Annotated in this window: 57 protein-coding genes and 2 pseudogenes (2 of these 59 running past the window's edge); 32 read left to right on the top strand and 27 right to left on the bottom strand. The window is 57.2% G+C overall.

The genetic code is table 11. From position 1 onward, the window contains the following. From ABOK31_RS34815 to ABOK31_RS34835, 5 genes are all read left to right on the top strand, one after another. A protein-coding gene (locus tag ABOK31_RS34815) for a hydantoinase/carbamoylase family amidase (RefSeq protein ID WP_349963245.1) crosses the window boundary here: on the top strand, positions 1-82 show its final stretch. 1,160 nt of this gene lie to the left of the window's left edge; the window shows 82 of its 1,242 coding nt (coding positions 1,161-1,242); its start codon lies off the left edge, out of view; its stop codon occupies positions 80-82. A 9-nt stretch (positions 83-91) separates the two neighbouring features. Continuing rightward, positions 92-865: a nucleoside phosphorylase gene (locus tag ABOK31_RS34820; RefSeq protein ID WP_349963246.1), complete on the top strand. Its 774-nt coding sequence runs from the start codon at positions 92-94 to the stop codon at positions 863-865. Positions 866-884: 19 nt separating this feature from the next. After that, on the top strand, positions 885-1,511 hold the full coding sequence (gene deoC, locus ABOK31_RS34825; RefSeq protein ID WP_349963304.1) for a deoxyribose-phosphate aldolase: 627 nt from the start codon (positions 885-887) through the stop codon (positions 1,509-1,511). 255 nt (positions 1,512-1,766) lie between these two features. Further along, a complete protein-coding gene (locus tag ABOK31_RS34830) occupies positions 1,767-3,347 on the top strand; it encodes a Re/Si-specific NAD(P)(+) transhydrogenase subunit alpha (RefSeq protein WP_349963247.1) in 1,581 nt (526 codons plus the stop codon). A 17-nt stretch (positions 3,348-3,364) separates the two neighbouring features. Beyond that, positions 3,365-4,798: an NAD(P)(+) transhydrogenase (Re/Si-specific) subunit beta gene (locus tag ABOK31_RS34835; RefSeq protein WP_349963248.1), complete on the top strand. Its 1,434-nt coding sequence runs from the start codon at positions 3,365-3,367 to the stop codon at positions 4,796-4,798. 44 nt (positions 4,799-4,842) lie between these two features. Here ABOK31_RS34835 and ABOK31_RS34840 read toward each other — a convergent pair whose 3' ends face one another. Further along, complete coding sequence (locus ABOK31_RS34840) at positions 4,843-5,328, bottom strand: HutD family protein (protein WP_349963249.1); 486 nt, start codon at positions 5,326-5,328, stop codon at positions 4,843-4,845. 166 nt (positions 5,329-5,494) lie between these two features. Further along, complete coding sequence (locus ABOK31_RS34845) at positions 5,495-6,385, bottom strand: LysR family transcriptional regulator (RefSeq protein ID WP_349963250.1); 891 nt, start codon at positions 6,383-6,385, stop codon at positions 5,495-5,497. 151 nt (positions 6,386-6,536) lie between these two features. On the opposite strand from ABOK31_RS34845, the gene ABOK31_RS34850 reads away from it, so the two are divergent. The 7 genes from ABOK31_RS34850 to ABOK31_RS34880 all read left to right on the top strand — a co-directional run bounded on the left by ABOK31_RS34850 (position 6,537) and on the right by ABOK31_RS34880 (position 13,555). Continuing rightward, positions 6,537-7,484, top strand: a complete 948-nt coding sequence (locus ABOK31_RS34850) for a dihydrodipicolinate synthase family protein (protein ID WP_349963251.1) — start codon at positions 6,537-6,539, stop codon at positions 7,482-7,484. After that, positions 7,481-8,674, top strand: coding sequence for an FAD-binding oxidoreductase (locus tag ABOK31_RS34855; protein WP_349963252.1), 1,194 nt, complete (start codon positions 7,481-7,483; stop codon positions 8,672-8,674). Before ABOK31_RS34850 ends, ABOK31_RS34855 begins: the two co-directional genes overlap by 4 nt. 1 nt (position 8,675) lies before the next feature. Further along, the gene (locus ABOK31_RS34860) at positions 8,676-8,966 is read left to right on the top strand and encodes a (2Fe-2S)-binding protein (RefSeq protein ID WP_349963253.1); all 291 of its coding nucleotides are present in this window, start codon (positions 8,676-8,678) and stop codon (positions 8,964-8,966) included. Further along, positions 8,963-10,369 carry an NAD(P)/FAD-dependent oxidoreductase gene (locus ABOK31_RS34865; protein ID WP_349963254.1) on the top strand — a complete coding sequence of 469 codons (1,407 nt, stop codon included), beginning with the start codon at positions 8,963-8,965 and terminating at the stop codon, positions 10,367-10,369. Before ABOK31_RS34860 ends, ABOK31_RS34865 begins: the two co-directional genes overlap by 4 nt. A gap of 89 nt (positions 10,370-10,458) precedes the next feature. Next, complete coding sequence (locus tag ABOK31_RS34870; protein ID WP_349963255.1) at positions 10,459-10,863, top strand: RidA family protein; 405 nt, start codon at positions 10,459-10,461, stop codon at positions 10,861-10,863. Between the two features lie 144 nt (positions 10,864-11,007). Further along, positions 11,008-12,750, top strand: coding sequence for a M14 family metallopeptidase (locus ABOK31_RS34875; protein WP_349963256.1), 1,743 nt, complete (start codon positions 11,008-11,010; stop codon positions 12,748-12,750). A 448-nt stretch (positions 12,751-13,198) separates the two neighbouring features. Continuing rightward, a complete protein-coding gene (locus tag ABOK31_RS34880) occupies positions 13,199-13,555 on the top strand; it encodes a hypothetical protein (protein WP_349963257.1) in 357 nt (118 codons plus the stop codon). Positions 13,556-13,640: 85 nt separating this feature from the next. Here the strand turns inward: ABOK31_RS34880 and ABOK31_RS34885 are convergent. From ABOK31_RS34885 to ABOK31_RS34910, 6 genes and pseudogenes are all read right to left on the bottom strand, one after another. Then, a pseudogene (locus ABOK31_RS34885) lies at positions 13,641-14,206 on the bottom strand (transposase); the annotation flags it as partial. 100 nt (positions 14,207-14,306) lie between these two features. Further along, complete coding sequence (locus ABOK31_RS34890; RefSeq protein WP_349963258.1) at positions 14,307-14,489, bottom strand: hypothetical protein; 183 nt, start codon at positions 14,487-14,489, stop codon at positions 14,307-14,309. Between the two features lie 69 nt (positions 14,490-14,558). Continuing rightward, entirely contained in the window at positions 14,559-15,680 is a 1,122-nt protein-coding gene (locus tag ABOK31_RS34895) for a porin (RefSeq protein WP_349963259.1), read from the bottom strand. A gap of 92 nt (positions 15,681-15,772) precedes the next feature. Then, positions 15,773-17,497, bottom strand: a complete 1,725-nt coding sequence (locus ABOK31_RS34900; protein WP_349963260.1) for a hydantoinase B/oxoprolinase family protein — start codon at positions 17,495-17,497, stop codon at positions 15,773-15,775. Next, a complete protein-coding gene (locus ABOK31_RS34905; RefSeq protein WP_349963261.1) occupies positions 17,494-19,533 on the bottom strand; it encodes a hydantoinase/oxoprolinase family protein in 2,040 nt (679 codons plus the stop codon). Before ABOK31_RS34905 ends, ABOK31_RS34900 begins: the two co-directional genes overlap by 4 nt. Positions 19,534-19,695: 162 nt before the next feature. Then, complete coding sequence (locus tag ABOK31_RS34910) at positions 19,696-20,241, bottom strand: VOC family protein (RefSeq protein WP_349963262.1); 546 nt, start codon at positions 20,239-20,241, stop codon at positions 19,696-19,698. Positions 20,242-20,754: 513 nt separating this feature from the next. On the opposite strand from ABOK31_RS34910, the gene ABOK31_RS34915 reads away from it, so the two are divergent. The 5 genes from ABOK31_RS34915 to ABOK31_RS34935 all read left to right on the top strand — a co-directional run bounded on the left by ABOK31_RS34915 (position 20,755) and on the right by ABOK31_RS34935 (position 25,892). Next, positions 20,755-22,089 (top strand): cytosine permease, encoded by a 1,335-nt coding sequence (locus ABOK31_RS34915; protein WP_349963263.1) that lies wholly within the window; start codon positions 20,755-20,757, stop codon positions 22,087-22,089. A gap of 20 nt (positions 22,090-22,109) precedes the next feature. Further along, positions 22,110-22,481, top strand: a complete 372-nt coding sequence (locus ABOK31_RS34920; protein ID WP_349963264.1) for a nuclear transport factor 2 family protein — start codon at positions 22,110-22,112, stop codon at positions 22,479-22,481. A gap of 1,042 nt (positions 22,482-23,523) precedes the next feature. Further along, positions 23,524-24,279 carry an aspartate/glutamate racemase family protein gene (locus tag ABOK31_RS34925; RefSeq protein WP_349963265.1) on the top strand — a complete coding sequence of 252 codons (756 nt, stop codon included), beginning with the start codon at positions 23,524-23,526 and terminating at the stop codon, positions 24,277-24,279. Positions 24,280-24,735: 456 nt separating this feature from the next. Further along, positions 24,736-25,098, top strand: a complete 363-nt coding sequence (locus ABOK31_RS34930) for a transposase (RefSeq protein ID WP_007603601.1) — start codon at positions 24,736-24,738, stop codon at positions 25,096-25,098. After that, the gene (locus ABOK31_RS34935) at positions 25,095-25,892 is read left to right on the top strand and encodes an IS3 family transposase (protein WP_349963266.1); all 798 of its coding nucleotides are present in this window, start codon (positions 25,095-25,097) and stop codon (positions 25,890-25,892) included. Before ABOK31_RS34930 ends, ABOK31_RS34935 begins: the two co-directional genes overlap by 4 nt. Before the next feature lie 245 nt (positions 25,893-26,137). Here ABOK31_RS34935 and ABOK31_RS34940 read toward each other — a convergent pair whose 3' ends face one another. From ABOK31_RS34940 to deoA, 3 genes are all read right to left on the bottom strand, one after another. Continuing rightward, positions 26,138-27,757, bottom strand: coding sequence for an ISL3 family transposase (locus tag ABOK31_RS34940; RefSeq protein ID WP_349963267.1), 1,620 nt, complete (start codon positions 27,755-27,757; stop codon positions 26,138-26,140). A gap of 452 nt (positions 27,758-28,209) precedes the next feature. Then, entirely contained in the window at positions 28,210-28,464 is a 255-nt protein-coding gene (locus ABOK31_RS34945; protein ID WP_349963305.1) for a tautomerase family protein, read from the bottom strand. Positions 28,465-28,635: 171 nt separating this feature from the next. Next, complete coding sequence (deoA, locus tag ABOK31_RS34950) at positions 28,636-29,955, bottom strand: thymidine phosphorylase (protein ID WP_349963269.1); 1,320 nt, start codon at positions 29,953-29,955, stop codon at positions 28,636-28,638. Positions 29,956-30,201: 246 nt separating this feature from the next. Here deoA and ABOK31_RS34955 point away from each other — a divergent pair, with 246 nt between their 5' ends. From ABOK31_RS34955 to ABOK31_RS34985, 7 genes and pseudogenes are all read left to right on the top strand, one after another. Continuing rightward, entirely contained in the window at positions 30,202-30,954 is a 753-nt protein-coding gene (locus ABOK31_RS34955) for a GntR family transcriptional regulator (protein WP_349963271.1), read from the top strand. A gap of 20 nt (positions 30,955-30,974) precedes the next feature. Continuing rightward, positions 30,975-32,486, top strand: a complete 1,512-nt coding sequence (locus tag ABOK31_RS34960; protein ID WP_349963272.1) for an aldehyde dehydrogenase family protein — start codon at positions 30,975-30,977, stop codon at positions 32,484-32,486. A 50-nt stretch (positions 32,487-32,536) separates the two neighbouring features. Then, entirely contained in the window at positions 32,537-33,421 is an 885-nt protein-coding gene (locus ABOK31_RS34965) for an NAD(P)-dependent oxidoreductase (protein ID WP_349963273.1), read from the top strand. A gap of 84 nt (positions 33,422-33,505) precedes the next feature. Beyond that, a pseudogene (locus ABOK31_RS34970) lies at positions 33,506-34,327 on the top strand (methyl-accepting chemotaxis protein); the annotation flags it as partial. A gap of 193 nt (positions 34,328-34,520) precedes the next feature. Beyond that, a complete protein-coding gene (locus ABOK31_RS34975; RefSeq protein WP_349963274.1) occupies positions 34,521-35,258 on the top strand; it encodes a LuxR family transcriptional regulator in 738 nt (245 codons plus the stop codon). Between the two features lie 78 nt (positions 35,259-35,336). Further along, positions 35,337-36,002: an acyl-homoserine-lactone synthase gene (locus ABOK31_RS34980; protein WP_349963275.1), complete on the top strand. Its 666-nt coding sequence runs from the start codon at positions 35,337-35,339 to the stop codon at positions 36,000-36,002. A gap of 158 nt (positions 36,003-36,160) precedes the next feature. Beyond that, the gene (locus tag ABOK31_RS34985) at positions 36,161-36,769 is read left to right on the top strand and encodes a hypothetical protein (RefSeq protein ID WP_349963276.1); all 609 of its coding nucleotides are present in this window, start codon (positions 36,161-36,163) and stop codon (positions 36,767-36,769) included. Positions 36,770-36,788: 19 nt separating this feature from the next. Here ABOK31_RS34985 and ABOK31_RS34990 read toward each other — a convergent pair whose 3' ends face one another. From ABOK31_RS34990 to ABOK31_RS35010, 5 genes are all read right to left on the bottom strand, one after another. Continuing rightward, positions 36,789-38,819 carry a hypothetical protein gene (locus ABOK31_RS34990; RefSeq protein WP_349963277.1) on the bottom strand — a complete coding sequence of 677 codons (2,031 nt, stop codon included), beginning with the start codon at positions 38,817-38,819 and terminating at the stop codon, positions 36,789-36,791. Continuing rightward, positions 38,785-39,177, bottom strand: coding sequence for a hypothetical protein (locus ABOK31_RS34995; RefSeq protein ID WP_349963278.1), 393 nt, complete (start codon positions 39,175-39,177; stop codon positions 38,785-38,787). Before ABOK31_RS34995 ends, ABOK31_RS34990 begins: the two co-directional genes overlap by 35 nt. Positions 39,178-39,181: 4 nt before the next feature. Beyond that, positions 39,182-39,490: a hypothetical protein gene (locus tag ABOK31_RS35000; RefSeq protein ID WP_349963280.1), complete on the bottom strand. Its 309-nt coding sequence runs from the start codon at positions 39,488-39,490 to the stop codon at positions 39,182-39,184. A 101-nt stretch (positions 39,491-39,591) separates the two neighbouring features. Then, a complete protein-coding gene (locus tag ABOK31_RS35005; RefSeq protein ID WP_349963281.1) occupies positions 39,592-40,341 on the bottom strand; it encodes a ParA family protein in 750 nt (249 codons plus the stop codon). Positions 40,342-40,349: 8 nt separating this feature from the next. Then, complete coding sequence (locus tag ABOK31_RS35010; protein ID WP_349963282.1) at positions 40,350-40,682, bottom strand: hypothetical protein; 333 nt, start codon at positions 40,680-40,682, stop codon at positions 40,350-40,352. On the opposite strand from ABOK31_RS35010, the gene ABOK31_RS35015 reads away from it, so the two are divergent. From ABOK31_RS35015 to ABOK31_RS35040, 6 genes are read left to right on the top strand one after another with little or no spacing between them, the layout of a single operon-like run. Next, positions 40,672-41,553: a thermonuclease family protein gene (locus tag ABOK31_RS35015; protein ID WP_349963284.1), complete on the top strand. Its 882-nt coding sequence runs from the start codon at positions 40,672-40,674 to the stop codon at positions 41,551-41,553. The two genes, ABOK31_RS35010 and ABOK31_RS35015, sit on opposite strands and share 11 nt — an antisense overlap. 11 nt (positions 41,554-41,564) lie before the next feature. Continuing rightward, positions 41,565-42,194, top strand: coding sequence for a thermonuclease family protein (locus ABOK31_RS35020; protein ID WP_349963285.1), 630 nt, complete (start codon positions 41,565-41,567; stop codon positions 42,192-42,194). After that, positions 42,191-42,814 (top strand): thermonuclease family protein, encoded by a 624-nt coding sequence (locus ABOK31_RS35025; protein ID WP_349963287.1) that lies wholly within the window; start codon positions 42,191-42,193, stop codon positions 42,812-42,814. Before ABOK31_RS35020 ends, ABOK31_RS35025 begins: the two co-directional genes overlap by 4 nt. After that, positions 42,815-43,126 carry a hypothetical protein gene (locus tag ABOK31_RS35030; protein WP_349963288.1) on the top strand — a complete coding sequence of 104 codons (312 nt, stop codon included), beginning with the start codon at positions 42,815-42,817 and terminating at the stop codon, positions 43,124-43,126. A gap of 2 nt (positions 43,127-43,128) precedes the next feature. After that, the gene (locus ABOK31_RS35035) at positions 43,129-43,506 is read left to right on the top strand and encodes a hypothetical protein (protein ID WP_349963289.1); all 378 of its coding nucleotides are present in this window, start codon (positions 43,129-43,131) and stop codon (positions 43,504-43,506) included. Between the two features lie 2 nt (positions 43,507-43,508). Next, entirely contained in the window at positions 43,509-44,072 is a 564-nt protein-coding gene (locus tag ABOK31_RS35040) for a hypothetical protein (RefSeq protein WP_349963306.1), read from the top strand. A gap of 35 nt (positions 44,073-44,107) precedes the next feature. Here ABOK31_RS35040 and ABOK31_RS35045 read toward each other — a convergent pair whose 3' ends face one another. After that, entirely contained in the window at positions 44,108-44,449 is a 342-nt protein-coding gene (locus ABOK31_RS35045; protein ID WP_349963290.1) for a helix-turn-helix transcriptional regulator, read from the bottom strand. 330 nt (positions 44,450-44,779) lie between these two features. Here ABOK31_RS35045 and ABOK31_RS35050 point away from each other — a divergent pair, with 330 nt between their 5' ends. Beyond that, the gene (locus tag ABOK31_RS35050; protein ID WP_349963291.1) at positions 44,780-45,073 is read left to right on the top strand and encodes a hypothetical protein; all 294 of its coding nucleotides are present in this window, start codon (positions 44,780-44,782) and stop codon (positions 45,071-45,073) included. 9 nt (positions 45,074-45,082) lie between these two features. Continuing rightward, entirely contained in the window at positions 45,083-46,429 is a 1,347-nt protein-coding gene (locus tag ABOK31_RS35055; protein WP_349963293.1) for a hypothetical protein, read from the top strand. Positions 46,430-46,477: 48 nt separating this feature from the next. Here the strand turns inward: ABOK31_RS35055 and ABOK31_RS35060 are convergent, their stop codons facing one another. From ABOK31_RS35060 to ABOK31_RS35105, 10 genes are all read right to left on the bottom strand, one after another. Continuing rightward, the gene (locus ABOK31_RS35060) at positions 46,478-46,804 is read right to left on the bottom strand and encodes a hypothetical protein (RefSeq protein WP_349963294.1); all 327 of its coding nucleotides are present in this window, start codon (positions 46,802-46,804) and stop codon (positions 46,478-46,480) included. A gap of 95 nt (positions 46,805-46,899) precedes the next feature. Further along, positions 46,900-49,698 carry a type IV secretory system conjugative DNA transfer family protein gene (locus ABOK31_RS35065; protein WP_349963295.1) on the bottom strand — a complete coding sequence of 933 codons (2,799 nt, stop codon included), beginning with the start codon at positions 49,696-49,698 and terminating at the stop codon, positions 46,900-46,902. Next, the gene (gene virB11, locus ABOK31_RS35070; RefSeq protein WP_349963297.1) at positions 49,667-50,716 is read right to left on the bottom strand and encodes a P-type DNA transfer ATPase VirB11; all 1,050 of its coding nucleotides are present in this window, start codon (positions 50,714-50,716) and stop codon (positions 49,667-49,669) included. The genes ABOK31_RS35065 and virB11 overlap by 32 nt, the downstream gene beginning before the upstream one ends. Next, the gene (gene virB10, locus ABOK31_RS35075; protein ID WP_349963298.1) at positions 50,713-52,050 is read right to left on the bottom strand and encodes a type IV secretion system protein VirB10; all 1,338 of its coding nucleotides are present in this window, start codon (positions 52,048-52,050) and stop codon (positions 50,713-50,715) included. The genes virB11 and virB10 overlap by 4 nt, the downstream gene beginning before the upstream one ends. A 9-nt stretch (positions 52,051-52,059) precedes the next feature. After that, on the bottom strand, positions 52,060-52,869 hold the full coding sequence (locus ABOK31_RS35080; protein WP_349963299.1) for a TrbG/VirB9 family P-type conjugative transfer protein: 810 nt from the start codon (positions 52,867-52,869) through the stop codon (positions 52,060-52,062). Positions 52,870-52,889: 20 nt separating this feature from the next. Then, the gene (locus ABOK31_RS35085) at positions 52,890-53,624 is read right to left on the bottom strand and encodes a type IV secretion system protein (RefSeq protein ID WP_349963125.1); all 735 of its coding nucleotides are present in this window, start codon (positions 53,622-53,624) and stop codon (positions 52,890-52,892) included. A gap of 55 nt (positions 53,625-53,679) precedes the next feature. Beyond that, the gene (locus ABOK31_RS35090; protein WP_349963126.1) at positions 53,680-54,753 is read right to left on the bottom strand and encodes a type IV secretion system protein; all 1,074 of its coding nucleotides are present in this window, start codon (positions 54,751-54,753) and stop codon (positions 53,680-53,682) included. Beyond that, entirely contained in the window at positions 54,729-54,971 is a 243-nt protein-coding gene (locus ABOK31_RS35095; RefSeq protein ID WP_349963127.1) for a hypothetical protein, read from the bottom strand. The genes ABOK31_RS35090 and ABOK31_RS35095 overlap by 25 nt, the downstream gene beginning before the upstream one ends. Next, on the bottom strand, positions 54,968-55,759 hold the full coding sequence (locus ABOK31_RS35100; RefSeq protein WP_092718392.1) for a conjugal transfer protein: 792 nt from the start codon (positions 55,757-55,759) through the stop codon (positions 54,968-54,970). Before ABOK31_RS35100 ends, ABOK31_RS35095 begins: the two co-directional genes overlap by 4 nt. A 19-nt stretch (positions 55,760-55,778) precedes the next feature. Continuing rightward, on the bottom strand, positions 55,779-56,840 hold the 3' portion of the coding sequence (locus tag ABOK31_RS35105) for a lytic transglycosylase domain-containing protein (RefSeq protein ID WP_349963128.1). The gene runs 111 nt beyond the window's last position; 1,062 of the gene's 1,173 nt are visible here — the last part of the coding sequence; its start codon lies off the right edge, out of view; its stop codon occupies positions 55,779-55,781.

Here is a 56,840-nt window from a genome sequence, read left to right on the forward strand (position 1 = left end):
GGAAGAATGGGCCGAACCTGAGCATTTGACAGCCGCGACAAAAATCCTCGCCGAACTGCTTGTGCAGCTGGCTGACGAATAAGGAGTGATCATGCAAAGTGAAAAACAGCAAGCACGTGGTAAGCGTCATGTCGATATACGCGGCGTCGAGCTACCGAGATGCGTCCTCGTTCCGGGGGATCCCGGAAGAGTGCCGATAATGGGCAAAACCTGGGACAGTTACGAAGAGATCTCTTTTACCCGCGAGTTTCGACTTGCCAGAGGAATGGCCAATGGATCGCCGATCGCCGCATGCTCATCCGGGATCGGTGGCCCATCAACTGAAATAGCGGTCCTGGAGCTTGCTGAAGCTGGCCCGGACACCTTTATCCGCGTAGGCACTTGTGGGTCACTGCAGGAGCACATTGCTCCAGGCGATCTCGTAATTTCCCATGGCGCGGTCCGGATGACTGGGACCGTCGATGCGTATGTAAACAGGGAATATCCGTCGGTTGCCGATTTGGCCGTCACGAACGCCCTCATTGCTGCGTGCGAAGAGCTTGGGTATCGCTATCACGTCGGGCTCACCGCAAGCGTCGACTCGTTTTATGGGGGCGAGGGCAACGCAATCCCTGGCGGGCATCAACTGACAGACCTAGAGGGTCCGGCCGATTATCTTAAGTCGCGCAAGGTTGCCTCTATGGAGATGGAGGCTGCCACTCTCTTCGTCCTCGGATCGCTTTTTAATCTCCGAACGGGAAGCATTTGTGCTGTCGGTTCCAATAGAGCGACTGGAGAGCGCAGAGAAGTAGAAGAATCCGTGATCGCTGCTTGTAGGGTAGCGACACTAGCAGCAGCGCGTTTAACGGGAGCCCCGAGTGCTTGACAGTTTGAAACTTTCTTCGATGATTGACCACACGAACCTTCGACCTGAGGCGACAGAGGCCGACATCGAACGCTATTGCGCAGAGGCAATTGAACACCGATTCAAGGCGGTCTGCGTCAATCCGATCCATATCCCGCGGGTTGCAGCACGGCTTTCCGGATCCGCTGTCCTCACCTGCTCAGTAGTAGGATTTCCCTTGGGAGCCGTCCCGACGATAATCAAGAATTTCGAGACGGAATTGGTGCTTTCGCAAGGGGCAAAAGAGATCGACATGGTCATATCGGTGGGGGACCTGAAGAGCGGCAACATCAGGGCGGTCGAGGAAGAGATCGCAGCATTGAAGCGGACGTGTGGAGACGCAGTCCTGAAGGTTATTTTCGAAACGTGTCTGCTTACGGACGCGGAGATCGTTGCCGCATGCAAAGCCTCGCAGAACGCCGGCGCCGATTTCGTCAAGACATCGACAGGTTTTGCGGCTCGTGGAGCAATTGTTGAACATGTCGCACTGATGCGAAAGACAGTTGGAGATGACATGGGCGTTAAGGCTTCTGGTGGCATCTCGACGCGAGAAATGGCCGAAGCAATGGCCACCGCTGGAGCAAATCGGATCGGCGCAAGCAAGAGTGTCGCGATCATCGACGGCTAATCGAAGATCGGGCGAGACGACGACGTCAAGAAGAATTCGGTGGTCCCAATGTGGGACTACCAAAATAGCATCGCATTCAATGCGCTATATCGCCTGTATAAACTGGGCAAAGGGTCAACCTCGATGATCAATTTCGCCAGCGAAGCCAGGGCACCGGAAGCAGACTGAGCATCCGTCCCTCCTCCTAGTGGTCACTGCGAATATTGCGCCAAACGTTTGTCGAACAACGTCTGGGAGTAGGAGGGCTTGAAACACATGCTTCAGAAAATCGGAGCTCTTAAAGAGCGAGCACCGCGAGAATCGCGAGTCGCGATGACCCCCGACAGTGCGATCCAGCTGCAAAAACTCGGTCATGGCTGTGTGATAGAAGCAGGAGCCGGGCAAGCGGCAGGGTTCTCTGACGATGACTATCGCGATGCCGGTGTGGCAGTCGTTGCGAATGCAACGGCGGTCTTGGAGACTGCGGGTCTGCTTGTCAAGTTGAGACCCCCAGAAAATGTTGAGGTTGAACGGCTGCGCGCGGGCCAGACATTGATCTCCTTTTTCTATCCGGGTCAGAATACTGCCCTCCTGGAGCAGGTCGCCACCACTGGCGCAAATGTCATCGCCATGGACATGGTGCCGCGCATTTCCCGCGCCCAGAAAATGGATGCGCTCTCCTCCATGGCCAATATCGCCGGTTATCGTGCGGTCATCGAGGCGGGGAATAATTTCGGCCGCTTCTTCACCGGTCAGGTCACCGCCGCCGGCAAGGTGCCGCCTGCCAAGGTTCTGGTCATCGGTGCCGGCGTCGCCGGTCTTGCCGCCATCGGCACGGCCACATCGCTCGGCGCGATCACCTACGCCTTCGACGTGCGCCCTGAAGTTGCCGAGCAGATCGAATCCATGGGCGCTGAGTTCGTCTATCTCGATTTCGCCGACCAGCAGCAGGATGGCGCAGCGACCGGCGGTTATGCCGCCCCCTCCTCGCCGGAATTCCGCGAGAAGCAGTTGGAGAAGTTCCGCGAACTCGCACCGCAGATCGATATCGTCATCACCACGGCGCTGATCCCCGGTCGCGACGCCCCGAAACTGTGGCTTGCCGACATGGTGGCGATGATGAAGCCCGGTTCGGTCATCATCGACCTCGCCGCCGAGCGCGGCGGCAATTGCGATTTGACGGTTCCCGACCAGCGCGTCGTTTCCGACAATGGCGTCATCGTCATTGGCTACACGGATTTTCCGAGCCGCATGGCTGCCCAGGCGTCCACTCTTTACGCGACCAACATCCGCCATATGATCAGTGATCTTACGCCAGGCAAGGATGGCGTGATTGTCCATAATATGGAAGATGACATCGTCCGCAGTGTAACGGTGACTTTCGAAGGCGCCATCACCTATCCGCCACCACCGCCCAAGATCCGGGCGATCGCCACTCAAAAGCCCAAGGAAAAGCCGAAGGGACTGGCGCCGGAGGAGAAGCGCGCGGCCGAGACCGCCGCCTTCAAGGCTCAGACGAAGAGCCAGGGATTGCTGCTCGTTGCGGGTATGGCGCTGCTGCTTCTGGTCGGCGCCGTTGCGCCGGCCAGCTTCATGAGCCATTTCGTGGTCTTTGTACTTGCCTGTTTCATCGGCTTCCAGGTGATCTGGAATGTCAGCCATTCCCTCCACACGCCGCTGATGGCCGTGACGAATGCGGTCTCCGGCATCGTCATCCTCGGCGCGCTTCTTCAGGTCGGCTCGAGCCATTGGCTTGTCGTGGCGCTTGCCGCGCTTTCGGTGCTGGTCGCCACGATCAACATTGTCGGCGGCTTCCTCGTAACACGCCGCATGCTCGCCATGTTCCAAAAGTCCTGAGCTAGAGGCCATAATCCATGACCATCGGTATCGTTTCGGCCGCCTATATCTCCGCGGCTGTTCTCTTCATCCTGTCCCTTGGCGGTCTTTCCGGTCAGGAAAGCGCCAAGCGCGCCGTCTGGTACGGCATTGGCGGGATGGCGCTCGCAGTCGTCGCCACTATTTTCGGACCCGGCGTGGGCAACTGGATCATCATCCTGTTGATGATCGCCGGCGGCTCGGTGCTCGGATATTATGGCGCTTCGCGCGTGCAGATGACCGAAATGCCGCAGCTTGTGGCCGCACTCCATTCCTTTGTCGGCCTTGCCGCCGTCTTCATCGGTTTCAACGCTCATATCGAAGCGGCCAACATTGCTAGCCTGGACGAGGCGTCGCGATCGGCACTGTCAGGCTTTGCTGGCATCCTCGCCCACAAGCCCCCTGTCGAGCTTGCCATCATGAAAGTCGAGGTCTTCCTCGGCGTGTTCATCGGCGCCGTCACCTTCACCGGCTCGGTCATTGCCTTCGGCAAGCTGGCCGGCAAGGTTGACGGCAAGGCGAAGAAGCTGCCGGGCGGCCATCTGCTTAATGCCGGTGCGGCGCTGCTGTCGGTCATCCTGCTGGTGATGTATTTCAATGGCGCCGGCGCCTGGGCGCTCGTCCTGATGACGTTTGCCGCCTTCTTTATGGGCTATCACCTGATCATAAGCATCGGCGGCGCCGACATGCCGGTGGTGGTATCGATGCTGAATTCCTATTCTGGCTGGGCGGCCGCCGCCATCGGTTTCACGCTTGGCAACGATCTGCTGATCGTTACCGGCGCCCTGGTCGGCTCCTCAGGTGCGATCCTGTCCTACATCATGTGCAAGGCGATGAACCGCTCCTTCGCCTCGGTCATCCTCGGCGGCTTCCGCGGGGTGGCCGGTCCGGCGATGGAGATCGTCGGCGAGCAGGTCGTGATCGATGCCGATGGTGTGGCGGCAGCGCTCGACGACGCCGACTCGATCATCATCGTGCCCGGCTATGGTATGGCGGTGGCGCAGGCGCAGCAGTCCGTCTCGGAACTGACGCGTAAGCTGCGCGCCGCCGGCAAGAGCGTGCGCTTTGCCATCCATCCCGTCGCCGGCCGCCTTCCGGGCCACATGAACGTGCTGCTCGCCGAGGCCAAGGTGCCCTACGATATCGTTCTCGAAATGGACGAGATCAACGAGGACTTCCACGAGACGGACGTGGTCATCGTCATCGGCTCCAATGACATCGTCAACCCGGCAGCGCAGGAAGATCCGAACTCGCCGATTGCGGGGATGCCGGTGCTCGAAGTCTGGAAGGCAAAGCAGGTGTTTGTTTCCAAGCGTGGCCAAGGCACCGGCTACTCCGGCATCGAAAACCCGCTATTCTACAAGGACAACACGCGTATGTTCTACGGCGATGCCAAGACTTCGATCTCAAAGCTCCTGCTAGCGATAAGCTAATATCTATTCTGGCGACCGGCGTCTTAAGATTGGTAGTGATCCGATCAGCTGGAACCTTGAAGTGGAACGTTGATTGACGAATGAGACATACGAAGCGCACGGCTCCGCTCATGACGACGGCAAGCTGCATAAGGTGCTGCAAAACCTCCAGAAAAACAATATGTGACCACTGTGTCTTCTCTCTGACTGCAAATCTCAGGCCGATGTGATTTAAACAAGATAGAAGGCAGCGGCGTCGCCGGCAGGCACAACGTAGCCATTTTCGAGCCGCCGAGTACGAGCGCATCAAACGCCTGGAGGCCAGTGAGGCCATCGTCGGTGGAAACGCCGAGCGACTCGAGCGCCAGGAGCAGCCGTTGTCCGGACGATGCTGGAATATCCTTCGATGCCGACGCGGAATCGTGCGAGAGCGTGTGCCGGAACACGCCGCGCCGCGTTAATCCGTTGAGGTCGGTGATCGGCCTGTCAGCAAGGCGGCTCGAGGTAGGCGCATCGGCCGGCAAGGCGAGTTGGTGCGACTGCGGCGTCAACAGCGTCTCGCCGAGCCCTTCGACGGTAATAGCCTTCGCTGCCCCGGCGTACCCTCGAGGACGTCGAGGGCAAAATCTTGTCGGGCGTGAACGGACTCCATCTGCGCATCGCGTTCCAGACTCATCGCCGTACTGCATTGAACCAGTTCCAATCGGCCAGAACGGATTATGTACCCCATCCCCGCATCTTGGCTTCGAGGGTCACCATCAGCTTAGCTGGCGCGCCGTGCAGCTGCCTACCCAGTCGGGATATCAAATGTACAGAAGTAGAATCGACTTCGTTGTCAGCGAATGGGACCGCTACTAGCTGCTGGGCAGATTGCCCGGTTAGAGCTCGCGGTAGGATAGTAACCACATGCCCTCCGGCTGCCATTTCCCGCATCATTAAGATGGAGGTGGTAGTGATTGCCGGCTCAAGCAAAATTCCGGATGCGGCCTCCGCTTTCGCAAGAATTTGACGAATGCGAAATTCTCGCGGCGGAAGACACAGTTCGTGCTCCGACAGATCTGAAACTGTTACATTTTTTTTGCTGGCAAGGGGATGCGATGGATGAGCCAACACAACCAAATCTAGCTGTACAGATACTCGCACTCGAATTTTGGGTTCTGGTTCGATTTGGAGCACGAGCCCTATATGAGCCTCATCCTCCCTGACCATGCGCACAATTTCAGTCGTTGCAGCGACACGGGTCTGAATACGTATGCCGCGATTAGCAAAATAAAAACCGTTAATGGTTTCAAAGAATCCGTTGCCGAGTAATCCTTCACCTACTGCCAACTGCACGAGCCCTGTTCGCACGCCGCGCAGACTCTCGATCCTCGAGTTGAAGCTATCGAGCTCAACCAGATTACTCCGATGGAACTCATAAGCCAAACGGCCAGCTTCGGTAAGCCTCACCGACCGGCGGCCACGTTCGATCAAGGGGACGCCCAGTTCCGTCTCTAGCTGCGCTATTTGGCGGCTGATCGAGGAAACTGCGATGCCAAGCTTTTCGCTTGCGAGCCGCATAGAGCCCTGCTTCGCGGCTTCGTAGAAATACCGCATTGCGGTTTCCATCTAATCTCCTCCCATTCGATTTTTTAGTTATATTGTCCAAAACGCAATGATGTCAATGAATCGATGCGCTGGACCGAACGTCGTGGGGACGAGTAAAAGCGTACTGAATACACTAAGTTGATCTAGAATCCGAAGTGATGAGGCAAACACAATGAATGACAAGCGGGCACGCGTTCAATGGCGCGGCTATATTCCGGCCATCACGACGCCGTTTGATGCCGAGCGCAAGCTTGACATAACCGGCCTTGGCTTATTGCTTGAATGGCTACACGCCGAAGGCATGCATGGGCTTGTCATTGGGGGTACGACGGGCGAATGGTTCAGTCTAAACGATCGTGAGCGCCATCAGTTATTTTCAGCTGCTGGTTCGCAGATGAGGGGACGCTTACCTCTGATCGCTGGATGTAGCGCGTACACACCGGATGAAGTTCTGCGCCATATAGAGCACGCTCATGGTTGCGGGTTTGAAGGCGTGCTGATCACACCCCCACCTTACGCTTTGCCCGATGAAAATGATCTCTTCGCCTTTTACGCCCACATTGCACAGCGCAGCCGGCTTCCCATCTGCATTTACAATTGGCCGCCCGGAACCAACATCGACATGTCGTTCGATCTGCTCAGCCGGCTGGCAGAGCTCGACGCAGTCGTCGCGATCAAACAATCGACGTCCGATCTTTCCCGATTCATTAAAACATTCTTCTCCCTCAAGGACCAGGTCCGGGTGTTTGGTTTGCCGATGGATGAGCTTGGCATCACCCTGGTCACAGCGCATGACGCTGACGGAACAATGGGCGCGGGCGGCGTACTTGGGCATTATCAGCCGGGCTTTTACGACAATCTTTGGAGAGGGGATGTGGACGCGGCGCGCGCATGCGGTGCTAAAGACCGCGTTTTGATGCGCGATTGGTTCACACCTGCGTTAACGGGGAAATTCGGGTCGGGCGCGGCAATATTGAAAGCAGCGCTCAACGCGAGAGGTCTTCCCGGCGGCTACGTGCGTCCCCCGTTCCAGGATGTCTCGTCGGCCGATGCGGCACAGATTGCCCAGACACTAAGGTCACTTGATTGTATTCCTGTCGGGAAGGTCCAAACGGTATGAAGCATCATGCCGATGTCTTGATAATCGGTGGAGGGCTTGTGGGCTGTGCGACAGCCTTCCACCTCGCACGAGCTGGACAATCGGTATTGCTCGTCGAGGCCGGGGACGTGAACGCGGTGGCCTCGGGGCAAAACGCAGGTTCGCTCCACTTCCAAATGGAGCGAAGATTTCTTGAACAAGGCGAGGCGCTGATGGAACAAGCCTCGCACGTTATCAGCCTGAATCGTCAAGCAATCCACGATTGGCGCGGCCTTGAAGACCTGCTGAGCGGCCCTCTCGGGGTTACGATGCGCGGAGGGTTGATGGTGGCCGAGACGCCGGAGCAGGTTGCCCTTCTTGAGCGCAAAGCCCGACTGGAAGAATCGGCCGGGATGGCTACGAAAATGATTGACCGCGCCGAAGCGCACGACATCGCGCCATACCTTGGTCCGCTCGTGACTGCGGCACTATGGGCGCCCGACGAGGGACACGCCGATCCGAAGAAAGTTACGCCAGCTTTTGCCGGGGCGGCCGAAGAGGCGGGCGCGACCATATTATCTCAAAGCCCGGTTCTAGCACTCGAGAAACGTAACAGGGGATTTGAGGCGAAACTTGGAGGTCTGCATCTGGATCAACCGGTGACGAGCAACAAGATCGTCATTGCCGCGGGCGCCTGGATCGCTCAGATCGCTGCCATGTTAAATTTGCACATGCCGATCTTTCCCCTCGGTCTTAGCATGAACGTCACAGAAAGATGTGGGCCTTTGATCCCGCACCTCGTGCAGCACGTCGGACGAAGGCTGTCTATGAAGCAAGCGGCGGCCGGCAACATCCTTGTAGGTGGCGGCTGGCCCAGCAAGCTTGCATGGCGACCTGATTGTGGATTTGACCTCTCGAAGCGACCAGAGCCGAAACGTGAATCCGTGGTGGGGAATCTGAAAGCCGCAATCGCCGTGGTGCCGCAGGTGGCTTCTCTCAATCTGATCCGGACGTGGACAGGTACGGTCGCGGTCTCTTCTGATCAGTTGCCGATTGTTGGTGAAGTCCCTCGAATGCCCGGGGTTTATGTTGCTGGCGGTGGATCAGCCTTTACGCTTGGTCCTACTTTTGCCAGGTTGCTTGCGGGAGAAATTCTTTCAGGTCGCAGAACCGAGGAATTTCAATATTTCTCCCCGGCGCGCTACGAACATTTAAACAGTTTCATGGGGTGACATGCGGATTCTTGAAAAAGTCACGCGGGGTGCTCCTTTGACGATCTTTGTGGACGGTGAGCCTGTCCACGGGTTTTGCGGAGAAACCGTGGCAACGGTCATGATCGCGGCGGGGATCAACGCTTTCAGAAACGATAGCCGCGACCGCCCGAGGGGGCTCTTTTGTAACATGGGCACCTGCTGCGAATGCATGGTGCGGGTCGGAGAAGGTATCCAGGAAATTGCAGTCCGCGCCTGTCTGTTGCCTGCTTGTGATGGCCAGCGCATAACGACAGGGTTGCCGAAGTCATGAATGACAGAACCGATCTCGCAATCATCGGCGGGGGGCCGGCGGGCATGGCGGCAGCCGAAGTTGCCAGCAAGGCCGGGCTCTCCGTCACTATCATTGACGAGCAACAGCGGCTTGGTGGGCAGATTCTGAGGCAGCCCTCGAAACATTTCCAGGTGAACAACTGGCTACCCGGTCGCGTTTACAATGGTGTCAAGGCACAGCTGGCGCGGGCTGAAGCATTGCCGGTGCATTTTCTTTCTGGAATGTCGGTTCATTCCGCCTACCGCGATACGTTCGGTTTCGATCTCCAACTTGCAGGTCCATCGGGTGCCACGCATCTTCCGGCGAAACGCCTTCTGATTGCGACTGGCTGTTACGACATGCCGGTTGCATTTCCGGGATGGACCTTGCCAGGAATAACCACTGCCGGCGCAGCGCAGGCTTTCGTCAAGGCGCAACAAATCGTGCCTGGCGACAGGTTTGTTCTTGCCGGGACTCATCCGTTGCAGATCATTCTGGCTGAGCAAATCCTGAAAGCGGGAGGGCGGGTCGAAGCCGTTCTTTTCGCCCAATCGATAACGCGCTCACTACGCGTGCTCGGCGCACCCGTTACGGCGACTGCGCATCTGAAATTGTTGGCAGCGGCGGGCAATGCAATGGTCCGACTGCTGCGAGCAGGCGTTCCTGTCCATTTTGGCCAGACCATAGGTAAGGCCGAAGGCTTGGATCGGGTGGAAGCGGCGACGATCGTTAAGGTCATCAACGGCGTCCCCGGAGACAAGATTGGCCAGATCAAATGTGACGCCATCGCTACCTGTTTTGGTTTTCTTCCGCAGTGCGACCTGCCACGAGCGTTGGGCGCCAAAGCGGTCGCTATCCCTAAAACAGGAGGGTGGCGAATTGTTCATGATGAATGGATGTTCACCGGGGTTGACGACCTGTTTGTAGCAGGTGAGGTGACTGGCGTCGCAGGCGCCGAGTCGTCGATGATTGAGGGACGGATTGCTGGTCTTGCCGTAGCTCGGTCAGCTGGCGTGATGGGAGATGCGGAAGCCTTGCGTCTGGTCAAGCCTCTCAGACGTCGGCTTGCTTCTTTGCGCAGTTTCGCCGATCTTCTTTCTTCAATATCGGATCCATCGCCACTTTGGATGCACCTTGCTTCGCCCGACACGATCCTGTGTCGATGCGAGGACCTCACCCGAGGCGCAGTAACCGCCACAATCGATGCGCACCCGACAGTCGATATCAACACGATCAAGAAGCTTACGCGTGCGGGTATGGGACGATGCCAAGGGCGCGGATGCGAGCACCAGATCCGCGCCCTGATGGGCTCGACCGCACCCGATCAATGCTTCGAAGCCCGTATGCCTGTGCGCCCCACACCTATTGCAACGATTGCCGCCGCAGATGAACAGCCAAATTAGCTTGCGGCTTGCGCAACGTCTTTTTCGTTTCACATGCATTGTTGTTCACCTGAGCGCGAGATAGCTTGGGAAAAGTGGAGGAGAAAATTATGTTGACACGTATTAACCCTGATAATCTCTATAATGCTCTCAATTACGGATTTTCCCATGGCACACTGCACCGTGAGGGAGGACTTCTGCACCTGGCAGGGCAGGTAGCTTGGGACAAGGATTGCAACGTCGTCGGAGTCGGTGATCTCGCGGCCCAGACACGGCAGGCGCTGGCGAATCTGCAAGCTGTTCTGACAGAGGCGGGATGTGGACCTGCCGATGTTGTAAGATTGCGCACCTATGTTGCCGACCACTCACCGGACAAACTTGGCCCGGTACTAGGCGCAATTGCTGAGTTTTACGGTGACGCGGTCCCAGCGCCCAACACTTTCATTGGAGTGGCAGCCCTCGCTTTGCCCGATTTTCTGGTGGAAATTGAAGCGACAGCAGCAGTTTCGAAATAAGCGGCGGTAGCAAGCTCTCAGGGCAGAAGCATAAATCAGAGTGCAGTGTTCCGACGAAAGACTTTTATAGAATTCAACCTGTAAGCAAAGAAGAGGCCGACGTCGACAGGCGGTCGCCCATGGGGCGTTGGCCAGGAGTGCTATATGACTGCTTCGACGGGCTGGCGCGCGCCCCTCCCTCCACTCCAGGCTTGGAACGGTGCAACCGAAACGCTAATTGCACCGGCGGATGATCCCTGGCGCACCGCAGCCGAGGCAGATGATTTTTCCACCACGCCTACATACTCAGAAACGCTGGAGTATCTTGAGCGTCTGACTAAAGCCTCGCCGATTATCCGGCAGAGAACATACGGCCATTCAGCAGAAGGCCGTCCTCTCATCTTGGTGATTGCAAGCCTGACGCATGACAACTCGCCTGGTCGCGCCCGTGTTTTTGTTGAATGCGGCATACATCCGGGAGAAATCGACGGCAAGGACGCTGGCCTGATGCTCTTGCGGGATATCGTCTTTCGGGGACGAGAGGATCTTCTTCAAGGCTGCGACTGGTACTTCGTCCCTGTTCTGAGCCCTGACGGCCATGAGCGGCGGTCTCCGTTCAGCCGACCCAATCAGCGTGGCCCTGAGGAGCAAGGCTGGCGGGCCTCGGCGCAAGGGCTCAATCTCAACCGGGACTTCATAAAAGCCGACTCGCCGGAAATACGCGCGATTTTGGAGTTGATCAACGAACTGAAGCCCGACCTTTTTCTCGATTTGCACGTTACGGACGGCCTCGACTACCAATACGACATTACCTTCGGTTTCCAGGACGGGCCTTATAGTGCGTCACCGGAAATTAACTCGTGGCTCGAAACCACTTTTCGCTCCACGGTTTCGTCCGCGCTGACCATGCAAGGTCACCGGCCGGGTCCGTTGATCTTGCCTGTTGATGATCGACGACCCGGGCTCGGTTTGATGCTACCGAGTTTTCCACCTCGATTTTCTCATAGTTATGGCGACCTCCGGCACCTGGCAACTGTACTCGTCGAGAACCACTCTCTGAAGCCTACAAAGCAACGGGTGCTGGGCACATATGCCCTTCTGGAGGCGACGCTACGCTTAGCAGGACAGGAAGTTTCCGCCCTGCGCGCCGCGACCCGAAAGGACTGCGCCCGCAAAACACGCGAAACGGTCCTCACATGGAATGCATCCGAAGCTCCAGTGCGGAAAACGCTGTTTCACGCCATCTCGTCGGAATTCTACGTGTCTCCGGCGTCAGGCGCGGAAGAGGTGCGTTGGCTTGGAAACCCTATGCCTCCGGTAGAACTACCACTCTATGGCTCTACGCCTGGCATAAAGCTAGAGCGGCCGCGCGGCTATTGGATCCCGGTTGCCGAGAACCAGGTAATCCAGCACCTCAAGCTTCATGACATTGAATATCAGATCTCTCCTGAAGCAGTCCAGGTAGAGGTCGCGATGGTTCGGCTCGCCGGCGTCAATATCGAGCCGCGGCTTTCGGAGAGGCGTCCTGTGCTGTCGGCGGATTGCTCGACGATCGAAGTTCGAAATGAATGTTTTCCCGCAGGATCGGCTTATGTTCCGACCGGCCAGCCGCACGGCGATCTTGCGATACATCTGTTAGAGCCCGCATGCCCAGACTCGTTGTTCTCTCAAGGCTTTATCTCCGGGATGCTGGAGCAGGTTGAATATATGGAATCTTACGTTATCGCGCCAATGGCCGAAGAAATGTTGGCTTCCGATGCAGAATTGCAGGCCGCATTCGAAGCCAAACTCGCCGCAGAGCCTGCTTTCGCTGCCGATCCCATGGCGCGGTTGAAATGGTTCTACCAGCGTTCGCCCTATCGGGACGACCGGCATATGCTCTATCCGATCGGGCGGGTTATTGAATAGCGTTTCCTCTTTTGAACTGTCGACCAGTTTCTGTCGATGTTAAGGGATGGCGCAGGTCTGTCGGTTTCAGGCTGATGCCGAGCTTGGCGTCATCCGCACGCGCTTTTGGAGACGCGATCGGACCGGCTGTCACCCACCTCAGCAGCCTTGTCTCGACCCGGCTGCTGACGATAGTTTTTCTCGCAGTAGCTTTTTCCTTGACGTCAACAATTTTGGAGGCCAGCTCACGATGCCACGCGCTGCTGGAATGATGCGTCCGCGGCAATATCCTATCCTGCCCAAGCAACTTGAATGCTCTACATTGCCGCGAATGATTGAGTGGAGAGGCCTCTCGTAGGCTTGAGGAAAATTTGATGGCAGTCGAACAGCTTCAATACATCACAGCCAAACGCATCATCGACGCTCTTGTTGACGAGCCGATCATGGATGGCGCAATCTTGATCAACAGATGATTTATCTGATGCGCAATGCGCGGGCGGCGCTCCTGTGCGGCGTGCCGACAATGCGCATGGTCTCTGAGGGCACTCCCGATAATCCGATAGACGCATACGCCAAGGTCGGAATAGATGCTGGTACCAGTCGCGGGCCGCGGATCATCGACGGCGGCACGGGCATCACCCCAACGGGCGGGCATGGCAGTCCGCAGATCTGGACCGATAGCACCGACGCGCTTCGCGCGCGAGTGCGCCAGGATTTCCACCCCGGCGCCCAATGGATGAAGATCCTCTTGATCGACAGCGGACCTACAAGCACCATCTATTCGGACGAAGAGCTGCGGGCAGGGGTAGAAGAAGCGCATCGCTAGGACATGAAGGCGACGGTTCATGCGACCGGCCGTTAGGGATCCTCAATCATCGCTGCCGCTCGCGCGGGCGTGGACAACATCGAGCACGCCCGTCCGTGTTGACGCCGACGGCGGTGATGACGGCGACCGAAACGATGCGGCCGCCGCGCCGGACCTTCAGGTAGGTGGCGTCGATCCATAGAAAGGCCAGTCGCCCCCGATGTGCCGGGCGAGAAAGGCCTTCACCTTGTCGTCGATCTCTTCACATAGGCGGCTGACCTGGCTTTTGGAGATACCGCTCATGCCCATGGCCTTGACCAGATCATCGACCGAGCGGGTCGAAACGCCCTGGATGTAGGCTTCTTGGATCACGGCCGTCAGAGCCTTCTCCGCCATGCGGCGCGGTTCCAGGAAGCTCGGAAAATAGCTGCCGGTGCGAAGCTTCGTGATACGCAGCTCGGCGGTCTCGACACGCGTCTCCCAGTCTCGCTCGCAGTGGCCGTTACGTTGCGCAAGCCGGAACGCGTTCTTCTTGCCGTAGGCCGCGCCGGTCTTCGCGCCGACCTCCAATTCCATCAGTTTCTCGGCAGCAAAACCGATCATCTCACGCAGCAAATCCGCATCCGCGCTCTTCTCAACAAGCGAGCGCAGGTTCATCATCTCGTCGGTCATCGGTGATCTTTTCATCAGGTTGGTCTTGACCAACCCGACCCTACCGGAAAAACACTGATGGCCACCCCACACCATCTCCTGGGACATCATCGGTGAGTAGTCAATCCGCTAGGCTGCCACCGCGCCGGAAGGCGCGTTTGATGGCGTCGATCAGGCCTCGCCTCATGCCGGCGACATGGACCTCCAAGCCCTTGTCCTTGGGGGTGTTGTGGCCACGATAGGCGGCGTCGGCGACAATTTTCTTGAGCTCGACGCCGATGCAGTTCCGCCCAGCGCTGCCCAAGTCAGTATCGGCAGTTCCATCTGTCTGATTGTCGGAGTCGAAAAATTCCGAGATCAGCTTCGCTGACGATCAGAAAGCCCGTGTAATTCGGAAATATCCCGATACAACGCCGTCCATACCATCCACGACGTCATACTGAATTTCGGAGCGAATTTCGAAATTATTGATCGGCATCCAAGCCGCTGCCACCTCGGCGCTCCAGCCATCAACATTTGTCTTGGAAGTGCTGTTCGGCTGATAAAAGTCCTCGAAATACTGAACGGCAACCGAAGCACCCACGGTTTTCGTGATTTGTTGATAGTAGGACCCGAGCAACGACCATTCGGCATTGCCCCAGCCTCCTGCCACCCAGGTTGGCCCACCGGTGCCATAGAGATGGTCCCCGTCCGCATAGAACCCTATTAATCGTAGCGAAGACCCATTTGATCCGACATTGATCTGACTGCCGAGTGAAACGCCGACGCCGTGGAGATCGTCGCCGTATTCAGCAATGTAGCCTGACCGCATCCAGACGGCGCCCCAGTCCTTTTCATACCCGATCAAGCCAACGACGTCCGGCATGTAGCCTCCTCCGCCTTGCGACGGAGCTTCCAAAGACAGGGTGCCAAAAAGGCCATCATTTTTATAGTTGTACTGCATCAGCTGCCGAAACTGGTAGCCTCTCCACATGCCGTTCCACGAGTGTGATCCCATACTGGAGACGCCATTCGTCGTCTCAGCCCAGGCGGATTCGACGCGTCCGGCACGAAATCCGCCCAACTCGATATATCCTTGTTCGAGCCGCACGCTGCCATCATACTGGCTGCCCGATTCAGCCTGTATGCGTGCATAAGATCGCAATACGCCCAACTCCGTGTCGGAGCGCACATCGAGATTGACGCGAGCGCTGCTGAATGTTGTACGCCCCTTCGGGAAAAAATTATAATCGCCCGTGTCGCCGGCGTACCGACCTGTCACCGGATCGAACCTGCCGTTATTTTTGTCGTTTGTCGCACCTATCTCAAACCAAGCGTAACCCGACAGCTGCATGCATGTCTGAGTTCCCGGTATGTAGAAAAATCCGGCGCCATAAACGTCGCACACGGGCAGGTAACCAATAGCATTGCTATCAGGTGAAACAACTTTATCCGATGCATGGGCGATTGAAACTGCCGCGAGCGTTACGGCTATGCCTATGAATGTTGCTTTCATGTTGGTCCCCTCTTCTTGTTTTATTAGGCAATAGTCCTCCCCCGGCGGGCAGCGCACTGCCCGCCGTGATCCTTCTGATGTGCGTTATTCTCTTAGGCCTTGATCGAACTTAGCGATCTCAAGGAGCGAGTAGCGTCGTCATCGATAGCGCCATCGACGATCGCGACGCCATAAAGGGCCTGCGCCGCTTCGGCGGTAACGTATCCATCGATCACATCTTCAAGGACAGCCTCAGGCGCTCGTTCCAGCGGGCTTCCGAACCCTGCCCCTCCCGCGGCCCTCACCGCCAAACGATCGCCATCCCTGACGTGCATGCGATAAGTGCCGACCTTCTTATCTTGACCGGTATTCAGACCGATAATTACCGCATTTGGTTCCGGTTCGAGGCCACCATCGAGCGCCCACGGTTTTTCCTTGCTCCTCTTGGTAATGGTCAGAAATTCGCCGTCGTCGACGAAGCGTATATTGCGAATAGTGCCGCCACCTCCGCGCGTGCGGCCGGCTCCGCAACTGTCGGCGAGGATCTCGAACGACTCCATCAGCATCCCGGTTTTCATTTCGATGACTTCGGTTGGCGTGTTTCGAACGAGACTTGACGAAATATGACTGGTCGCGTTGATCCCGTCATGGGCAATGGTTGCGCCCCAGCCAACGGGCTCATTGTTAGATACCGCATACATTTCACCGGTAGTATGGTTGGTTCCGACCATCATGAAACCGAGTGTGTCACCTCCCGAACATGCTGCAATCCGGTCAGGCATGCCCTGCGCCAAGGCCCTGTAGATCAGCTCGAGAGCAAGCGTGGCTGACCATTGCGTATAGGTAGCCGCCGGATAAACAGCATGAAAAAGGTTGCCCTCTGGTGCTATCACTTTGAGAGCACGAAACGTACCTTCGTTATTGCGCTGCTCGGGGGCCGTCAGGGATTTCAGGACGAATTTGCAGACCGTTTCGGTCAAGCCGAACGGGATATTGATCGGGCCACGCACGGCTGGGGATGAACCAGAAAAGTCACATGTCATCCCTTCGTCGTCGATTGTCACTCGAACGTGGATCGGAACGGGATCGTCGGTCACACCATCGTCGTCCACAATATCGGACGCCTCCCATGTGCCCCGCGGCAGTTCTTCAAGGGCTTTGCGGACAAGCGTCTCGCTATGGACCTTTATACGTGCAACTGCTTCGTCCAAGGCTTTCTTGCCAAACTTTTCGAGAATGGCGTTCAAGCGTAATATCCCGGTGCGGGTTGCGGCGACCTGTGCCTCAAGATCTCCCAGTACCGCCTCAGGCATTCGCGAGTTGAAACGGATCAAATCCAGGATCTCCTGAACAGGTTTGCCCTCGCGATATACTCGCGTTCCTGGGAAGATGAGGCCTTCCTGGTGCATATCCGTAGAATCCAGAACATAGCCTGGGTCCTTTGCTCCAAGGTCCATCCAATGGGCGCGAATGCAGGTGAAGGCGAACGGTTTGTCCTCTCCGGGTGCAAAAACCGGCGCGAACAGTGTCGCGTCGGCAGCATGGGCGGAATTCCAATACGGATAGTTCATTACAATGATATCGCCAGGCCGCAGTGTTTCCCTGCCGACATATTCAACACCCTTGCGGATCGCGTAGTCGTTGGCGCCAAGGAAATATGCCAGACCGGGTGCGTCTGCAATCAGGTCCAGATCCGCGTCGTAAATCGAGATGCCAAAATCAAGGACCTCATAAACAACAGGATTAAATGCGGTATTGATCAAGGTCCGCCTCATCTCCTCCGCTGCGGAAACAAGATAACTGCGAATGACTTCAACGGAAGCGCCGTCCAGGTTCATGCGACCCTCCTGCGAACGATAAGATGGCCATGATCGTCAACTTGGACGGTCTGGTCCGAATGGATGACAGTGGTGGTGGTGCCTTCTTCAACGATAGCGGGACCGTCGAAGTGATGTCCTGAACCTAGTTTTGCCCGCTCATACACTTTAAAGTTCGTGCGATCGCGAAGCGCGAAGCAGAAACACTCACGCTCGCCGCGCAGTGCATCCGATATGGGACCGGTTGCTGTGGGGACAATCGGTAGTGCTGGTTTCGGTAGAACCGCGCTCGCGCGCACTCGCAGAGTGACGATTTCGACCGCCGTATCGATGGCGTGACCGTAACGTTCTTTGTGGAGAATATCGAAGCGGTCCCGGATGGTAGAAAACGGTCGGTTCTCCGAGAGCTCAACCTTGAGCGTATGTTCCTGGCCCACATAGCGGCATTCGACGAGGCAAAGGATTTCTTCGCTTACGCTTCCGCTGGACTGTGAGGCAAGGCCTTCACGTGCTTCCGCGACCAGTTCGTCGAAGCTGGCCGAGACGGCCGCTTCGGAGGCCGGATCAAGAAGGAGCAGTTCCGTACGAGAAACATCCGTCACGACGTCCGACATCAGCATTCCCCAAGCGGAGAAGACGGCCGGAGACTGCGGAACTATGAGTTCTGCATTCTCAACTTCACGTGCGATCAGAGGGGCGATCATCGGCCCGGCGCCACCGAAAGCCACCATTGAGAAGTCCCGCGGATCGCGACCCCGTTCAACCGTGATCTCACGAATCGCGCCGGCCGTACGGGCCACAAGCACGTCGAAAATTCCAGCCGCAGCGCGCGTGACGTCAATTCCGAGCGGGCCTGACACCTTGTTTTCCATGCCGCGCCGGGCGGCTTCGACATCCAGTTTGACCGAGCCATTGAGGAAAGACGCGGGCTCAAGGAAACCCAGAATGAAGGCCGCATCCGTCGTAGTAGGCTCAGTGCCTCCGCGGCCATACGCGATTGGACCGGGCTGTGCCCCCGCACTCTGCGGTCCGACTTGAAGCAAGCCTTCCTGGACCCAGGCGATCGAGCCACCACCCGCGCCGATGCATCGAATATCGAATACGGGGATTTGCGCCGGCAGGTCGGCAAAATGTGCCTCGTGCATCACCATGGGATCACCGTTCTCGATGACGGCTGCATCGAGACTAGTGCCGCCGTAATCCAGCGTTATCACCTGGTCGCGACCGATCGCCTTCGCGAGTTTGCCCGCACCGATCAGGCCGCCTGCCGGGCCGGAAAGTACCGTATAGATCGGAGCCCGTCTTGCGGTATCCGCATCCATCGCGCCACCAGAAGAGCGCATGATCAGCAGTTTGCTGTCGAACCCGGCTTGATCAAGTCCGGTCTCCAGTCTGCCGACATAGTCGTTGAAAATCGGATTGATATATGCGTCAACAACCGCTGTCGCGGTGCGTTCATATTCGCGATACTCTCGCGAGATCGAATGGGAGGCGGAAACCGCTACATCGGGGAACGCTTCCTGGATCAAAGCTGCGGCGCGCTTTTCATGATCGGGGTTCCGATAGCTGTGCAGGAAGCAGATCGCGATCGATCGAATCCCGTCGGCTACAAGTTCGCCGGCCGCCGCCAGGACTGCGCCCTCATCCAGAGGTTCGATTTCTACACCGTGCGCGTTGATCCGTCCGCCCACACCGATCCGATGGCGTCTTTTCACGATTGAAGGAGGACGCTGATAGCGAAAATCGTACATCGAGGCGGCCGGTACATCGGTGCGGCCCATCTCGAAAATATCCCGGAAGCCGCTATTCGTGATGATGCCGGTGGGCACGCCGCGTCGTTCGATCAGCGCGTTAAGACCAAGGGTGGTTCCATGGACGAACAGCTCTGTCTCCCGCAAGTCGACATCTAGCCGCTTTAACGCTTCGAGTACGCCTCGTACCGGTTCATCTGGAGTTGTCGAGGCCTTTGCCAGACGGGTTTCCCCCGACTGAGTGTCCAAAATAATTGAATCAACGAACGTGCCGCCGATATCTACTGCTACCCGATAGCGCTTCATGCGCGCACCTTTCGTTCGTTCCAAATGTAACTGGTATATTGCATGTACTGCCACATTCTTTGGTTTTCATTGCGCGGCGCACACAAACGTCTACGCACCACGGTTTGCTGGGTGGTCGCCGAGTTAAGCCTGCTCGGCTGGCGAACAGCCATGTTTCGGAAATCAGTCAGGCTTCCGCGGATCCCAAAGAAGGATCTCGCTCTCGGCTTCGTAAGCCATCCCATTCGGATAGCTGACCGCCTCCAGTTCCAGGCCCCACGGTGCCCGAAAATAGAGGATCGACTGTCCAGCTATTGGTCCGTCGTTGATAGGGACGGGTCCAAATCTCGTCGTAATGCCAGCCTCATCGAGAAATGCTTTCGCTACCGCGATATCGCGCACATAAAGGCCCAGATGGAACGCGCCGGTATCGCTGTTTCGTCCTGCCAGGTCGCGCTGATCGGGCGCCGAATACTGCACGAGCTCGATATTGGAGCCGCGACCCGTGCGGACAACCGCTGCACGTTCGATGCGGGCACGAGCATGCACCCCAAGAACGTCCGTCATAAATGATCCTTGGTCGTCGCCAACAGGTCCGAAATCCAGGACTTTCTGACAGCCAAGTAGCCCAGCAAAGAAGGCGACCGCTTCATCAAGATCGGGCACGGTAATTCCGATATGATCCAGACCTAATAATCCTGGAATCGTCCTGGCGGGTTTGTCAGTCATGATGTCCTCCTCCCGAGGAAAAGCTTGTAACCGTCGTTCAGCCAACAATGCTCAACTGGGAATCGCTCCGCAGTTACGCTTCCCGGAATCTGACGTAAGTGCAGAAAGCTTGAGCCAGCGACTGTCGAAACTTGGGCATTCCCCCTCTTATCCAAGGGTCTGCGTTTGTTTCTCAAGCACATTAACTTGATCCGCAAATTGCAGCAACTGACCGCCTATGAATGTTTTTGTTGCGCAAAACGCAAGATAGCGACTCTCAGCTAGCCAAGAATGTGTGGGGCTGACAGGGTCACACGATCATCCTCAACTCTGCTAGGGGGGCTGCTAGCCATTTTCGGAAGTGCGAAAGGCTCGGATAGCTATCGAAACGTCGCCAGGATTTTGCCCTCGATGCGGCTGTCTGTAGCGAAAGCAACTCATGGAATCCTATCCAAAGCGCTCAGAATAAAGAGGAGGTTTATCTGCTCATTCTGACCCGCGGCCGGAATACTAAGCGCAGGGAGGCGCTCTGAAATGTCCATAATCAAACGTCTATCGGGTATCGTGGAAGGCCATCCGCATCAGGGTCCAGCAGAAGACGATATGCAGCGATGGCCATCAATGACGATGCTCATAGTGGGAGGCATTATTTCCGTGCCTCTGTTTACATTCGGAGGCGAAGTCGGAAAGCTTGCAGACTATTCGACCATCCTTGAGGCTCTTCTGATCAGCAGTATTTTTCTCGGCGTGTTTGGCGTTACCACCGGCTATATAGGTATCGTCACTCGGCTGCCAACAGCGATGATCCTTCAGCGAACGTTCGGCATTCGTGGTTCTCTTGCAATTACGATAATGTTGACCTTGGTGTCCATTGGCTGGTTCGGAATTCAGCTTCAGATTATCGTACAGAGCGTGGCCGCGATCCTGCATAAACAATTGAACATCAGCGTGAATGAGCACGTGGGAATAATTCTTACCGGACTATTGATCTCCTCCACAGCTATCATCGGGATCAAGGCGATGGGAAAGGTCGCGGTCATCGGAGTGCCGCTGCTTTTGATAGCGACACTCATCCCGCTCGGCATGGGCATGTCCAATGGCGGTCTCGATACTCTTTTTGGAGCGCGTGACATTCCTCATGCCTACAGTCTGGGAATGCTTGTCTCACTGATTGTCGGTACCGAAGTGTTCCCGGTCTCCATTAACCCGGATTTGTCGCGGTTCCTGAAGACAAACCGCGACAACCGCATCTCAATGCTGTTGGGTTTCGGCTTGGCCTTTCCTTTGCTGCTTGCGCTCGCTGCGGCGTTGGGAATTATCTACAACAATGCTGATCTCGTAACGACAATGCTGGTGGCGGGCATCGCCTTGCCCGGACTGGCGGTAATCATCCTGGCGACCTGGACCAACAATGACCAAAATCTTTACTCGTCAGCGCTGTCGTTGTCAGCGATTTTTCCAAGAATGGAGCGTTGGCATCTGGCGTGTCTGGCGGCGCTCGCGGGTACTGGGCTCGCGGCTGTTGATGTTCTCGGCCATTTCATATTGCTGCTGAACTTTATGGGTCTGGCGCTCGCGCCGATGGCTGGAGTGTACGTCGCGGATTTCTTTCTTGATCGACCCCGCTACACGGCAACCGCGCCTCAATTGCCGTCTTATCGCCCGTATCCTGTCGCTTCCTGGATATTCGGAACGGTCCTCGGCTTTACCACCCTTCCCAGCGAAGAGTCTGGCCTTGGTCTGTTCCATCTCACGGGAGCGCCTTCACTCGACGCCCTCGTATCGGCAATGCTCTTATTGTTTATCGCCAAGAAGTTTTTTTCCGCTAACGCGAGTAACCGGCAGATCATAGGCGACGAAAAATGCTAGATGGGACCAGGAAAGCCAAAATGCATACAGCTGAAAATCTAATCACCCATTTTTTTGATTGGTGGAATGACGCGTACCGCGAAAACTGCTTCAGCACTGAAGGATTTGCTCGTTATTTTACACCAAATGCCACGTTCATCGTTGACGGGAACTTGCGTGGAACGGGACCTGAAGAGATCAACCGGCATTTCCAGCGCATCAAAAGGGAAAGTGACGATGTTGAAATCGTCACACCTGCCATTACGACCCTAAGCGACAAAGCAGTCGGCTTCGTGCGATATCGTGCCACATTTCGTGCCGGCAATTTGACGGGAACTGAGGAGTGCCTTGCCTGGGCGTGCATGCGCGAAGACAAGATCTCTGCGATAGAGATATTCAGCCGGCCGGCATGAGAATCACAATGTGGTACGCTCACCGGACCGCGTCTTCGCCGAAGCAATAACCTGCTAAGGATCCCGCAAAGCGTTGGGCGTTGAGATGGCTAATTTTGGCGAGTTCTAATTTTCCGTCGACAATCAGAAATCGCTGTTCCCCGCCATTTGAAGAGGGGGGGGTGCACAATGAATCAATCTTTGCTGAGAGACGCAAGAATTGGCACCCCATCAGTAAAATCCACGAACTGCTCGCCTGGCATTTGTCGAAGATCGCAAGTTGCGACGGAGGGGCCCCGTGAGTGCGGCATGGTCATGGGCGTCGTGCAGAGCGATCGATGTCGTAGCAGTTGGGAAGGCAGCGGGGACTTAGAGCATAAGCGGACCTGCGGATTGGTTTGGGAAGGCGATCTGCCGTCCAAGCGCGGTGGGCTGTTTCGGAGCTGCACGAAACAACGACTTTAGATGAGCAAAGTGTTCGAAGTGTCCGCTACCTCCGACTCTCGCAACATGCCGCCGGCCGAGTTCGCAATGAAATCCGCTCCGGAGAAACAGGCAGCATGAGGCCAAAAGTCAAACCTAAGACTCTCCCTCGAACCGGAGCGGTTTCTGGTCTCGGGTCATTGGCGTTCCCAGCGTTCAGACGAAAGCTTCCCGACCTCGTTACTGATCTCCACGCAAAGACCCACTATGTTGCGTTTTACGCAATCAAAACGCGCACATGCGACCGGTTGCCGCAGTATGTTGACGACGTTAATGTGGGCCGGAAACAAGCGCAGAACCTTTGAGGAGTAGAAGATGCCTGGGTTTCGACAGTCGCTGGCTCTCCATTCCGCAGTTGCGTCAGGTGCCGGGAATGAAACTGCTGAACGTTTCCAGTCGAGCACCCTTGGCTGAACGACGTTTGCAAACTCTTCGGAGGACACCATGACTGACAAACCCGCCAAGACGCTTCCAGGATTGTTAGGTCTGGATCATATCGGAATTGCCGTTCTTGATCTCGATGAAGCGGTCGTGTGACTTAGGAAATCATTGTCGAAATGTTTTGCAGCATGACCGACTGATGACCAAGGGGGAAGAAGGGAATATTGGAATGAGAATAAAAATAATAGAACCGGGTGTGTATGCGGACCGGGCCTCCATGGAGAGGCTCAATAACGCTTACGAAGCCGATCACGATCCCGATACTGAGCTGAGTTGGGTCGCGCTAGATAGGGGCATCGAGTCTCCTGAACAACACTTTTGGGAAAGCCTTCAGATGACATTCCTGACCCAGGAGATTGAACGAACGGACCAGGCTTATTTCGATGGAGTGGTAATATTTTGTGCTGCAGATCCAGGAGTTTCGGCGGCCAAGGAATGCTTACGGATTCCTGTTGTCGGGATTATGGAGACCTCGGTTGCGCTTGCCAACTTTCTAGGTCGCCGGTTTACTTGGCTTTCACCGCTCAGCCGCGGCAATGGATTCATGCTCGACAAGATTCGTTCTACCGGACTGGCGGATCGCCTAGCATCAATTCGTTCTATCGAAGTGCCGTTCACAGATATGGAAAACGACAGCGCATTGTTGGACAAGACAATCGCGGAAGGCCGTAAGGCGATTAATGCTGACAATGCCGATACTTTGATTATTGGCTGCACCGGAATGGTCGGCCTTGCCAGCGAAGCCCAAGAGGCGCTTGGCATACCTGTGATTGACGCCGGCGTGGTTGGCATTCGCATGTGCGAAGCACTCGTGAAAATGAACTTGGCTCAAAGTAAGCGCGCCTACCCGGCCCCTCGGGAAGATATGCGTCGATTTGTGGATGTAACGGTCTGAGTAAGACTCATCGCCGGTTCCGCGATAGGTCACAGGCCAAACTTACCGCAACATCGAGATAGCTCCGCTCCGAACCTTCACGATGGACTTGTATCATCGTAATCATCCCGTCGGCGTTCGACGCCATCAAGCAAGCAAGCGGACCGTCACGCCGCCAGCGCGGCGGTCTATTGCTTGTTTTGCGAGAGCATCCGGATGTGACCGAAGAGATCGAAAATCGATGCCACACGCCGACCTAGTGTGTCAGTCTGGATTGTATTGTGGGCAATGGCATCGGCAGCGATGGTGCCAGCGAAAGTAGAGACGATATCGCCAACGTTGACCTAAAATATCGCGCTGACAGCCCCGGCCTAATTCGAAACGAAGGGGCCACCATTACTAGAGTGAACCCTTCGGGCTGGACCACGGGACACGGAAAAACTGATACACTCTGCGGGCCTCAATCGGTGAAGGCTCATGAAGTCCCGAGGTCCATATCGACGGCATTCGACGCCGTTCAAATTGCAGCTTTGCCAAGATATCCGGAACGGCGTCATTGGACGGCGCGATGCGCAGCGTACCTATGGCGTTTCGGCTAATCTTATCCAGTTGTGGCTCACGCAGTTCGATCGTGGCGAACTGAACGACGAGGAAGCAGAGGCCAGCGTTATTGCCGAGTACGAGGCACACATTGCGGCGCTTGAACGCAAGGTCGGCCAGCTCACGATGGAGCTTGACCTGGTGAAAAAAACTCCGCGCCAGCCGATCGCCGGCGACAGCGGGAACTCCTCCATCATCACCGGTCCCCGGCCTGTTCTGTCAGACGGGGGTGCAAAATGATCGATCTCCCGAGAAGCAGCTATTATTATCGATCAACTGCGAGAGAGTTGAACCTTGGGGATACGGAACTCGTTGCTATCATCGAGGATATCCAGGACGAGCTGCCCTGCTACGGATACCGACGCGTAACGCACGAGCTTCAGCGAAGAGGGCACTTGGTCAAACACAGGCGTGTCGGCCGCGTCATGCGGGCCAACGATCTCGGGATCAGGCCTCGCAAGCGGTATGTTCGCACGACGGATAGCAACCACGATTCACCGATCTACCCGAACCTTTATCGGAATGTGATCCCGTCGCGGCCTGACATGGTCTGGGTGGCAGACTTCACATACATCCGTATAGCCGTCGGCTTTTGCTATCTCGCCGTCATTCTTGACGCCTGCAGCCGGAAAGTCGTCGGCTATGGCCTGTCAAAACGCCTGGCTACGCCGCTGGCGTTGGCGGCGTTACGTTCCGCGCTTGAAAACAGAAAGCCTCCACCCGGCTGCATCCACCACACAGACCGCGGATGCCAATACGCGAGTGAGACCTATCGACGAGCGCTTGATGCCGGCGGTCTGCAGGGTTCCATGAGCGCCGTCGGCAACCCTTATAACAATGCTCAGGCAGAGAGCTTCATGAAAACCCTGAAAGTCGAGGACGTCTACATCGCCGGCTACGAGACATTCGCGGATGTGGCCGAACGCTTGCCCAAGTTCATTGAGGAGATCTACAATGCCAAGCGGCTTCACTCGGCCCTTGGCTACATGTCGCCAGCGGATTTTGAAACCCAACTCGCCCAGCAGGCGGCTTAGTTTGAAGCGCCTCGCTGGTCCAGCCCGAAGGGTTCACTCCAAAACCGGCTCAGTTCCGCATGGAAACCAACATGGCCAGCCAACGAAAGATGGAATGGTATTGCAAAAGCCACCGGTTTTCTGGGTCCCATCCGCAAACGGAGATTTTCATGAGCGTGCTCCGCTTCCGCTCGCTCTCTTCCCCACGGTGTCAGTATCGGAGCAATACTCCCCAATAGTGGGCTCTTCCGCTATTTCGATGCAACTCAGGTCCCAATGATGCGCGAGCGCAGGAGATCCATCCCGGCCCTTCCATACATGGATCGTTTAATGAATTTCAGTTTGTTGATCTTGCCTTCAACTGGTCCGGTACTCCATGGTAACGTCAATGCAGCCTGAACCGCCTCGACATCGCGACGGATCCCGCGCGCGAACGACGACATCGGTCCAATAGTTGCGTCATGTAGCCACGGCTTCAGTGCACCGATTTCCCGATTGCAGATCATGGACTGGAAGCGCCGTGCCAAGTCTGCTGCGGTGGCTACGTCAGGCGAGGCCGAGGAAATGGCATTCACAAAAGCGCGCTCGTTCTGTGCAAGAGCATCGGCATCGGCCGTCAAAAGGCGAACGGTTTGTCGGGACGAAGGCGTGCGCCATGAGGTTTTGCGCGGGGTACGAGACAATGCAGGTGCAGGGACACCGTCGCGCAGCCTTACCTTCACCCATTGGCGAAAGGTCTTTACGCTCTCACGATACCCGCGATCGCACACCTCCCTGTAGAGCCGTGTCGCGTTGTGGCAGCCTTCAAGCCACCGCCTACGGACGTAATCAGCATGGGCATCGGCCGGATTCTCCGTGAAGATCTTGCGTTCCCATGTCCCCGGTTGATTGTCTTTCAGCCATTTCCGTATGGTTTTAAGGTCGATACCAAGCTCACGCTTGATAGCCAGTTGGCTCCAGCCCATGCCGTTCAGTCGTATGACCTCATCAAAAAGAGCACGCCGATCTTGATGCCGGTTTTGCTGTTGCCGTGCCGTGGGTTTATGGAGCGGCTCTTCTTTCATGCGCTCGCCGCGTATTCGATCATCCGTATCGATCTGCGCCATAAGCGACTTCCCGACATCGCGGATAAGGCGGTATCGCCGCTCCACGACATTCTGCAAGGCATCGGAACAATTACGCAGAAGATGCCAATGATCGGCGACCTGCTGTGCTTTCGGCGCTCCGTCCCGGGCTCCACGCGCATACGCGCCGGCCCTATCCCGGGCGATGACTTCAACACCAGGATGGTCCGCAAGCCATCCAGAGAGCGTGTCTTTCTCACGATCGGGCAGCAGATCGACAACGTTGTTCGTTTCCAGATCGAGCAGGATCGTTCCGTAACGTTGTCCGCGCCGCCAAGCCCAATCTTCGACGCCGAGAATTCGCGGCCCCTCGCAATCGCCAGTGGGATATGCTCGCCGCGCAATCCGCAAAATAGTGTCGGCGCTCACCGGCATGCCGAGGCGGGCGACAAGCCTCGCGTCTGCTTCTCCCCCCAATGCCATGCCGATGCTGCGATGGACATCCTCCAGGCGCCTGATGCGCCGACAATAGCGCCAAGTCACGTCGCCAACGTTCTCGGCAAATATACGCCTTCGGCATCTGTCGTTGCTGCAACGCAAGCGCCGGACATTCAGGGTTATCGTGACCGTACGCCCTTGCCATGGTAGGTCGGCGAGCCGCCGCTCGTAACGACTGTGAATCCAATGTGCGGCCTTGCAGCACTCCGGACATTTAGCCCCTGTCGATCGGAAGCGACAATCGGTCGATATTGCCTCTTGCGACTGTTGAACGTGATCGACGACCAAAGACGGCGGGATCGACGGTAGAATGCGCTTCGCCATTTCAATGCTCCTGCGGATTCGTGTGTCGACTCAATAGGATTCAGAAAGTTGTACCGAAATTGCGGAAGAGCCCACTTCTGGGGAAAATTCACGCGGCATTGACAGAGGGATGCATTTTCCGAAAATGGGCTCTCAATGCCCTCGGCTCCGTCGGGCGCGAGCATAAGATTTTATGCACAAGCGTCAATATGCTGGCACTACAAACGGTCGCTCAAGCTGGGCTCGCCGCCCCGGCTCTGGTAGAGGCTGACATCCCAACGGGTAGTCGGATCTTAAGACCTCCAGATGCTTCCCCAATTTTCCTGACGTCACCGTAATGGTCTGTATTTCTCTGGCATTAGGAGGCCAGCGCCAGAATGCTCTGGCGCTCGGTTTGCGAGATTGATGCTGGAAACAATCTGAGGAACCGTGCCGCCTTACAAATCAGCAGTTAGCAACTGCGCGCGGCCGAGTCAAAAGGTCCAGTCTTTATCGGTGTTTTCGAGAAATATCATAACATCACTCGCCAAAATTCCGAACGACGCGTCGAGGTCCTTGCATAGATTGCGGTACGTCGATTTCTCCTGCTTCGGCCGTGGGCGCGAGATTACCTCGAGCAAAACGAATTTTGCGAGCGTTCGATACCAAGGCCGGTGTCCTGGGCAATCAGCCCTCGGGGCGTGCTGGCAGAGGATCTGGTATCGACCCGGTCCGGTACGCTGAATGATCGAGCCATCGCACTATGCGCGGCATCAAGAAGCTTAATTAGTTCCTCATCACTGCAGCCTTCGAAAACGTGGATTTTCACATTGGCATGGCTGTACTCCTTCCTCACACGGCTATTCTGGGCGGAGCGATCCTCTTCGGCGGCCGTCGCGCCGGCCGCATGGCGTGATCGGTTATCGAATGCTGGTATAGACGGAAGGAGGGGCTGCAACGGGGCTCGGGCCCATGCGAAACGCCTTTGAGATCTTCTCAGCCGCTAACGAGGCGTCCTCGACCGATCGCGCGTGAACATACGCAAGCGGATGTCCAGTCGGAACGTTCTGACCGATTTCGGCAAGGTCAGTAATTCCCACCAATGGGTCTACGATGTCGTCGGGTCGACGTCGCCCACCACCGAGCTCAACGACAGTCATCCCCAAGGCTCTGCAGTCGATTTCTTGGACAAAGCCCTCGATGGGCGGGATGACAGGCACAACGATAGGCGCGGTCTGAATGTACTTCCCGGTTGCCTCGAGCAAGTCGGTTGGTCCGCCAAGGAGGCTCACCATCTTGGCAAAACATTCTGCGGCACCGCCCGACGCAAGTGCCTGGTTTAGCATGTGGCGTGCGTCTACTTCGTTTTTCGCAAGTTTGCCCGCCACAAGCATGTATTCGCAGAGCGTGAAGGTAACATCGTGAAGGCGCGACGGTCGGGACTTTCCGGTAAGGTATTCGATCGCGCATATCACTTCGACCGAATTTCCAGCGGCGGGTCCCAGCGGCTGACTCATGTCGGTCAGCACCGCGCCCGTAGACATCCCAGCGCCGTTTCCGACATCTACGATACTTTTGGCAAGTTCGACAGATTTATCAAACGTCGGCATCACTGCTCCAGAGCCCACCTTGACGTCCATGACCAAGGCATCGAGCCCAGCGGAAAGTTTCTTTGAAAGAATAGAAGCGGTAATCAGATCGATCGATTCCACGGTCGCAGTCACATCTCTGATGGAATAGATTCTCCCGTCAGCAGGGGCTAGGCTCGCGGTCTGTCCAATGATGGCGATACCAGCCTCCTTCACGACCCGTTTGAAGTCTTCCGTTGAAGGAGCGATGTTGTACCCGGGAATTGACTGAAGCTTGTCCAATGTTCCGCCGGTATGCCCAAGCCCCTTCCCGGAGATCATCGGAACATACCCGCCGCACGCGGCCACGAGCGGTCCCAAAATAAGGGACACAAGATCGCCCACGCCACCCGTTGAGTGCTTATCGACGACAGGGCCATTGAGTTTCAACGTACCCCATTCCAGAACCGAACCAGAATCTCGCTGTGCCAGGGTCAGGCTGACCCTTTCGTTGATTGTGAGCTTGTTCAGAAATACCGCCATCGCGAAGGCGGCGATTTGTGGTTGTGACACATCGCCGTCCGCGATCCCTTGCACAAAGTTCGATATCTCGCTCCGGTCCAATTCAAGCTGGTCACGCTTTTTCCGGATGATTTCTTGCGGAAGAGTCACAGGGTTTCCTTTCCTAGGTTCGCCTCGTTCGGATATTCCCGATCAATTATCGGCTCTTCTCCACAAGACTTTTGCAATAAGCTTTTCGATTGACTCGCCGAAAAGTGCAAGCACTATTGATACAAAAATCCGTTGCGTGTATACGTTAGTTGGACCAATGGATCCAGAGAGGGCGAAAAATTCGGTGAAGCGGCCAGATTTTGCAGAAAGCGTCTATGTTTTCCTTCGCCCATGGGAGGGTCAAGATTGGTAGAAACAGTTGTTGCTTCTGCTGGGACGAGCATGAATACGAGATCTATTGTCACAGCCGACCTTGCAAGCGGCGTCGATCTCGCCAGAGGGCAGAGTTTGTCGGAGCAGGTCAGAGAGTCGCTTGAGTCGATGGTCATCAGCGGTGTTTTGTTGCCTGGTTCACGGATTGACGAGGCTGAACTCACCCAGAAGTTTAATGTCTCACGCACCCCGATGCGCGAAGCTATCAAGGCGCTTATCGCAACAGGCATGCTCGAGAACCGTCCTCGTCAGGGCGTTAGCGTAGCCGCTTTGTCTACTTCCGCGCTGCTTGAGATGTTCGAAGTGATGTCAATGCTCGAGGGCATGTGTGCAAAATACGCTGCGCGTCGCGCGGCGCCCGAACAAATCGCTATGCTTGAGGAAATCCACACGCGCCTTGAAAATGCCATGGAGCGTGCTGACCCAGAACTTTTTTATTCCACAAACTTGGAATTCCACGAAGTTATTTATGCGGCGACGCATACGGATTTCCTTGCCGACCAGACCCGCAGCTTGAGGAGGCGAGTCGCTATGTATTGGAAACAGGTTACGTTTCTGCCTGGGCGGATGGCCGGCAGCATAAAAGAGCATCTTGAAATCATCCGCGCCATCAAAACGAAGGACTCGAAATTAGCAGAGCTAGCTGCCAGCCAACACATATGCCTTCTGGGAGATAACATGATCGATTTCATCGCCCGGCTACCACGGACGATCATATCAGATTAATGACGAGAGAACCGTTAGATATGACCATACACTCTTTGCCATCCCAAGCTCGCGATGGCCGCCATATATTCTACAACGGTGAATACCAAGAGATCGTCGGCACGGGCCGAATTGACGTTCGCAGTCCTTCCACAAACGAAGGTATCGGCTACATGGCTGTCGCTGATGCGAGCGATGTTGCGCGAGCAACCAAATCTGCGGCCAAAGCTTTCGAAACCTGGTCTGCCCTAGACCCGCTCGATAGAGCCCGTCATCTGCGAAAGCTGGCCGAAATCGTGCGGGCGCATATTGGCGAGCTTGCTACCTGGGAGTCGGCGATAACTGGACGCCCGCTGCGTGAAATGCGGGCTCAGATGGCTAGAATCCCTGAGTGGATCGAGTATTTCGCAGGAATCGCACCCGGGCTCGAAGGAGAGTCAAACCGGCTCCGTGGTGGCTTCGCATCAACGACGAGCTGGCATCCCTATGGCGTTTGCGCCCTGCTCACGCCTTGGAACCATCCGATCCTTATCCTGGTCAAGAAGCTGGCTGCGGCGCTTGCAGTGGGAAACACCGTCGTTGTCAAGCCCTCCGAACTGGCACCGTGTACCCCTCTGGTGTTTGCGGCCTGGTGCTCGGAAGCAGGTATCCCACCGGGCGTCGTCAATGTTGTTACAGGTGAAGGTGCGACGGGCGCATCGCTGTGCGCGAGCCGTGAAGTTCGTCGCATCGACCTGACCGGTGGTACCACGACAGGACGGCGTGTAGCGGCAGCCGCAGCGGAGCGTCTCGTTCCGTGCACTCTCGAACTGGGCGGCAAAACACCTGTTGTCATATTCGACGATTGCGACATCGACGAAGCCGCTGCAGGGGCAGTCTTCTCCGCATTTGTAGCATCGGGGCAAACCTGCGTATCGGCTGGCCGCTTCATAGTTCAACGTTCCGTTTACGATCGCTTCGTTGAAGCGTTCAGCGCGCGCACAGCAACCCTCAAGGTCGGCGATCCTGCCGAGTTGGAGACAGACCTCGGTCCGGTTATCTCCTACGCCTCTCTCGAGAGGGTCGAGCGGATGATCGCAAATGCAAAAGCCGCTGGCGCTCGATTGGTAACGGGCGGCGCGGCGCCCGTGTTTGAGGGGCCACTTTCAGCAGGAAACTTTGTGAAACCCACGATCTTTGCGGACGTGAAGCCGGATATGGAGCTTTTCAGGGAAGAGGTTTTCGGTCCAGTGGTGGCGGTCACGGCCTTCGACAGCGAGGAGGACGCCTTGGCGTTGGCGAATGACTCGCCTTACGCGCTGGGTGCATCGATCTGGACGAAAGACATCGCACGCGCATCGCGGATCAGCTCGCGCATCAAAGCAGGCATAATTTGGATTAACGACCATCACAAAAACGATCCAAGATCGATTTGGGGTGGATACGGTGACAGCGGCTATGGCGTGGAAAACGGCTGGGACGCAATAAAATCTTACCTGATCAAACGAAACGTCATCGTCTCTTCAAACCCGGAATTCGACGATTGGTTTAAGGGCGGGACGCGCTACGGCTGAACCATTTCCGCTTTGTTCTAACTCAGAATCACAAGTGCAAGGGGGTCATTATGAGAGTCGGATTCATTGGAATTGGGGCAATGGGAGTCGGTGTTGTGCGCAACCTGCTCTCGGCAGGGCATGACGTGGCGGTATGGGACCGCTTCCAGACGCCTGTTGAGGAGTTGGTCAAACTCGGCGCTACTGCAGCTTCGTCGCCTGTAGACGCCGCGAGTTCGGGGATCGTACTTTCCATGTTGGCGCACGATGACGCCATCCAGCAGGGTTTGATTGATTTAGGCTGGCTCGTCTCCGTCAAGAAGCCGCTTGTTCACGTCAACCTCTCCACAATCTCTGTTAATTACTCAAAGAAGCTCACCGAGCTTCACGAAGAAGTAGGAATCGGCTACATTGCTTCCCCTGTTTTCGGCAGGCCTGATGCCGCCCTCGCGGGAAAACTGAACCTTGTGGTTGGGGGACCAAAGGATTTAGTTGAGCGACTCAATCCGGTTCTTAGCCCAATCAGCGCCAAGGTCTGGCACGTCGGAGAACAACCATCCCAGGCAAACCTCGTGAAAATTGCAGGCAACATGATGATCTCCTCTGCTATCGAATCCATGGCAGAAGCTATAGCTCTGGGCGCAGCACACGACGTTGATCGCTATGTGATGTTGGACCTGTACCTCGAAGCCCTTTTCCCATGCGGAGTTTACCGGGGCTATGGAGAATTCATTCGCCGCAGGGAATATGAGCCGGTCGGCTTTAAGCTTCCCCTTGGCCTTAAGGACATACGACTCGCACTCGAGGCTGGGGAAGCTGCTCGGGTTCCATTGCCTCTTGCCGGTGTTGTTCGTGACAGCCTCGTTATGGCCATGGCAAACGGCTACGAAGAAAAGGACTGGTCATCTCTTGCTGAGATGTCTTTCCTTCGTGCCAACATCGGAGCTGGGAGGTGAAGTGGTGGCGTCGCCTTAACCGAGTTTGCGACTGGCAATATCTTTTGCCTGAATTTCAGGCGCCAATGGATAATGCGATTTCGATCGGTCGACGGATTGAACGGAACGCTGGTCGAGGTTGGTCAACACGTGGGCGGAATCGACGGAAACGCCGTTGAGATCCGCGGTGCGGCCGACGAACTTGCAAAAAGGACGGAGCAGCAGGCAGCCTCGGTAGAAGAAACTGCGGCGGCCTTGAACGAAATCTCGGAAACCGTGAACGCGTCAACAGTGCGTATATCTGCCGTCGGTGCATTGGTTAACCAGGCTCATGTTCGCGCGAAGTCGTCGGAAGCGATCATGAGCGAAACCATGACCGCGATGGATGGGATTCAAGCCTCGTCATCCGAGATATCGAACATCAGCGGCGTAATCGACTAAATTGCGTTTCAGACAAATCTTCTTGCTTTGAACGCTGGCGTAGAAGCTGCCAGGGCAGGGGAGGCAGGCAAAGGGTTCGCCGTTGTTGCGCAGGAGGTTCGTGAACTAGCGCAACATTCGGCACTTGCGGCGCATCAGATCAAATCGTTGATCGCTCAAGCCGGAAATCAAGTCGAGACCGGCGCACGTTTGGTGGCTGAGACCGGCCAGGTACTTCAAGCGATTGCGAAGGAAGTGGACGAAATCGATGTGCATGTTTCTGCGATTGTCACATCAACAAAGGAACAAGCACTTGGGCTGCGGGAGATCAACGATGCTGTCAACGTTATCGACCAGGGTACCCAGAAAAATGCTGCCATGGTCGAGGAGCAAAACGCCGCAAGCTATGAACTTGCCGGAAGCGTCTCACATTTGTCTAGGTTGATTTCGCGCTTTCGCCTTATTGGCGACGGTGCGTCGGAGCGGATCGATCACCTTGCGGCTTGATTTCCTTTTGAGCCCTTTCTTCCACAATCATTTCCTCTCGTCGCACTCACCATACGACGTGAGCAGCAAGGTGCATTAGTTCCATAAGATAGATTATGCGATATGTTATATCATTACGCGGCAGTTTACAGCGGCTTTTACGCTCGGCCGCACTGTCCTAGCTGTTGAAGTACATATTTTGTCGAGGTTTCGAATGGAAGGTTTACGGATAGAAAATGACGGCTTTCAATTTGTCGCTCTTGAAATACAGAATGCTCGCAGCGTCGAGGACGCGCTACGAATAATCGAACAAGCATACGGCATCGACTATTCCACCTACCATCTGGCTCTGACCGTAGCTGACGTCGTCGACGCACCGTATGTTCGCACGACTTACCCCGATGCCTGGGTTGCTCGTTACCTGCTCCGGGGATATGTGAAAGTCGATCCGATCGTGTGCGAGGGTCTGGTGCGGCAAATGCCTTTCGACTGGCGCGAGGTGGAAGTCCCGCAGGCGTCGCATAAGTTCCTACAGGACGCTCAGGAGCATGGTGTCGGAGCCAACGGGTATTCCATTCCCATTGTCGACAAGAAGCGCCGCGCCCTTTTCTCATTAAACTCGAGGAAGACCGACAGCGATTGGAGCAATCTGGTGGAGATGCGTCGCCACGAGTGGCTCGATCTCGCGTTCCTCATTCACAGGAAAGCGGTGTTCGAGCTTCACGGCGAGCATGATCCAGTCCCGCAGCTCGGTCCGCGAGAGAAAGAGTGCCTTTATTGGTCCGCTCTGGGCAAAACCAACGACGAGATCGCTGAAATCCTAGGCCTGTCAATGCATACAACCAACCGCTATCTGATGTCGGCGCGCCACAAGCTCGGGGCCGCATCGACCACAGCGGCAACTGCTCTCGCAATTCAGCTTCGCCTGATAAATCCATATGGCAATAGATAGGATTCTGGGAGCTAATACCTGAATATTTCTCACACGAATAATGTGTTGCAGGGTGCCTTCATCAATTTGGAGGCACGCATGTATCTTCTTGTCCAGGCGCGCGAATATCACAAACACGTCGAATTGCTCGATCAATCGTTCCGTCTGAGGAAAAGAGTGTTTGTGGACCGACTCGGCTGGGATGTTTCGGTATCAGACCATCGCGAGCGGGATCACTACGACGAACTTCACCCTGCCTATCTGCTGTGGTGCGATGAAGGTCGCCAGCAGCTTTACGGCTCAGTTCGGCTCATGCCGACGACTGGTCCCACCTTACTCTATGACGTGTTCCGCGCAACATTTCCTGATGCGTGTGACCTGATCGCGCCTGGCATCTGGGAGGGTACGCGGATGTGCATCGACGAAGATGCCATCGATCTTGACATGCCAGAAATGCGTCCAGACAGAGCCTTTTGCCTGCTCCTGCTCGCTTTGTGCGAAACAGCGCTTGCCCATGGCATCGACACGATGATCTCCAATTATGAGCCGCACATGCGCCGGGTCTATCAAAAAGCTGGCGCCGAGCTCGATGAACTCGGGCGTTCAGACGGATATGGTCGTTTCCCGGTCTGCTGCGGCGCCTTCGAAGTCTCGCACCGCGTATTGGATGCCATGCGCACCAAGCTTCAGGTGGACGCCCCGCTTTATCACCGACCTGCATTCCCACACCGCGCTAGCGCCTCCCCGACATTGCTGCCCGCCTGATCCCTCGGGGAGAATTTTTCGTGCGCAGACACGTTCCGGAAAGGTCCTTTTCAACCTGCTTCGCTGGTGCGTGAAAAACACCATGCTCTCAGCCGTACCGGCCTTCACATCTCGTTTTTGCAGAGGCAAAGCTCGCTCCAGGCTTTGATGGTCAACGTATGAAAACTGATCCGTTCGACGTTCATTGTATTTTTAGGGGCATCGGACGCACTGGCCTCGTGATTTTCGAGAGAGACGACGTTCTCCTGAGACGGAAGACGCCTTTAAGGGATTTCACGCTGGGCGACGTCGATAGAGATTTTGTCAAGGCGCTGAAGCAACTACGAGACGCAAACCTTCGGTTTGGTTTTTTGTCCGACCAACGCGGAATGGACGCCGGATCTCATGGTGTTTCCGAATTCGTTGCCTTGACGAGGGCGCTCGATGACTTGTTGAGAATTGATGGGGCCATGCCCGATTTTTGGCTCGGATGGGCGTCGCCGGCGAGCAAGATTGAGGTCCATCCCCGAGATATTACTGCACCGAAGCCGGAGGTAGCAGCAATCACGCAGGCGAAGCAATGGTACGGCGTCGCCAACCCAGAGGCCGTCTTCGTTGGGCACTCGTCAGAGGGCCTCGAGGCAGCAAGCCGCAGCGATATCCATGCAATTCGATATCCTGGACTGTTGCACAGGAAATACCCTTCAACCGCGATAACCGATGCTCAGCGACTTTCTGATGTTATCGGACGCGTCCTCGGCTTGGATCAGCGCCGGACGAACTACTAACGGTGCTCCCAAAAAAAAGCTAGCGGCCTCGTTCCCGATCCTTGTCCTGGGGTGGGCGGAGTTTGATCGACTTCGGTACTTCCCGGTCGCGCTGCTGAGGTTTCTGGCGATCTCGGTTCGAACCGTTATTCTCTGGTCCGGTGTGCTCTGCGTTAGACCGGTCAATGCGCGATGCGTCAAGGGTGCGGTTGTTCGAACTCTTGTTGATCACCCCCTGCTCTGCAACGTGGTCGCGACCGGCCGCCGACTTCGTTTCCAAGCTGTCAGAGAACCGCTTGGCGTTGCCATGGAGCGCGCGGGCCCGATCCTTGCTCACGCGCGAGTCCAACTGCAGGCCGACGACCTTGGTGATGACACTGGTCGCTTGCTCGAAGAGCAGCCGGTCGGCTGGATTGAGTATCTTTGCAGCGATGCTAGTGGCGGTAGTCACCAGCGTTTCCTTTGCAGCTTTTGCCTGAGCGGCGCTGATCGGCGTGGATCGCAGCATGTGTTCTTCTCCTTTCAATCTTTTGGGATCTTGTCCTTCGCGTACGGCGGTTTCCAACCGGCGGTACTCGCGCTGCAGCCCGATCGAAAGATCGTGACTCAATTCGCGCGCCGTACTGGGGGCACTGCGGTCCTTGGCAATGCCTTCCAACATCTGGATGACACGCCCAATTGACTGCTGTGTCTGATCGAATCGCTTCCTCGCCTCTTCCAGCTTCGGCGCCTTGGGCGTATCACGAAGCTTGGAGATTACTTTTTCAACGACGTTAGTCGGCGCTGTAGCACCCATGCGCTGAAACATCTCCCACTCCCACCGCTTCACCGGCGGAGGACCGGCGCGTTCGACACGCTTTTGGCGATCGATAGCTATGCCCCGTTCCCGCGCCTTTTCGGCGAAGCGAGTGCGCCACTCCGTGAAGTCCCGGATATTTGGATTGAGCATCTTGCCGCTGGCATTGCGCAGCGCGACGATCACATGCAGGTGCGGATGCTTATCAAGGTCATTGCGATTGTGGACGGCATAAGCATAGCGGTGACCGAAAAATTGCTCCCTCAGGAAATCACGGCCAGCGAGGATGAACTGATCCCGGTCGATATTCGCCGGTCCCGACAGCAAAAGATGCATGAAGTCCCGAGGCTGGCGCGACTGCATGAGCGCCCCAACGATCTTACCCTCCGCCGTGAGTTGCTTGTGATCGCTTGTCGCGATCTCGCGCCGTGCGACGGCTTGATGATAGCGGCCGCTCCTTCCCGGCCGTTCCTCAATGTTCGTCTTGGTCGAAAGCGTTATTTCCACGCCTCCACGCTGCATCGCATGCAGCGCCGCCGTAAACCCCTTCGGACCACTCGAAAATTCTATTGGGTACCGCGAGACCGGCGTGATCCCTTGTGTGCGCAGTGCCCGGTCGACACGCGCATCGATCCAATGAACGTCATCGATTGCAGCGGCAATGCGATTCCTGCTGCTACGGTCAGATCGGTCGCTCTTTTCATGGGCAATGACCAGCGCGAGGTTAAGGCGGGTTCGGCCCTTCGCACCGTCGCTGACGCTGAATGCGTAGGTGCGATCGGTATCGCCAACGTCACGGAAGCCCTCGGACGCAAGCGCGCTTAGCGCGCGGGCAACCTGTTCCCGGTCGGCAGGCTCGAGCTCATAAGCCAGCCGTAGCACGTCCTTGCTTCCTTGCCGATCTCCGAACTCGCGCTCCCATGAATGAACCGCTGCGCTGAGATCGGTGACTTCTCGGCCATCCTGGTCATGCGCCTTTTCTTCCTTGCTTTGATAGGCAAGCACGTTACGTGCGGAGGTAGCTCCTGCTCCATAGGACAACACCTTTACGACCACCGCGTTGTTGCCACTCGCTCGGCTGAATGCTGTCCCCGCGCCAGCGTTAGGTGCTCCTGAGAGTATGCCGGCTTTGGTATTCGGCGCCGGCTTTTTCGCTCCGCCGCCCCCGGCCCCGCCGCCGCGACGCCGACGTTCGTCCTCTATGAGTTCAAAATAGCTCGGCAGCCTGCGGCCTTCGGGCCTAGACTTTGAGCGACTTCTGCTGAGGTCGTTCATCGTATCTCCTGATCAGGTCGGCGATAAAGGTTGACGGCCTGACGAACGCTGCGTCCCTGATTGAATCAATGGCGCCCATTATCTCGTCCAGCTTTGCCATCATGGCCGCCTCCGACATGGTTTGGTCGTCCTTTTGAGAGAGAAACTCCTCGTTGCGAAAGGCGAGCTCGCGGAGGAACTGGTGCATGTTTCCCAACTGCCGGTCATGCTCTTCCAGGATCGCGGGTATATGCATGATCTCCCTGGTAACGATCAGCTTCGCGACGAGGTTGACGGAGATATCGAGACGGCTGGCAAGTTGTTCCACATTGCTGAGGACACGGGCGGGCAGACGGAACATGATGGCCGGTTCACGCATCCGCCTACAGCCCCCTCGCCTTCAAGGCCTCGAGGATCAGTCTGTGGGTCGCCGATGAAAGTTGCTCATGGCGTTCCAGCGATACCCGGAAAATCTTCGTCAGCACGTCGTCGTCGAGGTACAGGGAAATGCGCTTACGCTTAACCGATCCGGTGCTCACATCGGTTCCACTCTTTATCGCCTGCTCTTCCCCAGTTTTGCTTTTGACCGGAGGGCGCCGGGGCTCTGGCGTTCTTTCCTTCTCGACGCTCGGCACTTGCGCCTGGGGAGGATCCTCTGGCATGAGCTTGTCGAGATCGAGGCTGGTCGGCATATAGGACGTCGCATCCTCCTCTACATCCTTCGCCTGATCTTCCCTCGATCGGGCGAGAGCGAGAATGTTGCCGGCTGGCGTTCTTTCCCTCGGCATTGCGCTTAGGCAGCCTCGGCCTGCAGGAGGCCGATAAATTCGTTGTTGATCTTTTTGACCAGGTCGATCGCGTCAAGCACGCTTTCTGACGCACGGCGCTTGGCGGAGGGGGTCAGTGCCGGATTGTTCTCGATGCTGGCAAGCTTGGAGTAAAGCGACCCGAAGCCGGCGCCGACGTCGCTGAAGTGATTGCTCTTCCGGATGACCGTGTCCACCATCGGAATTCGGCCGCTCGTCAGGATAGCATGGACCTCTGGGAGTGAGCGATTATGCTTGAGGGCGATCATGTCCACATAGTTCCAGATCGCCGCGTACGGGATCGGACCTTGCGACCGCTTTCTGGAAATTTCCTTCAGGATCGTTGCCACCTTGATGGCGGAGGTCGCGGCCGTCGGTTCGGGTATGACGGGTATCAGGACCGCATCGCACTCGTAATAGACCTCAACGGCGCGTTGGTGAACGTATCCGCCGACGTCGTAGATCCGGATATCGGCCGCCGGCGCCTGCGCGAGACGATCGGCAAACCGGTCGTCTGGAGCGACCCGCAGATGCAGCAGCGTGCCATCGCTCGGGAGCAGTCCCCGTTTCATGGAAACATTGTACCAGCGCGTCGACGATTCCTGCTCGTCACAATCGATGAGCAGTGTTCTGTGCCCTTGCTGGGCGAACTCAGCTGCGAGATTGACGTTTAAGGTCGATTTCCCGGCGCCACCCTTGAAGGTCGATATCGCGAGCGAAAGTGGTTTGCCTGTCATGTAGTCCATCAGCCTCGAAGTTTTGCTTGGGCTTGCGTGCGCTGGCGAGCCGCGATCAGATCGTCGTTGATCCTCGTTGCTTCGCGCTCTCGGGCTGTATCTGCCTTGAGATCCCTCCCCGGCCAGAGTTTCAAGACTGGCAGAAGAAGGAGCACGAAGAAGGTGATCGTCGCGCCTTTGAACCAAGCGGACTGCGCATAGAGACTGGCCGCCCACTCCCATAGTGCCCGCGTCCATTCCATGGGGAACAAAAGATACGAAATCGTCAGCGCGAGGGCGTAAGCAACAAAGGCTGCGATCAATACGCAGGCGGCCGAGACGACCAAAAAGTTGGCGCTCAAGATTAGGAACCAAAGGGCCCTGAACGGGAAGATCACGATCCTGATTGCCGTACGCTGTACTGACATCTGCCTTTCTCCATGTCCCGATTTCGCGTTTGAAAAAACATATCGCAATCGCGTCGACTTTTCCAGACTTGCACTGCAGTATAATTTTGTGCATCATCCCCAGAGCCAATTGATGACGGACGCAAGCATGAATCCTGGCGCACGACGGCTCGCTCAAATCCTTTTTTGCACAATTGCATGCGCGACAAATAGAGTGGCGCTTGCGGGCGAAGAGGATGCCGTCTCAAGATTTGTCGGGCATTATCAGCAGGCTTATGCGGAAGGGCGCGACCTGATCCCTACCCCCCAAAAGCCCCTGGATACTGCGTCGATCGGACCGCTCCACCTGCACACCATCACACCTGAGGGCGCACTGAGCGGAAGCGCGTTCCTCGCCTCCGACGGAACCATCGTCAAATTGGCCGGCGTCCAAGGTTGCCTCTCGACTGAGCAGATGGAATTCGTCGGCCTGCAGACCACATGCACGATGGTCTCGCTCGCGGGTCTAACCGCTTTGCTCGAGGAGGCTGAGGCCGCCGCCGGCAACGCTTTTCCGTGCCATTTCCTCGGCCAAAATAACGGCTCGCCCACCGTACGTTTTGCCGAATGCTTCTTCATGAAAAACGGTGAAACACAATCGCTGTCAGAAGTGCTCATCAGCAAAGGTGTAGCTTTCGCGGCTCGCGATCGCACCAGCCGGGCAGTGTTTCCGGAATATGCGCAGGCGGAAGAACGCGCACAGAAAGCGAAAGCCGGAATCTGGGCTAACACCCACTTCGATCATCCCTACGGTGAGCGCTATCGCGCAAATCCCTCCACGGACTGATGAGGTTCCTGATGTTGATGTCCATTCTAGCAGCTTCCGGCTTCTACGCAGGCATCACCATCATGCCGATGCTGGCCGGCGAGAATCTTTCTGACGCCACCCGTCACCCGCCGGCAATCATCCCTGTTAAGGCGATCGAGAGCCAACGCGCCGGGGGCATCCGTGAGAGCGATGGAACCGCATTCGTCCCGTTTCCAGAACAAGCGCAATTCGAAACTGGTGACACCTGGATTTCCGGTGGACGGCGATATCGTCTCTATGGCCTGCAAGCATGTTTGCGCGGAACCGCCGTCACAATTTCTCCCGGTGTTGTCAGGGATTGCGGAGAGCTCAACCTGATCATGGTCCAGGCGTTGATTAGAGATATGAAGCCAGTCTGCACGACCATCAAGGATATCGATCAGAACAATGCCGTGGTCGGCTGCCAGACGACAACAGGCAAACGGCGCTATGATCTTGCAACTTACATGATTGCGGAGGGGTGGGGATTCGCCGCCGTCGACACCTCCGGCCATCTGGTCGTTCCCGGCTACAGGGTAGCGGAAGAAAGCGCACGATCGGCTCGCACCGGCCTTTGGGCCTACTCGGACATGCCTCACCCAGTCGCAATCCTTGCGGGCCAAGGGAGCGCACAACGATGAAACTTGTTTCGCTCTCGATCTTATTTTTGACGATGACAGTGGCGGCACCGAAGGCACAAGTCCGGCCAGTTGACATCCCGCGCCAGATTTATGGAAAGGTCCAGGTCGTCGATGCGACGACCCTTGAATTCAGGAAGAGCGCGCAGACCGTGCGGCTTGCCGGATATGAAGCCCCTCGCCTTGAGCAAACTGCAAAGAGCGATGGCATCGACTGGCCGGCTGGCCAGGTCTCCCGGGCCTGGATGATCCTTCGTACACTTGGCCAGGACGTCAACTGCGCACCGATTGCTCGGGATGCCAATGGTGTGATCATCGCGCACTGCTTTGTCGGAGAGACAAACCTCGCCGCCACGGCCATCGCAGAAGGCATCGGCTACGCGTTCAATTACCGCGGTGAACCTCAGGTTCCCGCCTATTTCGATATTGAAAGGAAGGCGCGTGGCCTGGGATACGGCGTCTGGTCATCGCCAGATCTCCTTCCTCCGTGGCTCTACACCGCCTCGACGGGTAATGGGGAGAAGGCCAAGGATTCTTCGCTGGAATCTGATAGCGGCTTGCCCCTGCCGTTACCTGTCGTCCCTGCCAAATCGCCCACCCTCAACGACGTGCATGGAGGTTGAATGAGCCGTATTGTTGCAGCCACTGTGGTGCTCATATTGCTGTCCGGTTCCGCATCCTCAGCGATCGCCGACGACGGCCCGACCCAGCAGCAAATAAACCAGCGCGATCCGGACTTTTGCGGGGCCGCAGGCGCCGGCTGCGATCCCGCCGAGGTGCAGCGTTGGAAAGCTGTCGGCAACAGGCTTGCCGATCTCTCTTCAGCCGATCTCAGTCAGTACGCCTATGGCTGCGCCAAGCATCCCGATTGGAGACGAGACTGCGAAACCAATCCAGCCGCTATCCTAAAACGGCTCGGGATCGAGGGATACTAAGGATGGCGCTGAGCAAGCCTTCCGGAGGCGCGGTCTTGGCGGCAGGGTTCGCCTTCCTGGTAGGCGCAAGTGGCGGCTATGCGATCAACGAAATCATCAGGAGCGACCACGAGACCGACCTGGAACACGAGGTCGCCCGGCTGGAAGACGAAGTGTCACAAAAGGCGAACGCTGACGTCCCGAGTGACGAGGAGGCAAGCGCTGCGCTTGCAAAATCAGGACGGTCGATGCGCGTTTCGGAATGCAAGCCGCGTCAGGCAGTGCCGGGTGTGACTTGCTCAGGCGTGATCACGACGACCGGTGGATCCTTTGCCGGGACAAACCAACCCGGTGTGCTCTCCTTTGCAAAAATAGATGGGGTCTGGAGGCAAATCCAATGAATATGTCGAAAGAGCGGACAGTGAGACAAAGACTAATATTGGCTGCGATCCTCACCGGATCGGCCTTTCCGCCATCAGCGGCGACCGTGAGGGCCGAGGATGCGTCGTGGGGATGCCAGGTTCTGCTGTGCGCGGCTTCACAGAATCCGTCCTGGCACGGCGTTTCCTACTGCGTTCCACCCATGACAAAACTCATCGCGGCGATGAAGGAGCCGGGATTTTCGTGGCCCATTTGCGAAGAAGCCAATGCCGGCAACCCGGGGCACGAGACTTACGACGACTGCCCGTCAGGCACCACGGTTGGCAGCAGTTCGCAGACTGGCAATGGCTGGAGCAGTGAGCCTGACCAGTGCATCAAAACCGTTGATGTTTGCCGATCTTCCGGGCAGCGCGCTTCCGACGCCAGCCACAGCAGTGTTGTGACACGGCGAAGCTTCGGCGATCGAGGCGATAGCTGCATCCAGCAGATTGCGACGCCGCGGCCGCGCCGTGCAGACCCCTATTACTTCGATATCCCGAACGAACAAGGCGTGAAGCAGAGGTTCTGGTTCAACCTAAACCATTAGTCTAATCCGAGTCGAACCAATGTCTCCGCAAGAACTTACGTTGTCTCGTCGGTGGTTTTCTTTTTCCCCCGACGGGCTCGCCACGCGGCGATCCGAGCAAAATCGCTATCCGAGATTCTGAACAAATCTTCAATCGTGACATTCCACTCGCGCTGCATCTTGTCGAGAGTCGAGAGCTTCACATCCCGCATGCCCCTAGCGACTTGCGACATGTAGGCTTCCGACACGCCAAGTTGGTCGGCCAGGTCCTTGTTCGTCAATCGCCGTTGAGCCTTCAGTCGCATCAGGCCGATTGCGAGCCGCTCCTGGAAAGAGAGAGACGTCAGGTCAATCACATGCGAAGCTTGATCGGTGCCATCGTCCTTCAACCGCGGCATCGAACGACACTTTCGCCCGGAGGATCCATCAACGCGCTCGGGCGCAACAGCGGCTGATAACCAGGGGCATGAGCGCCCCGATGGTCACCTGGATGTTTCAAAGTTCTACCGCTCATCCGATGCATAGGCTGTCCAGAGATCAAAAAATTAAGCGTTAACGTTCTTATCTTCGTGTTCGACTTCAATACACCGCAGCGGCCAGCCTGTGCAAGTGAACCCCACGCCTCCCAAAATGGACGGCTCAGTCTCCTTGTAGACCGATCTCTGATTGCTCCAAACTTTAACTGCGGTTAAATTTTTGATCTGTTTCTATGGATAGGAAAACAACCTATGAGATCCCTTGAACGGCTTGGCTATCGGATCGACCTGCGGCAATTAGGAATGGCGATCCTATTTCTGGCACTCGCATTCGTCGCCGCTCGATTGGCTTTTCGAGATAGCCTGACCTTGGGCTACGCGATGGTTATCCCATGCTACATCTTCCTATCCGCCATCACTGAAGGTGCTCGGTTGGGGAGAAGCAGTTTTTGGGGCATTCGCGGCTGGGCGGAAACGGCCTTCGCGCTCGCTTGCTCCGCGGGCGTTGGCTATCTCGGCTTCAGCCTATGGTCGATCGGGTACTGATAGCTAACGATGCGTATCGTGGTCCGCAACAGCCCGATCCATGTCTTGATGGAACTAAGCGACAGCGAGGCCATCGCGTTGCGTGCCTGGTACGGCAACGCGGCCTCGAGCGCCGATGAGGCAATTGCGCTTTCAGTTATTCGACGCGTCAAGGTGATGAATGGCTGGATCGAATGTGACTGCCTGAAGGCACAGCATCAGCCGTTGCTTGCCCCAATCCAACAGGAACACACGTTCACGCTGCGGCGACTGACGCCGAAGGATAATACCTCGGGTCGGCATGAAGAGCGGCCGAACCACGCCCTCTCCTGCCCGTTCCACGTTGACAAGGACGCCAGCCCCGCCCTCATTGACCGCAGCTATCATCTTCGCCCCCTGCCCAAATCCGACCGCTCGTACATCGATGCCCTTCCCGCCATTCCTGATCGCCTGGCCGATGTCTCAGGTCATGAACCCTCCAGATCGAACGAACGAAATGACCGGCCCTCCAGACTGGGTGGCGTGCTGTGGCGGATGCTTGATAGGGCGGGTACGAACGTGATCCCGCCGCTGCAGGATGAAGTTGATTTCACGCTTACCAACCAGTTGTCGCGGCTGCGTTCCGCCGCGCGTGAACTGAGGGTGCTCAGGACCTGGACGCTGAACGCGCTACTATCGACTTGGGGCCCCGATTATTGGAATCCGGAGAGCCGTTGGCAACGGCTGCTAGCGACCTCGCGCCGCGACTGGCCCGAGGGACTTCGCCGCACCGGCTTCATGCTGTTGTTTTCGACCAGCGTTTCCACGCAAGCCATCATGCCGGCATCCAGCTCGCGGACAATCGACATCCTCTCCAAGGTGCGCCAGCCGCTTCGGGGCGACCCGGCAAGCCGAGGCCCATTTCTCACCCTCCTAAACGTGGATTTTCAGGAAGACGATGAAGGACCGGTTCGCGCTGTGCAGGCCTACGCTCAACCTGTCTACAACGGCGATACGCTCTTCCCCATCGAGTCCGGATTTGAGCGTGACGTTTCCCATTTGCTGTTTTGGCTTCAGCAATCGCTCTTCGATGCCGCGCCAGACCTGCGGATCACCATTATCAAGCCCCTCTTCGCCATGGAAACGCCCATCGGCCCGTGCAGGCCTGACTTCGTCTTGGAAATTGCGAATAGAGATCAGCCACCGCGCAGACTGCTCGTCGAGGCCCTCGGGATGGAGACCGAGGAATATCGTGACGCCAAGGAAAAAACGATCCCGCGAATGAAACATCTGGGGCCAATCTTTGCTATTTTCCCGGAGGATCTTATCGAAAAGAATTCCGAACAGACTGGGCGCCGGCTGCAGGCGTGGGTCGTCGACAAAATAAGCGATCGCTGAGACTGCGGCGCAACAGGAAGGATGGTTGGCCGGCTTCTTCGCCTTTTGCTAGGACTGTGCCGAGCCGCCATTAATCTCGGATTCGGCTGCCTCAAGCAGAGCGCTCTGAACACGAGACCCGATTTCCGGCGGGCAGTTGCCGAACATGGTGCATACAAGCTCGTCCGCTAGTTCGGCGATCGTCGGCGTGAGCAGAGGTGTAACATTTTCATCCGCTCCTCGGCGTTCGAGCTCGGCTTCGATGGCGCGCTTTTCCACCGCTCGCTCCTTGACCATCAGCCAGAGACCCGCGTTAGCCTTGGCTGCGGCAACAATTCGTCGGATACTCTCATCTTTCAAAAGACCCCGATTAGGGAGGTATCGGATTTCGCCCACGGTATGTTCCTCCTTCCGTCAGTCCCAATTGACACAGGTCAACGCCGCAATTAGATCGCCAAGCTGCACGCCGGGGTTCGGAGCATCCTATTCGCTTACGCAAACCGATCTTCGTCGTCGTATTGCGGTCCTTCTTCACTCAGCGGATCGCGAGCACGATCGGCAAATTCGCGCAGAAATGCTTTCGAGCTATCTTCCGTCAGGCGCTCGCAGAGGGTTCCGATCAGGAGCTCGACATCCGCATTCAGCTCCATCGGGTCGAACGAGCCCGCGTCCGCCTGCTCAAAAATTGCATCATTCAGGGCCTTGATGTCCGTCCCGAAGGCGCCGCGAACCTCCTGCCGTCGCAGGATGCCTGCGGTGGCGGGATTTCCAGCTTCGTTCTGACTATCCGGAGGTCGCTGCACTCGACTGCCTGGTCCTAGTGGCGAGCCCGGATAGCGACTGCGATCCAACTTCGCCTGATCTATCCCAGTTTCGAAGTCATCAACTTGGACGGGGGTGGTCGTTCCTGCTGCCCCGCCGTCATCTCCGTGTCCGCCCGGTGCCGCGATTTTCTTGTTCCGCACCTGGGTACGCTCGTCATCTCGAAGTTCTTCCTCCCTCCGTCCGGCTTCGCGAGTTTCGTCGAGATCCAGACGCTGACGAAGTTCATCGAGCGAAGAAATATAGACGTGTCGGACGCCCTGCTTGACGATGAAGCGAACATTCTGTGGCTGCTGCGGCCTGTTCACGGCAACAAGATCAACGACTCGACCCGCCGGCAAGCTATTGTCGGTTGCCTGGGATAGAGCGGCTTCAAGCCGCGATGCATCGCGTCTAAAGGCTTCGGTGTCGGCGGTCGTCCATTCGACCGGCTGTATGCACGGTTTGGTCACCGGCTTGAACTTCCGCACCTTCGAAAACGTCCGCTCTCCCCCGGAATCGAGTTTCATGATGCGCATGAGCGGCATGCCGGTAACCTGGAGGATCGCCTCCTCCGGCTTCATCATCATCAGCGTATTGACTGGAAGCAGGTCCACCGACACCGGCACCTTCGAGATGGACCGTTGCCTGCGACCATGGCGGTGTGAGTAAGAGGATTGCTCGACCCACTCGGTCGTCCTGCCGGCTGCGGCAGAGACGGCGGCTGCGTCCTCCTGGTTCTGGAAGTTCATGAACAACTTAATCGTGGACGCGCCCATCAGGATCTTCTGCCCGGACCGCTGATACAGTCGTTCGAGCTGCGCGCCATCCTGCAGGATAAAGACGAAGCGAACGCCGTTCTTCCGGATCAATGGTGCAAGCGTCAGGACAGTATCTATGCGCCCGCCATTCCCGAACTCGTCTAGCATCATCAGCACTTCGTGCTCGCCGTTGCGCAACGGTCCCATCTGCACGAGCTTGTCGGCCATCTGCTGGATGAACATCGAAATCAGCCGCTCGTAGATCTGCATCGCATTCCAGTCGGCCTGGACGAAAATCACCAATTTCCGCTTTCTGATCGTGTCGATCGGGATCGTGGTGATAGAGGTCAGCGCTTCCACAAGGGGATTCTGCAGAAAATTGAGCTTGGCGACGATCTCCGCTGCAATCCCCTCGCCCAGCTTTTCATGTCGACCAGCGAATTTTGTAAGCTGCATGCGGGTCTGATCGGAAAGAACGAGCTCATAATTCTCCAGAAGCTGGATGATCGCCTTGCGTTCATCCGACATCGAATTGAGAATGCGGTAGAGCTCGCTGAGCGATTTCCGCGTATCGGGGCACTCCAGCACGAAACCCAGCATGGCTGTCAGCAGGATCCTGGCGCTCTCCTCCCAAAAATCCGATGAATCGGAGCGCAGACGCTCCGGCAACAGCATCTGGGTGAGCTTCTGCAGGTCGGTGATCCGCTGGTTCGGGTCGGCGCTGATGAGGTCGAGTGGGTTATAGCCGTCCGTAAATTTGGAGCCTGGCGCCAGCAGGAAAATCTCGTAGCCCTGATCCTTCAGATAACCCGACGTCTCCTCAAACAGCTCGCCGCTCATGTCGAGGACCATCTGCGATCCCTTGAAACTCATCATCGTCGGAATGACGAAGCCGCGCGACTTGCCCTGTCCCGGGGAGCCGATGACCATCACATGCTGATCGCCGTCGTTGCGCAGAAGTAGACCCTGTTTGAGACCCAGAACGATGCCGTGCTTATCACGCAACCGGAAATCAGCGGCATCCTTCAGGGTTGCCAGTCTTGCCTTTCCCATGATCATGCGCTGGCGCTTCTGGATTGCTGCCCCGATCGGAAACCCAACCGCGACTCCAGCGGCCGCCAGACCGGCGAGCGCGGCGAACACAGTCTGCCGTGGCGGCCGCTGGAGCGTCCCGGCCGCGTCGGTGGCTCCAAAGGGTGCCTGATACATCGCCGCAAGATGCGCGCCATAATAATTAGCTACTCCGGCCAACCCACCGGCTTTGCTTGCGACGAGATAAAACACAGTTCCGTAAACTATGACAGCGGCATAGGCAGCAGCGAATATCAGTGCAGTATGCGCAATCAGTGTGAACATCGACCTCACATGCAGGAGGTAGAGGATTTTACGCGACAGCGCCCTTCCCGCTTTCAGCATCCAGAGGGTCAGCAGGAAAAAGAGAAACGGCGAAGCGAGAACGAACGCCAGGATTGAGAGCCCGATGGTGTTCCGCGTGCGAATGATCGACCATGTGTAGGCAATGCCGTCGAGAATAGGCGCCTGCCCGACATAATCGTAATAGGAGGCCGACCCGAAAGATGTGACATAGCCCTCGTAGATCAGCGTGAAGAACATCAGCCATATCGCCACGGCGCCGAGAACGGCGACCGGGAAGGTGAAGGCCGAGGCCTCCTGGAGCTTCGTCCATTTGGGGCGTTCAGCCTCTGCGTCCGTGGATACGCTTGCCATCTTCGTCCACCTCGTCGGCAAAATAGATCTCGCTGACACCGCGACCGCCGGCGGCATCGCTCTTTTTCAACTGCACCACGATCGGGATGATCGAGCGGATGTAGCGGATGATATCGTCGCGCTCCATGCGGACATTGCTGTTCAGCACCAGCGTCGAAAGCCGGTTGAACGCGTGATGCGGCGAGTTTGCGTGAATGGTCGACATCGATCCAGGATGCCCGGTGTTGATCGCATTCAGGAAGTCGAAAGCTTCGTCGCCGCGCAGCTCGCCCATGAAGATCCGGTCTGGCCTGAGGCGAAGCGCGGAGGCCAAGAGGTCGGTCATCGTCACTCGCGCCTCTCCTTGGGCACCCTTCGAGACCAGCAGCGAGACGACGTTTTCCTGGCGCGGTTCCAGCTCGGCCGTGTCCTGCATGATGATGAAACGCTCATGGTTGGGAATGGCTGTCAGCATTGTATTGAGGAAGGTCGTCTTGCCGGTGGACGTGCCACCCGAGATCAACATGCTGCGATGGTTGATCGCCGCAAGCTCCAGGAAGGCGCGCGCCTGCCCCGTCCGCAGCAGGCGCGACAGCTCAATATCGACGTCATCGATATAGTCGTCACCTGTGACCTTGGTGAAGCGGAAGGCGCCTGCTTTCTCATAGTCGTCGAGATCGAAGCGCCGGATGAATTGCTTGCGGATCGAAAAAACATGTCCGGTGGCAGAGGTCGGGTTGAGCACGAACTGAACGCGTTCGCCGTTGGTGAGTGTCGCCGAGAGCAGCGGATTTTCAGCATTGATGGTCTGCTTCGTGAACGAGGCCGCCCGCGACGCCATATGACGGATCGCCTCCTGATCGAGCCCGTCGACCTTTTGCCTCACCATGCTGAGCTGGCCTATCCGCTCGAGCCAGATCTCGTTGCTGCGTTGGCAGGAAATCTCCACCACCGCGGGATCGTCGAGAAATTGTCTGATGGGCTCGAGCGCCTCGGAGAGAAAGTGCTGCTCGGCGGAGATGGGTTGGTGCGCGTTCATTTGGCGGACCTCTTTCGACGCAGGCGGTCGAATTCCTCGCGCACCGGGTCCGGATATAGATCCGAGAAATCAAGGTCCCTGGTGACGAAGACAGTGATGTCGGAGCCTTGGGCGATGTGGATCGTCGGCCGGATATTGCGGGTGTCCTGGAAGGCTTCGGTCGCAAGTTGCTGGATCCCTGATGCGATCGTCTCGGCGGCGATCTCGCGCGCCCGATCCTGCGAGGTCGTGCCGTTATCCTGGGGGATGCTGGTAACGGTTCCGTCCGTGTTGACGATCGTGATATTTCGATCCTGTTTCTGACCAAGCTGGGCAATGTATTGCGTGACCCCGCCAATCATCGTCATCAGCGCCGGCGGCCCGAACCGTTCCCAGTATTTCCGGTCGACCGCACCTGTCATGCCGGAACGGCCGAGACGATCCGTGCCGTAGGAGCCGAGCTGGACCGAAACACCGTCGCCCCGGATTATCCGCGTCCAGACGATGAGCAGGCGCTCCTGCCCGCGTTCGACGCCGGATTTATAATCGCCGATCAGCGAGGAGCCGGCGGGTATCAGGATCCGCCGGCCATCGAAGGAGTAGACATCCTCACGGACAATCGCCTTCACCATGCCGGCGAGGTCGGAATTGATGGCCGTTTCCAATGTGCCGCGGATCATCGTGCCCTGTGGGATCCAGGCATCGATACGGCGGTTCTCGGCGGCAACCGACACCTGAACCCCCTGCCCTCCCATGGCCTTCAGGAAGGCTCGATCGCCATCAACAGCACCTCCCGCGTCCGACGGTGCGCCGGGGGGCGTGGCGGTTGAGCCGTTCGCACCGAACAAGCCGGCTCCCGTGGCACCTGACGAAGTGCTTGCCGCCCCGCCTGTGCGTTCCGATTGATCGAAAACGACAGCGGTGGAGCGCACGCGCTCAAGCAGCTTAGCCTGCCTCGCAAGCTCGATGCATTTGGGATCGTCAGGATTTTTACCCCTCGAGCAGTCGACATCGACCGGCGGCGCGACCTGGGCCGGGGCCGGGATGACGGGCGCCGGTGGCGGGGGCGGCGGAGGGGGTGGCGCCTCCGGTACCTGCACCGTCGGCAAAGGCGGCGGAGCCGGCGGATTGAATCCTTCGTTTCTGGGCGCCTGCACCGGGCGGAATTCTTCATGCGGCGTATTGTCGATCGCCGGTTCCCGCTCGCCGCCGGAGAAAAGGAAATAGAGGACCACAGCAACGCCGGCGATTGCCGCCACCACGGCGATTGGCCGCATCAACCCAACCCCGGAGCGCCTTACCTGACCGCCGATGGCGGTGTCATTGTCTATCGAATGATAGTTCGGATCAGACATCGTGCCTCCCTATCGTGATTTTGATGGTGAGCCAGCACCTGACGAGCCGAGCCGCTTCGGCGCCACAGCACCCTCGATCGGCGCCGGCACATCGGCGGGAGCGGTCCTGAGGTTGAATAGGCAGGTCTCGTTCTCGGTACCGTACCGAAGCGTCCACTGCCGCGAGACCGTGTCGATGACGATGTAGTCAGCCTCACGGCGATAATTGACGAGGCTCTCTCGCCGCTTGTTATCGACAATGAAGATCGCCGGCACGTCGCCGGTGAACTTCATGAAGGTCTTCAGACCGTCATCGAACACCCACAAGGGCTTGGCGGCATCGCTGCCCTTGAAGCCATAGTCGTAATTGACCTTGTCGCGGCGGATGTTCTTGATGTTGGGATTGCGCTCTGCATCCTGCGCCTGTTTCCACAGTTCGGCCGTGCCCTTCAACCCGGCGTCTTCCGGATAAATGAAGCGCAGCTTGAAGGTCTGGTTCTGGATGGACTTGCTGTCATTGACCTCAAGATCAAACGAATAGGTTCGTTTCGTCGTCACCACGGAGAGGTTTGTCGGCGCGTCTTTTTCCATCGGCTTCAGGGTGAGTGAGCGCCGGTCGGCCGATGTCAGGATCTGCCAGGAAACCGTGTCCCCCGCAACCACCTGGGTAACCTCTTCGTCCGCACCGAAGAGGATGGTCGTTACCATCCCGTAAGTCCCGGTGACGACGAAGACCTGTTCAGCCGAATAGGGCAAGGTCCGCACGCGCGGATCGAGCCTGCCGGGCCGGGCAGTCAATTCCGCATGAACCGAAGGGGCCGTCAGAAGCAGTGACAGCATTATCCCGACCCTGACCCGCCTCATGGGGTTAGCCCCGAAGGCATCGTCTCGGGAACCTTGACGTATTCGGTGACGACAAAGCCGAGGGGGTTATAAAGCCGGACCCGGTTGCTGGCGGGGAGATTGATCTGGCGGTAGCGGATCGTCGCCGACCAGCGATTGACCACATCGCCGCCGCGGCGCCGTTCCCGGGTCTCGAAGCGCACCGACATTGTGGTGGCATTGAGCGGATTGACGGACAGGATTTCGGGTCTGATCTCGCCCGTCGTTCCCATGGTCTTGACCGGACCTCGTGGATTGGAAGGGTTCATCCACTCCGAATAGTCCTTGAAGGCCGGGGAATCCGGGTCCGACCAAAGAGCGATCATGTCGAAGTTTTCCGACAAATAGCGGGGGTCATAGGTCTCGCGACGTATGACGTAATTGCCGACGAACGAAGCGCGGACGGCCTGGATTTCTGAAACGTTCGACCGGTCCTTGTCGAGCGTGGTCACCGTCTCCATGTAGCCCGTGTTCTTGTCCACGATGAGCGGCACGACCTCGGTGCGCACCAGTGGAAAGAGCTGCGCGACAGAGAAGGATAGAACGCCGGCCACGAACCAACCCGCCACCGCGAAAACCAACAGGATGAGACCGATCAGAGTCCGCAGCGACCGGTTCTTCTCGCCCCAGGAGAGGTGCTGATCGTAGATCTCTTGTGGTCCCGGCACACGATCGGCCGGCGCCGCTTTCAATTGCCTTTTGAACAATGCCAAGTTTCAAACCTCGAATTCGCAATGAGTAAAATCGGTGATCCTTGCCGCCTCCGCGTCATTCGCTGCTGCGCCGACGATTGGTGAGCATCCGACCAAGCGCACCGACGCCAGCGACACTGCTGCGGCCCGCAAGCGCTGCAGCCGTGACGGCGCCCCTCGGTCCGGCCAGCGTGCTGAGTGCTATGGCCGCGGCCTGCCCGGCGCGGGAATTGCTCGAAGAGAGGCGCCGGCGTGCGGCATAGTAGGCCGTGTCCACGCCGCCCCCGCCCGGGACGCCAGAGAAGGCTGCCCCGTAGGCAAAGCTGCGCGCGAAATCCGGCACTTGGAAGATGAAATAGGAGATCAGCGCGAGATAGAGCACCATGGCGAGCACGATCGCCAGAGCATTCTCCTTGGTCGCCATGTCGCCGTTGATCGTGTCCATCATGCCGATCAGAAAGCCGAACGACAGGCCGGCCATGATGTAGGTGAAGAGCAGCATGAACATGCCGTAGGCGACGCCCCTCACCCAGGCGTCGAAGACAAAGCGGGTGATGCCGAAGAAATAGCAGAGGATCGCGATCGGACCGATGGCAAGCATGACGGCGGTGATCATCTTGGCAAAGAGGGTGACGCCGGTGAGGATCAGCAGCATCGGCAGGAGGCCGAAGACCAGCACGATAAAGACGACGACGGCGCCGGTCACATTCGGCAGCCATCCGGATTCGTAGGAATTGAAGAGCTGCATGGCAAAGTCGTAGACCTTGCGAGCCATACTCGCGACTTGCTCGGCGATGTCTGCTCCGGCTGATTGACCGCCCATCGCCGAGGATATGGCCGATCCGAGATCCTGCGGGGCCGACAGCACGAACTGTCCGATATTGTCGTAGAAGAGCGCCCAAGACATGATGAGAGTATAGGCGAGCGTGATCTTGAAGGCGGTGATTGCCATGTCTTGAAGGGAAACGCTCGATAGCCCGAGCGCGCCCCAAAGGAAGTAGAGGGTCAGGAAGATCGCCAGGATGGCGGAAACGAGGTTTCTGTTTTCGGCAAACAGCCCCCAGGCCCGCTCCAGCGACGCCTCGTTGATCTTGTCGAAATATCGGAGCGCATCGCCATAGAAGTTTATCGCGTAGCTGACGGGATCCATGTCTCATCCTGGAAATTGTTCACCGGTCGCATAGGACCGCAATCGTCCTTGATGGCGCCCGCGAGCGCATTCTCAGCGACGGTGGTCGTGGGCTCGGATACGAAGCCGAGGGCCGGGACCGGATTGTCGTCGGCCGAGCATTTGGCAAGCTGCTCATATTTTCCGGCGCATCCGACGAGCACCGCACCGATCAGCCCCAACACAAGAACTGCCCTCACTGGTTCTGATCCTCGAATGCCTTCAGCTGATCGCGAACAGACGTACCCTGCGGCTGAGTACCGCCGTCACGCATGACACTGTCGGGAAGCGGCGCGAAGGTTTTGAGGTTTTGCGACGAGGTTGCTAGGGCGGCCTTATACTGCTGGTTCAGCAGCATGACCTGGTTGTTGAGCGAGCCGACGGCTTCGTTGGCGGTCTGATTTCCCTGCAGCACCATCTGGGTGTTTTGCTCCAGCGCCCCTTTCAGATCCTTCGCCGTTCCAATCTGCTGGGTGGCCTGCATGAACGAATTCTGCCGGTCCTTGGTGGCGCTGTTCATCGCGTCAGTCAGCGCAGTCAGCGTCGTCAACGCGTTGATCCCTTGAGAATAGGCCTGATTGGCGCCGGAGAGCTCACCGCCCTTGACGGTATCGACCACCATCTTCACGAGGTTGAGGCCATTGATCAGTTTGGCCGCGGTATTCTGGAACTGACCGTTAATACCGCCGAACACGGCTGCGTTGCTCGATAGCACCGTGCTGAAATCCGGCGCCTGTCCCATGGTGAAGCCATTGCCGGTCGCAAGCTTGGCAAACTGGCTCGCATCCTGCGTTCGGTCGCCAGTGATCGCCGCCAAGGTCTTTGTGGTGTTGTCCTTGACGACTGACGTGTCCTGCTGGATCTCCGAAGAAAGCCGTTTGATCTCTTCGCTGATCGAGATGTTTTCCGAGTCCTTGACGGGGACCTGTGCATAGGCCTGAGCGACGGAAACGATGGAGAGCGCCGCTGCGATCATTGCTGTTTTCATGTGCCTAACCTTTCCTGTGCTAATTTGCCGTCGGCCTGGAATCGACCACCGTGACGAGGCCAAGTGCCGGGTCCTGCAATGCCGTGAAGGTCGCGACCGCGCCATTTGCACGTGCCTCATCCTGCAGGTCGGACAGCCAGTGCTGGATCTGTTCTGTGGTGGCGTTGGACGGGACAGCGAAGCAACGAGTGCCACCTGTATCGATGATATTGGTCGGGCACCGGATCTCGGCCATGACAAGCGAGCCGTCATGGTCTTTCGAATTTCCGCCACCACTGCCACGAAGGCTAGCCGACGAGGATTGCAGGCCGGACTGAAGGCGCTGCAGATATTGCTGGTTCGCTGCGATCGATTTCCCAAGCAGCTCGTTCCAAACGGAGCCGCGTTCGATCTGCGCCTGCGTGTTTCGGTCGACCGCCTTCTTCAGCTGCTCGCCGCAACCGTTTGCGTAACTCGCGGTTTCTGGCTCGGCTGTACCCTCCGATGGGGTGTTATCACCGTTCTGGGCCTTGTTACGGGCATAGTAGGCGGAGACCTTTTTGACGTAGTCCTGCGTCTCCGGAATGTTGGGGATCTGACCGTTCTGCAGCGACTGCCGGTACGGTCCGGCATTGTAGCCGGCGGCGATCAGATCATAGCGGTCACCGAACATGCCCTGGAGCTGCTTGATGTATTTGACGCCGCCCCGAATATTGTCGCGCGTGTCATAAGGGTTGACGCCGAGCTGTGCGGCGGTGCCTGGCATGAGTTGCATGACGCCGGTGGCACCGACCCCCGAGCGCGCCGACTGGCGGAAACGCGACTCCTGCTCGGCGATCGCCATCGCAAAATTTGGATCGACACCCTGCCGGATTGCCTCCTGTTGCACCATGCTGGCAACTTCCTGCTGGCTTGGTGTCCGGGATGATGGCGCTGCGGGCGCAGTGTCTCCCCCTATGCCATCGGCTGAGCAATCCGTCGGCGCGCCCGAACCCTGACCAGGTGCGACGCTGTCGGTCGCTCCGCCCGAGGCGCCTTTGACTTTGCGCGTATCGGCCTGATAGGACTGATACCAGTTCTCGGTCGCCTGCTGGATCTTCTG

The sequence above is a fragment of the Rhizobium sp. ZPR4 genome (assembly GCF_040215725.1).
GTDB classification, from domain to species: domain Bacteria; phylum Pseudomonadota; class Alphaproteobacteria; order Rhizobiales; family Rhizobiaceae; genus Rhizobium; species Rhizobium rhizogenes_D.

Excerpts from the sequence above, each read along its gene's own strand:
- ABOK31_RS34985 (WP_349963276.1), top strand. The coding sequence starts at position 36,161 with ATGAAAACTGATCCGTTCGACGTTCATTGTATTTTTAGGGGCATCGGA.
- ABOK31_RS34845 (WP_349963250.1), bottom strand. The coding sequence starts at position 6,385 with ATGGAAACCGCAATGCGGTATTTCTACGAAGCCGCGAAGCAGGGCTCT.
- ABOK31_RS34935 (WP_349963266.1), top strand. The coding sequence starts at position 25,095 with ATGATCGATCTCCCGAGAAGCAGCTATTATTATCGATCAACTGCGAGA.
- ABOK31_RS35035 (WP_349963289.1), top strand. The coding sequence starts at position 43,129 with ATGGCGCTGAGCAAGCCTTCCGGAGGCGCGGTCTTGGCGGCAGGGTTC.
- ABOK31_RS35055 (WP_349963293.1), top strand. The coding sequence starts at position 45,083 with ATGCGTATCGTGGTCCGCAACAGCCCGATCCATGTCTTGATGGAACTA.
- ABOK31_RS35040 (WP_349963306.1), top strand. The coding sequence starts at position 43,509 with ATGTCGAAAGAGCGGACAGTGAGACAAAGACTAATATTGGCTGCGATC.
- ABOK31_RS34905 (WP_349963261.1), bottom strand. The coding sequence starts at position 19,533 with ATGAAGCGCTATCGGGTAGCAGTAGATATCGGCGGCACGTTCGTTGAT.
- ABOK31_RS34940 (WP_349963267.1), bottom strand. The coding sequence starts at position 27,757 with ATGGCGAAGCGCATTCTACCGTCGATCCCGCCGTCTTTGGTCGTCGAT.
- ABOK31_RS34920 (WP_349963264.1), top strand. The coding sequence starts at position 22,110 with ATGCATACAGCTGAAAATCTAATCACCCATTTTTTTGATTGGTGGAAT.
- ABOK31_RS34895 (WP_349963259.1), bottom strand. The coding sequence starts at position 15,680 with ATGAAAGCAACATTCATAGGCATAGCCGTAACGCTCGCGGCAGTTTCA.
- ABOK31_RS34995 (WP_349963278.1), bottom strand. The coding sequence starts at position 39,177 with ATGCGTGAACCGGCCATCATGTTCCGTCTGCCCGCCCGTGTCCTCAGC.
- ABOK31_RS34875 (WP_349963256.1), top strand. The coding sequence starts at position 11,008 with ATGACTGCTTCGACGGGCTGGCGCGCGCCCCTCCCTCCACTCCAGGCT.
- ABOK31_RS35090 (WP_349963126.1), bottom strand. The coding sequence starts at position 54,753 with ATGGATCCCGTCAGCTACGCGATAAACTTCTATGGCGATGCGCTCCGA.
- ABOK31_RS34980 (WP_349963275.1), top strand. The coding sequence starts at position 35,337 with ATGTATCTTCTTGTCCAGGCGCGCGAATATCACAAACACGTCGAATTG.
- ABOK31_RS35030 (WP_349963288.1), top strand. The coding sequence starts at position 42,815 with ATGAGCCGTATTGTTGCAGCCACTGTGGTGCTCATATTGCTGTCCGGT.
- ABOK31_RS35100 (WP_092718392.1), bottom strand. The coding sequence starts at position 55,759 with ATGAAAACAGCAATGATCGCAGCGGCGCTCTCCATCGTTTCCGTCGCT.
- ABOK31_RS34925 (WP_349963265.1), top strand. The coding sequence starts at position 23,524 with ATGACCAAGGGGGAAGAAGGGAATATTGGAATGAGAATAAAAATAATA.
- ABOK31_RS34835 (WP_349963248.1), top strand. The coding sequence starts at position 3,365 with ATGACCATCGGTATCGTTTCGGCCGCCTATATCTCCGCGGCTGTTCTC.
- ABOK31_RS34865 (WP_349963254.1), top strand. The coding sequence starts at position 8,963 with ATGAATGACAGAACCGATCTCGCAATCATCGGCGGGGGGCCGGCGGGC.
- ABOK31_RS34975 (WP_349963274.1), top strand. The coding sequence starts at position 34,521 with ATGGAAGGTTTACGGATAGAAAATGACGGCTTTCAATTTGTCGCTCTT.
- ABOK31_RS35025 (WP_349963287.1), top strand. The coding sequence starts at position 42,191 with ATGAAACTTGTTTCGCTCTCGATCTTATTTTTGACGATGACAGTGGCG.
- ABOK31_RS34860 (WP_349963253.1), top strand. The coding sequence starts at position 8,676 with ATGCGGATTCTTGAAAAAGTCACGCGGGGTGCTCCTTTGACGATCTTT.
- ABOK31_RS34965 (WP_349963273.1), top strand. The coding sequence starts at position 32,537 with ATGAGAGTCGGATTCATTGGAATTGGGGCAATGGGAGTCGGTGTTGTG.
- ABOK31_RS35080 (WP_349963299.1), bottom strand. The coding sequence starts at position 52,869 with ATGCTGTCACTGCTTCTGACGGCCCCTTCGGTTCATGCGGAATTGACT.
- ABOK31_RS34880 (WP_349963257.1), top strand. The coding sequence starts at position 13,199 with ATGATTTATCTGATGCGCAATGCGCGGGCGGCGCTCCTGTGCGGCGTG.
- ABOK31_RS34960 (WP_349963272.1), top strand. The coding sequence starts at position 30,975 with ATGACCATACACTCTTTGCCATCCCAAGCTCGCGATGGCCGCCATATA.
- ABOK31_RS35045 (WP_349963290.1), bottom strand. The coding sequence starts at position 44,449 with ATGCCGCGGTTGAAGGACGATGGCACCGATCAAGCTTCGCATGTGATT.
- deoC (WP_349963304.1), top strand. The coding sequence starts at position 885 with ATGATTGACCACACGAACCTTCGACCTGAGGCGACAGAGGCCGACATC.
- ABOK31_RS34910 (WP_349963262.1), bottom strand. The coding sequence starts at position 20,241 with ATGACTGACAAACCCGCCAGGACGATTCCAGGATTATTAGGTCTGGAT.
- ABOK31_RS34930 (WP_007603601.1), top strand. The coding sequence starts at position 24,736 with ATGAAGTCCCGAGGTCCATATCGACGGCATTCGACGCCGTTCAAATTG.
- virB10 (WP_349963298.1), bottom strand. The coding sequence starts at position 52,050 with ATGTCTGATCCGAACTATCATTCGATAGACAATGACACCGCCATCGGC.
- ABOK31_RS35020 (WP_349963285.1), top strand. The coding sequence starts at position 41,565 with ATGTTGATGTCCATTCTAGCAGCTTCCGGCTTCTACGCAGGCATCACC.
- ABOK31_RS34915 (WP_349963263.1), top strand. The coding sequence starts at position 20,755 with ATGTCCATAATCAAACGTCTATCGGGTATCGTGGAAGGCCATCCGCAT.
- ABOK31_RS34850 (WP_349963251.1), top strand. The coding sequence starts at position 6,537 with ATGAATGACAAGCGGGCACGCGTTCAATGGCGCGGCTATATTCCGGCC.
- ABOK31_RS34900 (WP_349963260.1), bottom strand. The coding sequence starts at position 17,497 with ATGAACCTGGACGGCGCTTCCGTTGAAGTCATTCGCAGTTATCTTGTT.
- ABOK31_RS35000 (WP_349963280.1), bottom strand. The coding sequence starts at position 39,490 with ATGCCGACCAGCCTCGATCTCGACAAGCTCATGCCAGAGGATCCTCCC.
- ABOK31_RS34990 (WP_349963277.1), bottom strand. The coding sequence starts at position 38,819 with ATGAACGACCTCAGCAGAAGTCGCTCAAAGTCTAGGCCCGAAGGCCGC.
- ABOK31_RS34870 (WP_349963255.1), top strand. The coding sequence starts at position 10,459 with ATGTTGACACGTATTAACCCTGATAATCTCTATAATGCTCTCAATTAC.
- ABOK31_RS35065 (WP_349963295.1), bottom strand. The coding sequence starts at position 49,698 with ATGGCAAGCGTATCCACGGACGCAGAGGCTGAACGCCCCAAATGGACG.
- ABOK31_RS34830 (WP_349963247.1), top strand. The coding sequence starts at position 1,767 with ATGCTTCAGAAAATCGGAGCTCTTAAAGAGCGAGCACCGCGAGAATCG.
- ABOK31_RS35050 (WP_349963291.1), top strand. The coding sequence starts at position 44,780 with ATGAGATCCCTTGAACGGCTTGGCTATCGGATCGACCTGCGGCAATTA.
- virB11 (WP_349963297.1), bottom strand. The coding sequence starts at position 50,716 with ATGAACGCGCACCAACCCATCTCCGCCGAGCAGCACTTTCTCTCCGAG.
- ABOK31_RS34855 (WP_349963252.1), top strand. The coding sequence starts at position 7,481 with ATGAAGCATCATGCCGATGTCTTGATAATCGGTGGAGGGCTTGTGGGC.
- ABOK31_RS35005 (WP_349963281.1), bottom strand. The coding sequence starts at position 40,341 with ATGACAGGCAAACCACTTTCGCTCGCGATATCGACCTTCAAGGGTGGC.
- ABOK31_RS34820 (WP_349963246.1), top strand. The coding sequence starts at position 92 with ATGCAAAGTGAAAAACAGCAAGCACGTGGTAAGCGTCATGTCGATATA.